The organism is Dickeya zeae NCPPB 2538, assembly GCF_000406165.1.
GTDB classification, from domain to species: Bacteria; Pseudomonadota; Gammaproteobacteria; order Enterobacterales; family Enterobacteriaceae; genus Dickeya; species Dickeya zeae.
In genome coordinates this window covers 3,853,822-3,911,492 of record NZ_CM001977.1, presented here as the reverse complement: position 1 = coordinate 3,911,492, position 57,671 = coordinate 3,853,822, and the positions used below count along the sequence as shown (strand labels likewise).

50 protein-coding genes and 1 other annotated feature (1 of these 51 running past the window's edge) are annotated in these 57,671 nt (G+C 53.1%); of the genes, 32 read left to right on the top strand and 18 right to left on the bottom strand.

From position 1 onward, the window contains the following. From miaA to DZE2538_RS17075, 7 genes are all read left to right on the top strand, one after another. Nucleotides 1–840: the 3' portion of a tRNA (adenosine(37)-N6)-dimethylallyltransferase MiaA gene (gene miaA, locus DZE2538_RS17105; protein WP_038916850.1), read on the top strand. Its footprint begins 102 nt before the window's first position; the window shows 840 of its 942 coding nt (coding positions 103–942); its start codon lies off the left edge, out of view; its stop codon occupies nt 838–840. A 126-nt stretch (nt 841–966) separates the two neighbouring features. Beyond that, nucleotides 967–1,266, top strand: coding sequence for an RNA chaperone Hfq (hfq, locus tag DZE2538_RS17100; RefSeq protein ID WP_012886271.1), 300 nt, complete (start codon nt 967–969; stop codon nt 1,264–1,266). Between the two features lie 89 nt (nt 1,267–1,355). Beyond that, entirely contained in the window at nt 1,356–2,657 is a 1,302-nt protein-coding gene (gene hflX / locus DZE2538_RS17095; protein WP_019843311.1) for a ribosome rescue GTPase HflX, read from the top strand. A gap of 51 nt (nt 2,658–2,708) precedes the next feature. Beyond that, complete coding sequence (gene hflK / locus DZE2538_RS17090) at nt 2,709–3,968, top strand: FtsH protease activity modulator HflK (RefSeq protein WP_038916849.1); 1,260 nt, start codon at nt 2,709–2,711, stop codon at nt 3,966–3,968. A 2-nt stretch (nt 3,969–3,970) separates the two neighbouring features. Then, nucleotides 3,971–4,966, top strand: coding sequence for a protease modulator HflC (gene hflC / locus DZE2538_RS17085; RefSeq protein ID WP_012886268.1), 996 nt, complete (start codon nt 3,971–3,973; stop codon nt 4,964–4,966). Between the two features lie 63 nt (nt 4,967–5,029). Further along, nucleotides 5,030–5,230 carry a DUF2065 domain-containing protein gene (locus DZE2538_RS17080; RefSeq protein ID WP_012886267.1) on the top strand — a complete coding sequence of 67 codons (201 nt, stop codon included), beginning with the start codon at nt 5,030–5,032 and terminating at the stop codon, nt 5,228–5,230. Between the two features lie 99 nt (nt 5,231–5,329). Further along, the gene (locus tag DZE2538_RS17075; protein WP_012886266.1) at nt 5,330–6,628 is read left to right on the top strand and encodes an adenylosuccinate synthase; all 1,299 of its coding nucleotides are present in this window, start codon (nt 5,330–5,332) and stop codon (nt 6,626–6,628) included. A gap of 147 nt (nt 6,629–6,775) precedes the next feature. Here the strand turns inward: DZE2538_RS17075 and mpl are convergent, their stop codons facing one another. Continuing rightward, nucleotides 6,776–8,158, bottom strand: a complete 1,383-nt coding sequence (gene mpl, locus DZE2538_RS17070) for a UDP-N-acetylmuramate:L-alanyl-gamma-D-glutamyl-meso-diaminopimelate ligase (RefSeq protein ID WP_023640824.1) — start codon at nt 8,156–8,158, stop codon at nt 6,776–6,778. A 170-nt stretch (nt 8,159–8,328) separates the two neighbouring features. Between mpl and fbp the strand changes: the two genes are divergently transcribed. After that, the gene (gene fbp, locus DZE2538_RS17065; RefSeq protein ID WP_016940700.1) at nt 8,329–9,333 is read left to right on the top strand and encodes a class 1 fructose-bisphosphatase; all 1,005 of its coding nucleotides are present in this window, start codon (nt 8,329–8,331) and stop codon (nt 9,331–9,333) included. Between the two features lie 124 nt (nt 9,334–9,457). On the opposite strand, the gene ruvX is transcribed toward fbp, so the two are convergent. The 8 genes from ruvX to DZE2538_RS20960 all read right to left on the bottom strand — a co-directional run bounded on the left by ruvX (nt 9,458) and on the right by DZE2538_RS20960 (nt 15,450). Further along, a complete protein-coding gene (gene ruvX, locus DZE2538_RS17060; RefSeq protein WP_038916848.1) occupies nt 9,458–9,889 on the bottom strand; it encodes a Holliday junction resolvase RuvX in 432 nt (143 codons plus the stop codon). After that, nucleotides 9,889–10,452: a YqgE/AlgH family protein gene (locus DZE2538_RS17055; protein WP_019843315.1), complete on the bottom strand. Its 564-nt coding sequence runs from the start codon at nt 10,450–10,452 to the stop codon at nt 9,889–9,891. The genes ruvX and DZE2538_RS17055 overlap by 1 nt, the downstream gene beginning before the upstream one ends. Before the next feature lie 106 nt (nt 10,453–10,558). After that, nucleotides 10,559–11,512, bottom strand: coding sequence for a glutathione synthase (gene gshB, locus DZE2538_RS17050; RefSeq protein ID WP_019843316.1), 954 nt, complete (start codon nt 11,510–11,512; stop codon nt 10,559–10,561). 11 nt (nt 11,513–11,523) lie between these two features. Further along, nucleotides 11,524–12,258 carry a 16S rRNA (uracil(1498)-N(3))-methyltransferase gene (gene rsmE / locus DZE2538_RS17045; protein ID WP_038916847.1) on the bottom strand — a complete coding sequence of 245 codons (735 nt, stop codon included), beginning with the start codon at nt 12,256–12,258 and terminating at the stop codon, nt 11,524–11,526. A gap of 128 nt (nt 12,259–12,386) precedes the next feature. Further along, nucleotides 12,387–13,085, bottom strand: a complete 699-nt coding sequence (gene endA, locus DZE2538_RS17040) for a deoxyribonuclease I (protein ID WP_023640820.1) — start codon at nt 13,083–13,085, stop codon at nt 12,387–12,389. A 100-nt stretch (nt 13,086–13,185) separates the two neighbouring features. Then, nucleotides 13,186–13,698 (bottom strand): SprT family zinc-dependent metalloprotease, encoded by a 513-nt coding sequence (locus DZE2538_RS17035; protein WP_023640819.1) that lies wholly within the window; start codon nt 13,696–13,698, stop codon nt 13,186–13,188. 142 nt (nt 13,699–13,840) lie between these two features. Further along, the gene (metK, locus tag DZE2538_RS17030) at nt 13,841–14,995 is read right to left on the bottom strand and encodes a methionine adenosyltransferase (RefSeq protein WP_038916846.1); all 1,155 of its coding nucleotides are present in this window, start codon (nt 14,993–14,995) and stop codon (nt 13,841–13,843) included. A gap of 116 nt (nt 14,996–15,111) precedes the next feature. Beyond that, nucleotides 15,112–15,450 carry a hypothetical protein gene (locus DZE2538_RS20960; RefSeq protein WP_152486148.1) on the bottom strand — a complete coding sequence of 113 codons (339 nt, stop codon included), beginning with the start codon at nt 15,448–15,450 and terminating at the stop codon, nt 15,112–15,114. A 327-nt stretch (nt 15,451–15,777) separates the two neighbouring features. Here DZE2538_RS20960 and speA point away from each other — a divergent pair, with 327 nt between their 5' ends. The 9 genes from speA to DZE2538_RS16980 all read left to right on the top strand — a co-directional run bounded on the left by speA (nt 15,778) and on the right by DZE2538_RS16980 (nt 28,345). After that, nucleotides 15,778–17,754 carry a biosynthetic arginine decarboxylase gene (speA, locus tag DZE2538_RS17020; RefSeq protein ID WP_016940691.1) on the top strand — a complete coding sequence of 659 codons (1,977 nt, stop codon included), beginning with the start codon at nt 15,778–15,780 and terminating at the stop codon, nt 17,752–17,754. Nucleotides 17,755–18,055: 301 nt separating this feature from the next. Then, entirely contained in the window at nt 18,056–19,249 is a 1,194-nt protein-coding gene (tsgA, locus tag DZE2538_RS17015) for an MFS transporter TsgA (RefSeq protein ID WP_019843321.1), read from the top strand. Between the two features lie 397 nt (nt 19,250–19,646). Further along, a complete protein-coding gene (gene tkt, locus DZE2538_RS17010; protein WP_012886253.1) occupies nt 19,647–21,641 on the top strand; it encodes a transketolase in 1,995 nt (664 codons plus the stop codon). 338 nt (nt 21,642–21,979) lie between these two features. Continuing rightward, complete coding sequence (epd, locus tag DZE2538_RS17005) at nt 21,980–22,996, top strand: erythrose-4-phosphate dehydrogenase (RefSeq protein ID WP_038916845.1); 1,017 nt, start codon at nt 21,980–21,982, stop codon at nt 22,994–22,996. A 67-nt stretch (nt 22,997–23,063) separates the two neighbouring features. After that, nucleotides 23,064–24,227, top strand: a complete 1,164-nt coding sequence (pgk, locus tag DZE2538_RS17000; RefSeq protein WP_012886251.1) for a phosphoglycerate kinase — start codon at nt 23,064–23,066, stop codon at nt 24,225–24,227. A gap of 189 nt (nt 24,228–24,416) precedes the next feature. Further along, nucleotides 24,417–25,493 (top strand): class II fructose-bisphosphate aldolase, encoded by a 1,077-nt coding sequence (gene fbaA / locus DZE2538_RS16995; protein WP_023640816.1) that lies wholly within the window; start codon nt 24,417–24,419, stop codon nt 25,491–25,493. A gap of 128 nt (nt 25,494–25,621) precedes the next feature. Continuing rightward, complete coding sequence (gene mscS, locus DZE2538_RS16990) at nt 25,622–26,503, top strand: small-conductance mechanosensitive channel MscS (protein ID WP_019843324.1); 882 nt, start codon at nt 25,622–25,624, stop codon at nt 26,501–26,503. Nucleotides 26,504–26,670: 167 nt separating this feature from the next. Continuing rightward, a complete protein-coding gene (locus DZE2538_RS16985) occupies nt 26,671–27,474 on the top strand; it encodes an IclR family transcriptional regulator (protein ID WP_274518138.1) in 804 nt (267 codons plus the stop codon). A gap of 148 nt (nt 27,475–27,622) precedes the next feature. Then, nucleotides 27,623–28,345, top strand: a complete 723-nt coding sequence (locus DZE2538_RS16980; RefSeq protein WP_038916844.1) for an oxidative stress defense protein — start codon at nt 27,623–27,625, stop codon at nt 28,343–28,345. A 32-nt stretch (nt 28,346–28,377) separates the two neighbouring features. Here the strand turns inward: DZE2538_RS16980 and DZE2538_RS16975 are convergent, their stop codons facing one another. Next, the gene (locus DZE2538_RS16975) at nt 28,378–29,271 is read right to left on the bottom strand and encodes a LysR family transcriptional regulator ArgP (RefSeq protein ID WP_016940682.1); all 894 of its coding nucleotides are present in this window, start codon (nt 29,269–29,271) and stop codon (nt 28,378–28,380) included. 196 nt (nt 29,272–29,467) lie between these two features. On the opposite strand from DZE2538_RS16975, the gene rpiA reads away from it, so the two are divergent. Together rpiA and serA are read left to right on the top strand one after the other, a co-directional pair. Further along, nucleotides 29,468–30,130 (top strand): ribose-5-phosphate isomerase RpiA, encoded by a 663-nt coding sequence (gene rpiA / locus DZE2538_RS16970; protein ID WP_012886245.1) that lies wholly within the window; start codon nt 29,468–29,470, stop codon nt 30,128–30,130. A gap of 407 nt (nt 30,131–30,537) precedes the next feature. Further along, on the top strand, nt 30,538–31,770 hold the full coding sequence (gene serA / locus DZE2538_RS16965; protein WP_019843328.1) for a phosphoglycerate dehydrogenase: 1,233 nt from the start codon (nt 30,538–30,540) through the stop codon (nt 31,768–31,770). 106 nt (nt 31,771–31,876) lie between these two features. On the opposite strand, the gene DZE2538_RS16960 is transcribed toward serA, so the two are convergent. Then, on the bottom strand, nt 31,877–32,878 hold the full coding sequence (locus DZE2538_RS16960) for a zinc-binding alcohol dehydrogenase family protein (protein ID WP_038917215.1): 1,002 nt from the start codon (nt 32,876–32,878) through the stop codon (nt 31,877–31,879). 110 nt (nt 32,879–32,988) lie between these two features. On the opposite strand from DZE2538_RS16960, the gene DZE2538_RS16955 reads away from it, so the two are divergent. Continuing rightward, nucleotides 32,989–33,885 (top strand): LysR family transcriptional regulator, encoded by an 897-nt coding sequence (locus DZE2538_RS16955; protein ID WP_038916843.1) that lies wholly within the window; start codon nt 32,989–32,991, stop codon nt 33,883–33,885. 458 nt (nt 33,886–34,343) lie between these two features. Next, entirely contained in the window at nt 34,344–36,050 is a 1,707-nt protein-coding gene (locus DZE2538_RS16950) for a methyl-accepting chemotaxis protein (RefSeq protein ID WP_019843331.1), read from the top strand. A gap of 136 nt (nt 36,051–36,186) precedes the next feature. Here the strand turns inward: DZE2538_RS16950 and ettA are convergent, their stop codons facing one another. After that, on the bottom strand, nt 36,187–37,851 hold the full coding sequence (gene ettA, locus DZE2538_RS16945) for an energy-dependent translational throttle protein EttA (RefSeq protein WP_038916842.1): 1,665 nt from the start codon (nt 37,849–37,851) through the stop codon (nt 36,187–36,189). Between the two features lie 503 nt (nt 37,852–38,354). Here ettA and sltY point away from each other — a divergent pair. Both sltY and trpR read left to right on the top strand, forming a co-directional pair. Then, nucleotides 38,355–40,286 carry a murein transglycosylase gene (gene sltY / locus DZE2538_RS16940; protein WP_026357732.1) on the top strand — a complete coding sequence of 644 codons (1,932 nt, stop codon included), beginning with the start codon at nt 38,355–38,357 and terminating at the stop codon, nt 40,284–40,286. Nucleotides 40,287–40,468: 182 nt separating this feature from the next. Next, complete coding sequence (gene trpR / locus DZE2538_RS16935; RefSeq protein ID WP_023640810.1) at nt 40,469–40,801, top strand: trp operon repressor; 333 nt, start codon at nt 40,469–40,471, stop codon at nt 40,799–40,801. An 18-nt stretch (nt 40,802–40,819) separates the two neighbouring features. Here the strand turns inward: trpR and yjjX are convergent, their stop codons facing one another. After that, nucleotides 40,820–41,359 carry an inosine/xanthosine triphosphatase gene (yjjX, locus tag DZE2538_RS16930; RefSeq protein ID WP_012886237.1) on the bottom strand — a complete coding sequence of 180 codons (540 nt, stop codon included), beginning with the start codon at nt 41,357–41,359 and terminating at the stop codon, nt 40,820–40,822. Nucleotides 41,360–41,410: 51 nt separating this feature from the next. Between yjjX and gpmB the strand changes: the two genes are divergently transcribed. Beyond that, nucleotides 41,411–42,061 carry a 2,3-diphosphoglycerate-dependent phosphoglycerate mutase GpmB gene (gene gpmB, locus DZE2538_RS16925; RefSeq protein ID WP_019843334.1) on the top strand — a complete coding sequence of 217 codons (651 nt, stop codon included), beginning with the start codon at nt 41,411–41,413 and terminating at the stop codon, nt 42,059–42,061. Here the strand turns inward: gpmB and robA are convergent. Next, nucleotides 42,058–42,924 (bottom strand): MDR efflux pump AcrAB transcriptional activator RobA, encoded by an 867-nt coding sequence (robA, locus tag DZE2538_RS16920; RefSeq protein WP_038916841.1) that lies wholly within the window; start codon nt 42,922–42,924, stop codon nt 42,058–42,060. The two genes, gpmB and robA, sit on opposite strands and share 4 nt — an antisense overlap. 218 nt (nt 42,925–43,142) lie before the next feature. Here robA and creA point away from each other — a divergent pair, with 218 nt between their 5' ends. Next, nucleotides 43,143–43,619, top strand: a complete 477-nt coding sequence (creA, locus tag DZE2538_RS16915) for a protein CreA (protein ID WP_038914660.1) — start codon at nt 43,143–43,145, stop codon at nt 43,617–43,619. Nucleotides 43,620–43,718: 99 nt separating this feature from the next. Here creA and arcA read toward each other — a convergent pair whose 3' ends face one another. Next, a complete protein-coding gene (arcA, locus tag DZE2538_RS16910) occupies nt 43,719–44,435 on the bottom strand; it encodes a two-component system response regulator ArcA (RefSeq protein ID WP_012768295.1) in 717 nt (238 codons plus the stop codon). A gap of 559 nt (nt 44,436–44,994) precedes the next feature. Here arcA and DZE2538_RS16905 point away from each other — a divergent pair. The 4 genes from DZE2538_RS16905 (at nt 44,995) to thrC (ending at nt 50,810) form a co-directional block, all read left to right on the top strand. Next, a complete protein-coding gene (locus DZE2538_RS16905) occupies nt 44,995–45,696 on the top strand; it encodes a tRNA/rRNA methyltransferase (RefSeq protein WP_023640807.1) in 702 nt (233 codons plus the stop codon). A gap of 205 nt (nt 45,697–45,901) precedes the next feature. Then, nucleotides 45,902–46,018, top strand: a sequence feature (Thr leader region). A gap of 110 nt (nt 46,019–46,128) precedes the next feature. After that, nucleotides 46,129–48,585: a bifunctional aspartate kinase/homoserine dehydrogenase I gene (gene thrA / locus DZE2538_RS16900; protein WP_019843338.1), complete on the top strand. Its 2,457-nt coding sequence runs from the start codon at nt 46,129–46,131 to the stop codon at nt 48,583–48,585. 2 nt (nt 48,586–48,587) lie between these two features. After that, nucleotides 48,588–49,517 carry a homoserine kinase gene (thrB, locus tag DZE2538_RS16895; RefSeq protein WP_038914659.1) on the top strand — a complete coding sequence of 310 codons (930 nt, stop codon included), beginning with the start codon at nt 48,588–48,590 and terminating at the stop codon, nt 49,515–49,517. Between the two features lie 3 nt (nt 49,518–49,520). Next, on the top strand, nt 49,521–50,810 hold the full coding sequence (thrC, locus tag DZE2538_RS16890) for a threonine synthase (RefSeq protein ID WP_019843339.1): 1,290 nt from the start codon (nt 49,521–49,523) through the stop codon (nt 50,808–50,810). Nucleotides 50,811–50,929: 119 nt separating this feature from the next. On the opposite strand, the gene yaaA is transcribed toward thrC, so the two are convergent. Continuing rightward, on the bottom strand, nt 50,930–51,709 hold the full coding sequence (gene yaaA, locus DZE2538_RS16885) for a peroxide stress protein YaaA (protein ID WP_038916840.1): 780 nt from the start codon (nt 51,707–51,709) through the stop codon (nt 50,930–50,932). 302 nt (nt 51,710–52,011) lie between these two features. On the opposite strand from yaaA, the gene tal reads away from it, so the two are divergent. Further along, the gene (gene tal, locus DZE2538_RS16880; RefSeq protein WP_038914657.1) at nt 52,012–52,965 is read left to right on the top strand and encodes a transaldolase; all 954 of its coding nucleotides are present in this window, start codon (nt 52,012–52,014) and stop codon (nt 52,963–52,965) included. A 97-nt stretch (nt 52,966–53,062) separates the two neighbouring features. Here the strand turns inward: tal and DZE2538_RS16875 are convergent, their stop codons facing one another. Beyond that, entirely contained in the window at nt 53,063–54,208 is a 1,146-nt protein-coding gene (locus DZE2538_RS16875; protein ID WP_038916839.1) for a GGDEF domain-containing protein, read from the bottom strand. Nucleotides 54,209–54,609: 401 nt separating this feature from the next. Here DZE2538_RS16875 and mog point away from each other — a divergent pair, with 401 nt between their 5' ends. After that, a complete protein-coding gene (gene mog / locus DZE2538_RS16870; protein ID WP_019843343.1) occupies nt 54,610–55,197 on the top strand; it encodes a molybdopterin adenylyltransferase in 588 nt (195 codons plus the stop codon). Nucleotides 55,198–55,325: 128 nt separating this feature from the next. Then, nucleotides 55,326–56,645 carry an MFS transporter gene (locus DZE2538_RS16865; protein ID WP_038914656.1) on the top strand — a complete coding sequence of 440 codons (1,320 nt, stop codon included), beginning with the start codon at nt 55,326–55,328 and terminating at the stop codon, nt 56,643–56,645. An 82-nt stretch (nt 56,646–56,727) separates the two neighbouring features. On the opposite strand, the gene satP is transcribed toward DZE2538_RS16865, so the two are convergent. Next, nucleotides 56,728–57,300: an acetate uptake transporter gene (satP, locus tag DZE2538_RS16860; RefSeq protein WP_012886224.1), complete on the bottom strand. Its 573-nt coding sequence runs from the start codon at nt 57,298–57,300 to the stop codon at nt 56,728–56,730. Nucleotides 57,301–57,671: the final 371 nt, after the last annotated feature.

The window sequence follows — 57,671 nt, the reverse complement described above, 5'->3', positions numbered from 1 at the left end:
CCCGTTGAGTTGATTAGCGTGGATTCGGCGCTGATTTATCGTGGTATGGATATCGGCACAGCAAAGCCCAGCCAGGAAGAGCTGGCGCGGGCTCCACACCGTTTGCTGGATATCCTGGATCCGACGCAGGCCTATTCAGCCGCCGATTTTCGACGCGATGCGTTGCAGGCGATGGCGGAGGTAACCGCCGCTGGGCGTATTCCGTTGCTGGTAGGCGGTACTATGCTGTATTTCAAGGCGCTGCTGGAAGGGTTGTCGCCGCTACCGTCGGCAGATGCCCGCATACGGCAAGAGATTGAAGAACGTGCGCGTACCGAGGGGTGGGAAGCGTTACATCGTCAGCTCAGTGCCATCGATCCGGTGGCGGCGGCTCGGATTCATCCAAATGATCCGCAGAGACTGTCTCGGGCACTGGAAGTTTTTTTCGTTTCAGGTAACACTTTAACTGAGTTGACAAAGACATCCGGTGAAGCGTTGCCCTATCGTGTTCATCAGTTTGCGATTGCTCCCGCGACACGTGAGTTGTTGCATGAACGGATAGCGTTACGTTTTCGGCAGATGTTGGAATCAGGTTTTGAAACAGAGGCCCGGGCATTGTTTGCCCGACCAGATCTGAACCCTGCGTTGCCGTCAATTCGTTGTGTCGGATACCGCCAGATGTGGTCATATTTGTCGGGCGAGATCGATTACGATGAGATGGTGTATCGTGGCATCTGCGCTACCCGGCAACTGGCGAAACGCCAGATGACCTGGTTGCGTGGCTGGGAAGGGGTGCGCTGGCTTGACAGCGATCAGCCCGCAGAAGCGTTACGCACGGTGATTCAGGTTGTTAGTGCATAGGTTAGACGATTGTGTACAATTGCCTGTGTCTACAATTGACTGATTCTCGGCACAAATTTTTATAACGTTATTTTAGGGCCGCAGGGTTCTTTGTTACAAACAACAAGCAAATAAGGAAAATATAGAATGGCTAAGGGGCAATCTTTGCAAGATCCGTTCTTGAACGCTTTGCGTCGTGAACGTGTTCCGGTTTCGATTTATTTGGTTAACGGCATCAAACTGCAAGGCCAGATTGAGTCTTTCGATCAGTTTGTGATTCTGCTGAAAAACACGGTTAGTCAGATGGTGTACAAACACGCCATTTCAACGGTAGTTCCTTCTCGCCCGGTATCGCATCACAGTAATAATCCTGGCTCAAATAACTACCATGCCAACAATCAGGCGGCGCAGCAACAGCCGCAACAGGAAAGTGATGACGCTGAATAACGCGTCCTTACCAGTTTACCACGGCGGGAAAAGTGCTGATTTCAGCGGCTTTCACTGCCGTGGTCGCTTTTTTCTGAGAGGGTGTCCGGTTGTTTGACCGTTATGAAGCCGGTGAACAGGCCATACTAGTTCATATTTACTTTTCGCAAGAGAAAGATACTGAAGACCTGCTGGAGTTCGAGTCTCTGGTGTCTTCAGCCGGAATAGACGCGTTGCAGGTGATTACTGGCAGCCGTAAAGCGCCGCACTCCAAGTATTTTGTCGGCGAAGGCAAGGCGGAGGAAATCGCGCAGGCGGTTAAAGCGACCGGTGCCTTTGTCGTGTTGTTTAATCATGCGTTGACGCCAGCGCAAGAGCGCAATCTGGAGCGCCTGTGCGAGTGCCGGGTGATTGACCGTACCGGGTTGATCCTGGATATCTTTGCCCAACGCGCCCGTACCCATGAAGGGAAATTACAGGTTGAGCTGGCGCAATTACGCCATCTGGCGACGCGTCTGGTTCGTGGCTGGACGCACCTTGAGCGCCAGAAAGGCGGTATCGGTCTGCGCGGACCGGGTGAAACTCAGTTGGAAACCGACCGTCGCTTGTTACGCAACCGCATTAGTCAGATCTTGTCTCGTCTTGAACGGGTGGAAAAACAGCGCGAGCAGGGACGGCGGGCACGTACGCGTGCTGAAGTGCCGACTGTTTCGTTGGTGGGATATACCAACGCAGGTAAATCAACCCTGTTCAATCATATGACAGCTGCGGATGTCTATGCTGCAGACCAGTTGTTTGCCACACTGGATCCGACATTGCGCCGTATTGAGGTCGATGATGTCGGTGATACTGTGCTGGCAGATACAGTCGGGTTTATCCGCGATTTGCCGCACGACCTGGTGGCGGCATTCAAGGCGACATTGCAGGAAACCCGGGAAGCCACCTTATTACTGCACGTGGTCGATGCCTCCGACGCCCGTGTCGATGAAAATATCGATGCCGTCAACGAGGTGTTAGCCGAGATAGAAGCGGATGATATTCCTTTTTTACTGGTCATGAACAAAATTGACCGGCTGGAGAATATTGCACCGCGTATCGACCGTGATGAGGAAAACCGCCCAGTCAGGGTATGGCTTTCTGCTCAAACCGGGGAAGGAATCCCATTATTATTTCAGGCGTTGACCGAACGACTGTCCGGGGAAATTGCACATTATTCGTTGCATCTTCCGGCAGAGGCTGGTCGCCTGAGAAGTCGTTTTTATCAGCTTCAGGCAATAGAAAAAGAGTGGATTGAGGAAGACGGCAGCGTAGGGTTGGTGGTCAGAATGCCCATTATCGACTGGCGGCGCCTGTGTAAACAGGAGCAGAAATTGCAAGATTATATTGTCTCATCGACACAGACAGTCTCGTAACTCTGGGACATTGACCCCAAAAAATACCTATCATAATGAATGGAGCTAAACATGGCGTGGAATCAGCCCGGTAACAACGGACAGGACCGCGACCCGTGGGGGAGCAGCAATAACAATAGCGGCAACTCTGGCGGAAACAATAAAGGTGGACGGGATCAGGGGCCGCCTGACCTCGATGATATATTCCGTAAGTTGAGCAAAAAACTCGGCGATCTGGGCGGTAAATCATCAGGTTCCGGCTCTGGTTCTCTGGGCAGTAGTGGAAACAGTGGCCGTATTCTGGGACTGGTCGTAGCGGCAGTCGTGGTGGTATGGGGTGTCAGCGGTTTTTATACCATCAAGGAAGCCGAACGTGGTGTGGTCACCCGCTTTGGCAAATTCAGCCATCTGGTGGGGCCAGGTCTTAACTGGAAACCGACCTTTGTTGATGCGGTACGTGCCGTCAACGTGGAGTCAGTCCGCGAGCTGGCGACATCCGGCGTTATGCTGACATCCGACGAAAACGTGGTGCGGGTGGAGATGAACGTCCAGTACCGTGTCACTCAGCCGGAAAAATACCTGTTTAGCGTTACCAATGCTGACGACAGCCTGCGTCAGGCGACCGATAGCGCGCTGCGTGGCGTTATCGGTAAGTACACGATGGATAAAATCCTGACGGAAGGGCGTACCATTGTGCGTACGGATACCCAGCGTGTGCTGGAAGAGACCGTGCGTCCGTACGATATGGGTATTACCTTGCTGGATGTGAACTTCCAGACTGCCCGTCCGCCTGAAGAAGTTAAAGCCGCATTTGACGATGCGATTGCCGCCCGTGAAAACGAGCAGCAGTACATTCGTGAGGCGGAAGCCTACGCTAATGAAGTCCAGCCGCGCGCCAATGGTCAGGCACAGCGTATTCTGGAAGAATCCCGTGCCTATAAAGACCGTACCGTGCTGGAAGCGCAGGGTGAAGTGTCTCGTTTCTCTCGTTTGTTGCCAGAATATAAGGCTGCACCGGAAATTACCCGTGAGCGTCTCTATATTGAAACCATGGAACGTGTGCTGAGTCACACCAACAAGGTGCTGGTGAGCGACAAGAGCAACAACCTGATGGTGCTGCCGCTCGATCAATTGATGCGAGGTCAGGGAAACTTCCCGGCAAGCGCACCTGCCAGCGGTAATGCAGCGAATCCCGCGCCGTTGCGCCTGCCGTCGACATCTGGCAGTAGCGGTGCCAGCTATGCGCCGCGTTCTTCCAACAACGGTAACATTATGGATCAACGCCGCGCCAACGCGCAGCGTGACGAGATCATTCGCGTAGGGAGAGAATAATTATGCGTAAGTCAGTCCTCTTTATTCTTGCCCTGTTACTGGTGGTGGTCTATGCCTCGCTGTTTGTGGTGCAGGAAGGCCAACGCGGCATCGTCATGCGTTTTGGTAAAGTGTTGCGCGATAGTGAAAATAAGCCGCAGGTGTATCTGCCCGGTCTGCATGTGAAGATCCCCTTCCTGGAGTCGGTAAAAATGCTGGATGCTCGCATCCAGACGATGGAAAACCAGGCTGATCGCTTCATTACCAAAGAACAGAAAGACCTGATCGTCGACTCGTATATCAAATGGCGTATCAGCGATTTCAGTCGTTACTATCTTGCGACTGGCGGTGGTGACGTCTCTCAGGCAGAAGTGCTGCTCAAGCGTAAATTCAGTGACCGTCTGCGTTCTGAAATCGGTCGTCTGGATGTTAAAGGTATCGTCACCGATTCCCGCGGTCAGTTGATGTCTGACGTGCGCGAAGCGCTGAATAACGGTACGGGTGAAACCACCGAAGCGGATAACGCGATTGCTTCTGCTGCTGCGCGTGTCGCTCGCGAAACCACTGGCGATATGCCGCGGGTTAACCCGAATAGTATGGCGGCGCTCGGTATTGAAGTGATTGATGTGCGTATCAAGCAGATCAACCTGCCGACCGAAGTCTCGGATGCTATCTACCAGCGTATGCGTGCTGAGCGTGAAGCGGTTGCCCGTCGTCATCGTTCTCAAGGCCAGGAGCAGGCAGAGAAGATCAAGGCAGCTGCTGACTATGAAGTGACCCGTACACTGGCCGAAGCGGAACGCCAGGGGCGCATCATGCGCGGTGAAGGCGATGCCGAAGCGGCAAAACTGTTTGCTGCCGCATTCAGTCAGGACCCGGAGTTCTATGGCTTTATTCGTAGTCTGCGAGCGTATGAGCATAGCTTTAACAGTTCCAATCAGGATGTGCTGGTGTTGAGCCCTGACAGCGATTTCTTCCGCTATATGAAATCGCCTGAAAAGAGTCTCCCGGCGCGTTAAGGTTGTCTGTCGCTACACTATCAAGCCCGTTTTTACGGGCTTTTTTCTGTCTGGAGTTTTTTTATGAATGTGAGCATCTGGCTAGCGCTGGGGTTAGTGCTGATTATGGAAGGGTTGGGGCCTTTGCTGTTTCCCCGTATCTGGCGTCGGATGATCCTGACGATGGCGCAGCTACCTGACAATATTTTGCGTCGGTTTGGCGGTGGAATTGTGGTTGCGGGGTGTGTGATCTACTACATGTTGCGTAGTCGAACTGGCGGCTGAAATTTCCACTAAAAATGTGCGCAATCGTGTGCTAAAACTACTGAAAGCCGAAAGATGAGATGCTAGAATCCTTTTTTAACCAATCTGGTGATTCTTGAGATGGGTAAGAACGTTGTCGTACTGGGCACCCAATGGGGTGACGAAGGTAAAGGCAAGGTCGTAGACCTGCTGACTGAACGGGCCAAATATGTTGTGCGCTACCAGGGTGGTCACAATGCTGGTCACACGCTGGTTATCAACGGTGAAAAAACCGTTCTCCATTTAATTCCCTCCGGTATTCTGCGCGAGAATGTCATCAGCATCATCGGTAACGGTGTTGTGCTGGCGCCGGATGCGCTTCTGAAGGAAATGACCGCACTTGAAGCGCGTGGCGTGCCGGTGCGTGAGCGTCTGTTGCTTTCCGAAGCCTGCCCGCTGATTCTGCCGTACCATGTTGCGCTGGATAACGCCCGCGAAAAAGCACGTGGCGCGAAAGCTATCGGTACGACTGGCCGTGGTATCGGCCCGGCGTATGAAGATAAAGTCGCACGTCGTGGTTTGCGCGTTGGCGATCTGTTCGATCAGGAAAGTTTTGCCATCAAGCTGAAAGAAATTATGGAATACCATAACTTCCAGTTGGTGCATTACTACAAAGCCGATCCGGTGGATTACCAGAAAACGCTGGATGATGTGTTGGCAGTCGCTGACATCCTGACCGGCATGGTCGTAGACGTATCCGATTTGTTGTTCAAAGCGCATCAGCGTGGCGATTTCGTCATGTTCGAAGGGGCGCAGGGTACGTTGCTGGATATCGACCACGGTACCTATCCGTATGTGACCTCCTCCAATACCACCGCAGGTGGTGTAGCGACCGGTTCTGGTCTGGGGCCGCGTTACGTGGATTATGTATTGGGTATCGTTAAAGCCTACTCCACACGTGTCGGCGCAGGTCCGTTCCCGACTGAGCTGTTCGATGATGTTGGCGAACATCTGTCGCAGAAAGGTAATGAGTTTGGTGCAACCACCGGTCGTCGCCGTCGTACTGGCTGGCTGGATGCGGTGGCGGTACGCCGTGCGGTGCAGATTAACTCCCTGTCCGGTTTCTGCCTGACCAAACTGGATGTGCTGGATGGTCTGAGTGAAGTGAAAATCTGCGTCGGTTACCGTATGCCTGATGGCAGCAATGTGGATGTCACTCCGTTGGCTGCAGACGGCTGGGAAGGTATCGAGCCGATTTATGAATCATTGCCGGGCTGGTCTGAAAGCACCTTCGGTGTGAAAGAGCGCAGCAAATTGCCGCAGGCAGCGCTGAACTACATTAAGCGTATCGAAGAAGTAACGGGTGTACCGGTGGATATCATTTCCACGGGGCCAGACCGTGAAGAAACCATGATTCTGCGCGATCCTTTCGACGCATAATGTCAGTGGTTGCTGCATGAAAAAGGACGGGCTTAGCCCGTCCTTTTTGCTTTTTGCCTTTTAATATCTGTCTTTACCTTTCCACTCTTGTCTGCTCGCCGACAAGCGGGTTGTCGGCGAGCAGGCATCGTATCGTGGCAGTCTCAGTCAATCTTCGTTGTGCGTCGCCTGAGCTTTGGTATTCAGGGCATCCAGCAGTTTGTTGTGAATATTGCCGAAACCACCGTTGCTCATCACCAGAATATGATCGCCCGGCTGAGCGACTTTACTGACCATCTCCACCAGCGTATCGATATCGGCGCTCCAGTAGGCTGGCTGAACACAGGCGTCAGCTACTTCAGAGACCTGCCAGGGGATATGTTGGGGCTGGAACAGGAATACACCATCAGCACGCCCCAGAGAAGGAGCTAACTCGTTTTTGCAATGACCCATCTTCATGGTGTTGGAGCGGGGTTCCAGCACGGCGAGAATGCGTGCGGTCCCACCCACTTTGCTGCGCAGCGCAGCCAGTGTTGCCAGAATGGCTGTCGGATGGTGGGCAAAATCGTCATACACCGACACGCCGTGCGCGGTACCGCGCAGTTCCAGACGACGGCGGGCATTAATAAAACCACCCAGCGCCCGGCAGGCTTCTGCTGGTGTGACACCGACATGACGCGCTGCCGCGATAGCCATCAGGCCGTTATGCATGTTGTGCTCACCCACCAGATTCCAGGTGACTTCCCCAACCAGTTGATCGTCGAGGTATACCTGAAACACGCTGGCGTCGGTGGTGACTTTTTTCGCCTTCCAGATCCCTTCTTCACCCACCAGTTCTTGTTCGCTCCAGCATCCCATGCCCATTACCTGCTTCAGGTGCAGGTCATGCGATGGAACGATGATACGACCTTTCCCCGGCACCAGACGTACCAGATGGTGGAACTGCTTCTGAATGGCTTTGAGGTCGTCAAAGATATCGGCGTGGTCAAATTCCAGATTATTCAGAATGAGTGTCCGCGGGCTGTAGTGAACGAACTTGGAACGCTTGTCGAAGAAGGCACAGTCGTACTCGTCGGCTTCTACCACGAAGAATGGGCTGTCGCCCAGACGGGCGGAAACGGTGAAGTTACCCGGTACGCCGCCGATGACGAATCCCGGCTGATAGCCGCAATCTTCCAGAATCCAGGTCACCATACCGGCAGTGGTGGTTTTGCCGTGGGTCCCGGCAACAGCGATGACCCAGCGCTCGCGCAGAACATGGTCATGCAGCCATTGCGGGCCGGACATATACGGGATATTTTGTTCCAGTACCGCCTCAACGCAGGGGTTGCCACGGGTCATGGCATTGCCAATGATGACCAGATCCGGTGCCGGATCCAACTGTGCGGGGTCGTAACCCTGGATAAGGGTAATCCCTTGCTCTTCCAGTAAGGTACTCATTGGCGGATAGACGTTAGCATCCGAACCGGTTACCTGATGTCCTTGTGATCGGGCCAGCAACGCCAGTCCTCCCATGAAGGTGCCACAGATTCCTAAAATATGAATACGCATACATTTTCCATCTATATTCAGAGAGTCTGCCGTCCATTCTAACGCCTGGAATACGTCATAAGAAATGGATTTGCTAGGTACTCGCTTTCTCTTTGGGCTACACTGCAGACGCAAACGCTGGCGGTACAAAAATAAAACCGCTTTTCATTCGTAGATTCTGGAATAGTGTTATGAAAACGTTAGGCGAATTTATCGTCGAAAAACAGCACGATTTCTCTCACGCCACTGGTGAGCTGACGGCCCTGCTTTCTGCCATCAAACTGGGTGCGAAGATTATTCACCGTGACATTAACAAAGCCGGTCTGGTGGATATTCTGGGCACCAGCGGCGTATCCAACGTTCAGGGCGAAGTACAGATGAAACTCGATCTGTACGCCAATGAAAAGCTGAAAGCGGCGCTAAAAGCCCGTGGCGAGGTGGCAGGGATTGCTTCCGAAGAAGAAGACGAAATCGTTATCTTCGACGGTGAGCGCGCTGAAAATGCCAAATACGTGGTATTGATGGACCCGCTGGACGGCTCTTCCAATATTGACGTGAATGTCTCTGTCGGAACCATTTTCTCCATTTACCGTCGTATTACTCCGCTGGGAATGCCGGTGCGCGAGGAGGATTTCCTCCAGCCTGGTCACAAGCAGGTTGCCGCGGGTTATATCGTTTACGGGTCTTCTACCATGCTGGTGTACACCACCGGTCATGGCGTGCATGCCTTTACCTATGACCCATCGCTGGGGGTGTTCTGCCTGTCTCACGAACGCGTGCGTTTCCCGGAGAAAGGCAATATGTACTCCATCAACGAAGGGAACTACATCAAATTCCCGCAAGGCGTGAAGAAGTACATCAAGTACTGTCAGGAACAGGACGAGGCGACACAGCGCCCGTATACCACTCGTTATATCGGTTCGCTGGTGGCGGATTTCCACCGTAACCTGTTGAAGGGCGGCATCTACCTCTACCCCAGTACCGCCAGCTACCCGGAAGGGAAACTGCGCTTGCTGTACGAATGTAATCCGATGGCGTTTTTGGCCGAGCAGGCAGGTGGTAAAGCCAGTGATGGTAAAAACCGCATTCTGGATCTTGTCCCGCAGAAATTGCATCAGCGTGCGCCGTTCTTTGTCGGCAACACCTCAATGGTGGAAGACCTGGAAGGGTTCCTGCGCGATTACCCAGACGAGTAATCTACGTCAGTTGTTGTGCACGACATATTTCACTCAGGCTCGCTTTGGCGGGCCTGAATTGTTTATACCAGTAAGAAAAATCTTGATAACAAAGGTGAGGACGACGTGGCTTGCCGGGTCAGGTTTACTGCGGTTGGGTAAATTGCTGCTCGAACCAACTTTCCAGAATAATCACCGCGGAGGCCGCATCGACGCTGCCTTTATCAAGCGCCCGGAATCCACCGCGTTCGAACAGATCTGCACGTGCTTCCACGGTACTGAGCCGCTCATCATGCAACTCAACGATGACGCCGAAACGGCCATGCAGGCGCTGGGCAAATTTACGAGCCCGTGCGGTCAGCGGTTGTTCGGTACCATCCATATTCAGCGGAAGGCCGACGATGACTAATGCGGGCTGCCACTCGTTGAGCAGTTTCTCTACTTTCTGCCAGTCGGGTATGCCATCCTGCGCTTTCAGTGATGTCAACGGGCGGGCTGTCCCAGTGATTTCCTGGCCGATAGCAACGCCAATACTGCGGGTGCCGAAGTCGAAGGCCAGTAAGGTTCGGTTTCCCATCAGGCATGCCCCGCTTCGGCTGCGATATTATGAATATCCACACCCAGTTTTTTGGCAGCAGCGCGCCAGCGCTCAGCAATCGGTGTATGGAATAACAGGTGGTGGTCCGCTGGCACGGTCAGCCAGGCGTTTTCCAGCAGTTCGCTCTCCAATTGGCCCCCTTCCCAGGCCGAGTAACCCAACGCAACCAGTGTATTGCGCGGTTGCTCCGGCGTCCCCAACGTTTCCAGCACATCTTTTGACGTGGTGATCATGGTTTCGTCGGAAATACTGATGCTGGAGGCAAAACCTGGACAAGGGGTATGCAGGATAAAGCCGCGATCGTCCGCCAGCGGGCCACCGGAAAACACCGGCTTGTCGAGGCGAATGGCGGTATCACGGCGATCCGGCGTAATCTTCAGCTTTTTGAGGATGTTCTCGACGGTGAACTGTTCCATTGGTTTGTTGATGATAAGACCCATGGCGCCGTCTTCATTGTGTTCGCAGATATAAATCACCGTCCGCCTGAACACCGAGTCCTGCAGAGAGGGCATCGCAATCAGAAAATGGTGCTGTAAATTCATCGTCTTTATTATCGCTTCTCTGTCGGAGTGAATGTTTCCGGTTCGCCGCCAGGCAGCGAACCGGGTGGAGCTCTACATCACCGACCGGGATACGGTCCGTGTATCGTTAACGCTGAGCCAGCCTGCGGTCAATCGCGTCCATCAGCATGCCAGTAATAGAGACATCCGGATAGGCGGCTTCGATTTCACGCACACAGGTTGGGCTGGTGACGTTAATTTCGGTCAGGCGATCGCCAATGATATCCAGCCCGACGAAGATCAAGCCTTTCTGTTTCAGTACCGGTGCGACGGTACGGGCAATCTGCCAGTCGCTTTCGCTGAGCGGGCGGGCTTCGCCCCGGCCACCCGCAGCCAGATTCCCACGGGTTTCACCGCTTTTCGGAATGCGTGCCAGGCAGTAAGGCACCGGTTCGCCATCGACCACCAGTACGCGTTTATCGCCGTCTTTAATGGCAGGCAGGTAGTTTTGCGCCATGCAGTAACGGCTACCGTGTTCGGTCAGAGTTTCGATAATGACCGATACGTTAGCATCCTCCGGCTTCAGGCGGAAAATCGACGCGCCGCCCATGCCATCGAGTGGTTTTAAGATGACGTCGCTGTGGTGCTGATGGAACGCACGCAGCCGATCGGCATTGCGGGTAACCAGCGTATCTGGCGTTAACTGCGGGAACCAGGCGGTGAACAGTTTCTCGTTACAATCGCGCAGGCTTTGCGGTTTGTTAACGATGAGCGTCCCTTTCTCTTCCGCCCGCTCCAGAATATAGGTGGCGTAGATGAATTCAGTGTCAAATGGCGGGTCTTTGCGCATCAACACCACATCTAATTCATGCAGAGCGATGTCCTGCGTCGCACCGAAGTCATACCAATGGTTGTAATCGTATTGAACGCTCAGCGTGCGGGTGGTGGCCCGGGCTTCACCTGCGTGCAGGTAGAGGTCGCCCATTTCCATATAGTGCAGTTCCCAGCCACGACGCTGGGCTTCCTGCAACATCGCAAAGCTGGTGTCTTTCTTGATATTGATGGACGAAATCGGGTCCATCACGATACCGAGTTTTCTCATTATTCTCTCCTTTACCCCAAATCGCCGAATCGCACCTGAAGCGCGGTGATTGCGGTGAGCGCGGTGGTTTCTGTACGCAGAACGCGAGGCCCCAGCAGGATATCAGTAAATCCCTGGGTTGCGGTCATGGCGATTTCGTCTGCTGATAATCCGCCTTCCGGGCCAATCAACAACCGGATGCGTGATAGCGGCAACGGCAATGTATTGATGTGTTGCGACGCCCGCGGATGCAGGTTCAGTTTTAACCCATTGTCCGATTCCGCGCACCAGCTTTCCAACGTCTGGACTGGACGAATATCCGGTATCCGGTTTCTGCCGCACTGTTCGCAGGCCGCAATGGCGATTTTTTGCCACTGCGCGATTTTCTTCTCCAGCCGTTCACCATCCAGTTTGACGCCGCAACGTTCGGATAGCAGCGGAGTGATGATATTAACACCCAGCTCGATGGATTTTTGGATAGTGAATTCCATTTTTTCGCCACGTGACATCACCTGGCCCAAATGCAGGTGCAAGGGCGACTCCCGGTCTTCCGTTTGACCGGCGGCATAACGGACCCGCACGTTTTTTTTCCCGGCCTGCACAATCTCGGCCTCGAAAACCTGATTACTGCCGTCAAACAGTTGCAGCGCCTGCCCGGCGCTCATGCGAAGTACTCGGCCTACATGGTTGGCGGCGTCTTCGCTCAGATCGGTTTCTCCCCCTTGTGGGGCAAGCGTATCGGGATGAAAAATGCGCGGTATTCGCATGAATAATCTGGCCTTAGGTGGTAGTTAATCGAAGGGGCAAAGCCTGACAGACCCCGGCCACCGTTATAGCAACGGTGGCGACGGCGGCGCTTATTATAAGAGACAAGCCGTTATAGTAGGGAGCAGTATCAGGGCTGGCAAGCCTCTTGCACATAGGGGTTATGGTTGCCTTGTATCGCTGCGATACGTTTTTCACGGGTACATTCCCATGCGGTGACCGGGTATTGTTTGCTCCAGACATCAAACAGTTGGGTCTGCTGGCGGGACAGGTTCAGATGGTAGCGATCACGCATATAGAAGTAGGTGCGGGCGATAGCACCGCGTGCTCGTTCGGGCGGTTCTGCCAGTTGGTTTTTAAAATCAATCTTCATCTCGCACTGGCCATATTGACGCTCACCACCATTCCACTGGCTGTACATGAAGTTGCCGCGATCGCCGTTCACTTCACCAATTGACGGTTGCAGGTTGTGCAGATCGGTTTCCATCTGGCGGTAAACATCGTCTTTGGTACAGTTCTTGCGTCCACCGTCTTGCCAGCACTGGCGCTGATTCCCAAATTGCCATGCAGGCACGACGTGTTCCCACTCAATACGATGAGCGCGGTTGGCGTCTTTGCGAACCTGATAGCCGCAGGAGGCCAGGTCCGGCGTCCCTTTTTTACCCTGCCAGTTAATGGTACAGCCGCAGTAGAAGGTACCGGGGGCATCCTGATGGATTTTCACGGCGGCGGCTTTGGCTTGCGTGAAATTATTGATGTTCTGACCGGCTACGGCCAGCGTTGTCAGGCCTGCGCCCAACACCGCGAAAATGACAATATTGCGAAGCATATTCCAACGTCACCTGCAGGGGTAAAAACGGGCAGCGTACCTGAGGAAGACCGTACAGGCAAACTCAAAAAATACAGTATTAAATGCCAGCTATTTTTGTTTAAGCAGGTTTTGTTACAAGAGCGCGTAACCGTTCGCCGCAAGAGCGACACCGGTATTCTGATTCGCCCTTGAGTACCCGGTTATGCCGACGCACAGTGAGTTCATGGTGGCGACAGGCGCATTCATAAGGGAAGGTTTTCCCCTGGACTGATGCTGTCGCAAACTGATGGGTACGACGGGCGGGGACGTTCAACACGCTTTCCATCATCCAGCGCCATTGCTGACCGTGTGGCGCGGTTTTACCAAAACGGGCATAGACCAGCAGGTGCGCCAGTTCGTGCGGCACGACTTCGTCAATAAACGGCTGCTGGTTTTCCAGTAATAACACAGGGTTGAGGCGGATTTCCCACTCTTTGAGCCAGGCGCTGCCCGCTGTGGAACCGCGTTGCTGGTAGTTGATGACCGGTTCAGGATAATCGCTGCCTAATACGGTATTGGCCTGCTGAAGTTTTTCTCGCAGACAGCGCATGACCGCTTGTTGCAGGGCGATAGGAAGACGTGGTGTGTTCATACTGGCAGCTTACGGGCTGGGCGAACCGGATGCAATCATGGCTGCAGACACAATCATGACTTCAGACATAATCATGCCCACAGGCTTCGGCAATAAAAAACGGCGAAGCAGAGCTTCGCCGTTGGCATGTCAGAAAATCGGATTATTTCAGGCCTGCGGCATCGCGCAGTTTTTCTGCCACGTCGGTTTTTTCCCACGGGAATTCTTCACGACCGAAGTGACCGTAAGCTGCGGTCTTCTGGTAGATCGGATGCAGCAAGTCCAGCATCTGAATCAAACCGTAAGGGCGCAGGTCGAAGAACTGACGAACCAGATCAACCAGGCGATCGCTGGAGACTTTCTCCGTACCGAAGGTTTCCACCATGATAGAGGTCGGTTCTGCAACGCCGATAGCGTATGACACCTGGATCTCACAACGATCTGCCAGACCGGCGGCTACGATGTTTTTCGCGACATAACGGGCGGCGTAGGCAGCGGAGCGGTCCACTTTGGACGGATCCTTACCGGAGAATGCACCACCACCGTGGCGTGCGGCACCGCCGTAAGTATCAACGATGATTTTACGACCAGTCAGACCGCAGTCACCCATTGGGCCACCGATAACAAAACGGCCAGTCGGGTTGATGAAGTATTTGGTATTGGCAGAGAGCCATTCAGACGGCAGAACCGGCTTGATGATCTCTTCCATCACCGCTTCCTGCAGGTCTTTCTGCCCGATGGATTCTGAATGCTGGGTAGACAATACAACCGCGTCGATACCAACGATTTTGCCGTTGTCGTAAGCAAAGGTCACCTGGCTCTTGGCATCGGGACGCAGCCACGGCAGGGTGCCGTTTTTGCGCACTTCAGACTGACGCTGTACCAGACGGTGTGCATAGGTGATCGGTGCTGGCATCAGCACGTCGGTTTCGTTGGTGGCGTAGCCGAACATCAGGCCCTGGTCACCCGCGCCTTGCTCCAGCGGGTCTTTACGGTCAACGCCCTGGTTGATGTCCGGAGACTGCTTGCCGATGGCGCTCAGTACCGCGCAAGAGTTGGCGTCAAAGCCCATTTCTGAGTTGACGTAGCCAATGTCGCGGACGGTACGACGTGTGATTTCTTCGATATCCACCCAGGCGCTGGTAGTGATTTCACCACCAACTAACACCATACCGGTTTTTACGTAAGTTTCGCAGGCGACTCGCGCTTTGGGGTCCTGCTCCAGAATCGCGTCAAGGACGGCGTCGGAAATCTGGTCAGCAATTTTATCAGGATGTCCTTCGGAGACCGACTCGGACGTAAAAAGGTGTTTAGCCATGAGTTTCTTTACCTTATAAGCTAAAGCCGTTAATCAATAATTCAGTTAATCAGTATAGATGGATTAACATCTGGATGGCTATTCTAGGCCACACGATAGCCCCATGCCAGCAGTTTTTATGCCGCGGGGATGGACTGACAATGTTCATCGGCAGTTTTTGCCAACATGATAGGTTTTTTTACCATTTTCATTTTGCTTTTCCGGGGATGGATAGGTATAAACGGCGGGCGGTTTTGTTGTCCGTCATTCGGGGGCCTCAAAATGTGGCGCGACGCTTGTCCTGAGAGACCGGCGAGTGCTGCGACAAGACGCTTGCCGATACTGTTTGACCGTTTTCCTGATGGTTGTCGTGATAGCCTGACCGCATCATCTGCGGCGAGCGTGGAGGTGATAGGATTAATGATCCGTTGTTTATTGAGTGAGTTGCGCCTGCCGCGCTTTTCTTCTGACGCCACTGCGTCACTGACTCAATCCTTTCCGCCATTTGCCCGAAGTTGCCTGTCCCGCAGCGCAACGCAGGACTCCCGAGCTGGCTAACCTGCTTTTTTCTCCGCGCCAGTGAATGCATGTGCGTTCTTCCTGGCGGTGTTTTCCCTGGTTTTCACCGACCCGAATCTCGGAGTCTGACATCGTGTTTTACACTAATAAGAGTCATAAAACGACGGCATACTACTGCCCGTCGGTTTTTTCACTGCCAGCGATGCACGCTTTTGCTATGTCGCCGGTATTTGTTGCGGGAAAAAATGTGATTATTCATCTAAAAGTGGAAGAAGGGGATCGCCATGTCTGACGATATGATTCAACCGTACTCGTCAGCGGCGGGTAAACACGATCATCTGCGCTCCATGCAGGAGGTAGCCATGAATGACCGCGACGCCAGCGAGATGCTGAGAACGTATAATATTGCCTGGTGGGGCAATAATTATTATGACGTCAACGAGCTGGGTCACATCAGCGTGTGCCCGGATCCGGACGTGCCAGAGGCGCGTGTCGACCTGGCCAAACTGGTAAAAACCCGCCAGCAGGATAATCAGCGTCTGCCTGCGCTGTTCTGCTTCCCGCAGATTTTGCAACACCGCCTGCGTTCTATTAATGCCGCGTTCAAACGCGCGCGTGAGTCTTTCGGTTATGAAGGCGGCTATTTTCTGGTTTATCCCATCAAAGTTAACCAGCATCGCCGCGTCATTGAATCCCTGATCAATTCCGGTGAGCCGTTGGGGTTGGAAGCGGGCTCCAAAGCGGAATTGATGGCGGTATTGGGCCATGCGGGTATGACCCGTACCGTTATCGTCTGTAACGGTTATAAAGACCGTGAGTATATCCGGCTGGCCTTGATCGGCGAAAAACTGGGTCACAAGGTCTATCTGGTCATTGAAAAGATGTCGGAAATCAAGCTGGTGCTGGAAGAGGCCGAGCGTCTGAACGTGGTACCGCGTTTGGGCGTGCGTGCGCGTCTGGCATCGCAGGGCTCCGGCAAATGGCAGTCGAGCGGTGGTGAAAAGTCCAAGTTCGGCCTGGCCGCGACACAGGTACTGCAACTGGTGGAACTGCTGCGCAACGCCAACCGTCTCGATAGCCTGCAACTGCTGCACTTCCACCTGGGTTCACAACTGGCGAACATTCGTGATATCGCCACTGGCGTGCGTGAATCGGCGCGCTTTTACGTTGAACTGCATAAACTGGGCGTCAATATTCAGTGTTTTGACGTCGGTGGTGGATTGGGCGTCGATTACGAAGGCACCCGTTCGCAGTCCGACTGTTCGGTCAATTACGGCTTGAACGAATACGCCAACAACGTTATTTGGGGAATTGGCGACGCCTGTAATGAATATGGCTTGCCGCATCCGATGGTGATAACCGAGTCCGGGCGTGCGGTGACCGCGCATCACACCGTGTTGGTATCCAATATCATCGGGGTAGAGCGTAACGAATTTAGCGAGCCGACGGCACCGGATGAAGACGCGCCGCGTGCGCTGGAAAGTTTGTGGAGCACCTGGCAGGAAATTCAGGAGCCGGGCAACCGCCGTTCGCTGCGTGAATGGCTGCACGACAGCCAGATGGACCTGAATGATGTCCACACCCAGTACACCCACGGTATGCTGGATTTGACCCAGCGTGCACAGGCGGAACAGCTCTATCTGAATATCTGCCAGCGCCTTCAGCAGCAGCTTGACCCGAGTAACCGCGCGCACCGGCCGATTATTGACGAACTGCAGGAACGTATGGCGGATAAGCTGTATGTCAACTTCTCGCTGTTCCAGTCGATGCCAGATGCCTGGGGGATCGATCAGTTATTCCCGGTGTTACCGCTCGAAGGGCTGGACAAGCCGCCGCAGCGTCGCGCGGTACTGCTTGATATCACCTGCGATTCTGACGGTACTATCGATCACTATGTGGATGGCGATGGCGTTGCCACAACGATGCCGATGCCGCCTTATGACCCAGAAAACCCACCGTTGCTGGGATTTTTCATGGTGGGGGCGTATCAGGAAATCCTCGGCAATATGCACAACCTGTTTGGTGATACGTCGACTGTGGATGTGTTTGTATTCCAGGATGGGACGGTTGAGCTGGAAGAGTCGGATGAAGGCAACACCGTGGCCGATATGCTGGAATATGTGCAGCTTGACCCGGATGTGCTGATGTCTCGCTTCCGCGATCAGGTAAAGGGAGCCAATCTGGCGCCGGAATTGCAGGCACAGTTCCTTGATGAGTTTGAAACCGGGTTATACGGTTATACTTATCTGGAAGACGAGTAATCTCTCGCCAGAAAAGGTTGAGTGCCAATAAGCACTCAACCTTTTTCTTTTTCGGGCGTGGCAGCCATACTGAGTGCGGTGTGGTATGTCTGTGTTTATTACACCGTACGTCAGTTTTTTATTAAATCGCACGTCTGGTTGTGTGTAGTACGGCGTGTAGTAAGGCGAATGACGCTTTCCGGTTAGCATGCCGTTTTGTGTGTGCGGCCTGGCAACACTTTGATGACAACGTTGTGGCGCAACGTCGATACCCGAATCGGGTATCGCCTGCGCTTTTCCTATTTGATGACAGGAAGGATATATGTCTGATCTCAATCGTCAGCGGTTATTTTTTACCAGCTGCTTTTCTTATGCGCTGACCGGTGCGCTGGTTATCGTCACGGGCATGGTCATGGGCGATATCGCCCAGTACTTCAATGTCCCGATAGCCAATATGAGTAATACCTTTACGTTTCTGAATGCCGGTATTTTGCTGTCCATTTTCCTGAATGTCTGGCTGATGGATATTTTCCCGCTGAAGAAACAGCTGGTCTTCGGTTTTATACTGATTGTCCTGTCGGTCATCGGGTTGTTCGTGGGTAAATCGCTGGCGGTGTTTTCTGCCTGTATGTTTACGCTGGGTGTGGTCAGCGGCATCACCATGTCGATCGGCACCTTTCTGATTACCCAGCTCTACTCCGGGCGTCAGCGTGGTGCCCGCTTGCTATTTACCGATTCCTTTTTCAGTATGGCCGGTATGATTTTCCCGATTGTGGCGGCGGCGTTGTTATCCCGTCATTTCGGCTGGTACTGGATTTATGCCTGTATCGGGCTGTTGTACGTGGCGATTCTGGTTCTGACGCTGTTGTCTGATTTTCCTGCTATCGGTACGGAAAAAGCCAACACCCAGAGCGCGCCTGTTGAGGCGGAAAAATGGGGCATGGGCGTGGTATTCCTGTCTATCGCGGCGCTGTGCTATATCCTGGGGCAACTGGCGTTTATTCAGTGGGTGCCGGAATACGTGACCAAATCCTTTGGTATGAGCATTGGTGATGCCGGGGAACTGGTCAGTAGCTTCTGGACGTCGTACATGATTGGTATGTGGGTGTTCAGCGTTGTGCTTAAGTTCTTTGACTTGCAGCGCGTAGTGACTGTGCTGGCTGTGCTGGCTACCGGTGCGATGTACCTGTTTGTCAGCAGCGATCAGCCTCATCTGCTGAAATACTTCATTTTTGGCCTGGGCTTCATTTCCAGCGCTATCTATACCACGCTGATTACTCTGGGCTCCCAGCAGACCAAGGTGCCGTCGCCGAAACTGGTCAACTTCATTCTGACCTGCGGAACGGTGGGAACCATGCTGACCTTTATCGTCACTGGGCCGATCGTGCAGCACTTTGGCGTACATGCTGCGCTGGTGACCGCGAACGCGCTCTATTTTGTGGTATTCGTCATGTGCTTCCTGTTAGGGATGGTGACCCGTCACCGTTTGCATGGGCATGAGGCTGCCGCGCATTAATCAGTACTGACTTACCGTCGTGGATATTTTTCGCTAATGAGCCACGTTACAAAGGCATCCTGACCGGATGCCTTTTTTATCGGTGCCTCTTCAAAGAAGGCCGTGCAGATGGCATCTCGGTGGTGTTATGGTGGCGAAAACGGGCGGGCGTAAACAGGTAAAGCTGCTACATCGTGTGAGCTAAGGCAGATAAAACCGCCCCGATGAAAAGGAAAGCCTGCTATACGGTCTGCATGTCAGCAGATTCGTGCGTCTTTTCCGCTTGCTGTTCCATGTGCAATCGGCTGGGTTTTCATGTACATTTGTGAATATCTTTTCTTTGCCTTTTTGAGCTAACACATTGATTCATATGTTTTATGTTCGACAGGCAACTGTTCAATCCGATCTGGAGTAAAGCATGTCCTCTCGTAAAGAACTTGCCAATGCTATCCGTGCGTTGAGTATGGATGGCGTGCAGAAGGCCAAATCAGGTCATCCCGGCGCACCAATGGGTATGGCTGATATCGCTGAAGTCCTGTGGCGTGACCATCTGAACCATAACCCGGCCAACCCGCACTGGGCTAACCGCGATCGCTTCGTGCTGTCCAACGGTCATGCCTCCATGCTGATCTACAGCCTGTTGCATCTGACGGGTTATGATTTGCCGATTGAAGAACTGAAAAACTTCCGCCAGTTGCATTCCAGAACGCCGGGTCACCCGGAAGTGGGTTATACACCGGGCGTGGAAACCACCACTGGGCCGTTGGGGCAGGGTATCGCTAACGCAGTCGGTATGGCGATTGCCGAACGTACGCTGGCTGCACAGTTCAACCGTCCGGGCCATGACATCGTTGACCATCACACCTATGTCTTCCTGGGTGATGGTTGCATGATGGAAGGGATCTCACATGAGGTCTGTTCATTGGCGGGTACCCTGAAGCTGGGTAAACTGGTTGCGTTCTACGATGACAACGGTATTTCCATCGACGGCCATATCGAAGGCTGGTTCACGGATGATACCGCTGCTCGCTTTGAATCCTATGGCTGGCATGTGGTTCGTGGTATTGACGGTCATGATGCTGATGCCATCCAGCGTGCTATCAAAGAAGCGCAGAGCGTCACCGACAAACCGTCGCTGCTGCTGTGCAAAACCGTGATTGGTTTCGGTTCTCCGAACAAAGCCGGTACCCATGATTCCCACGGCGCACCGTTGGGTGATGCTGAAGTCGCTGCGACCCGTGAGCAACTGGGCTGGAAATACGGTCCGTTTGAAATCCCGGCTGATATCTATGCCGCCTGGGATGCTCGCAAAGCCGGTGAGAGCAAAGAGGCTGCCTGGCAGCAGGCGTTCAATGCCTATGCCAGCGCTTATCCGGAACTGGCTGCTGAATTCACTCGTCGCGTGAACGGCGAACTGCCGGCTAACTGGCAGGCCGAGTCGACTAAAGTTGTCGAACAACTGCAGGCTAACCCGGCCAAGATCGCCAGCCGTAAAGCTTCGCAGAATGCGCTGGAAGCCTATGGCAAGCTGCTGCCAGAATTCCTGGGTGGTTCTGCCGACCTGGCACCGAGCAACCTGACGATTTGGTCTGGTTCTAAAGCGCTGAATGAAGACCCGGCAGGTAACTACATCCACTACGGGGTACGTGAATTTGGCATGACTGCCATTGCCAACGGTATTTCGCTGCACGGCGGTTTTGTACCGTACACCGCAACGTTCCTGATGTTTGTGGAATACGCCCGTAATGCGGTGCGTATGGCAGCACTGATGAAAGTGCGCAGCATCTATGTCTACACCCATGACTCCATCGGTCTGGGCGAAGATGGCCCGACCCATCAGCCGGTAGAGCAACTGGCCAGCCTGCGTGTGACGCCAAACATGAGTACCTGGCGCCCGGCGGATCAGGTTGAAACCGCGGTAGCCTGGAAATACGCCATTGAGCGTAAAGACGGCCCGACAGCGTTGATTCTGTCTCGTCAGAATCTGGCGCAGCAGGAACGCACTGCTCAGCAGTTGGCTGATGTCGCTAAAGGGGCTTACGTGCTGAAAGACAGCGGCGGCCAGCCGCAGCTGATTCTTATCGCTACCGGTTCTGAAGTCGAACTGGCGGTTGCTGCCTGGCAGAAACTGAGCGAAGAAGGCGTTAAAGCGCGCGTGGTATCCATGCCGTCTACCGATGCATTCGACAAACAGGATGCTGCCTATCGTGAAGCGGTGCTGCCGTCAGCTGTGAGCGCCCGTGTGGCGATCGAAGCCGGTATCGCTGACTACTGGTACAAGTATGTTGGCCTCAATGGCGCGATTGTCGGTATGGAAAGCTTTGGTGAATCCGCACCAGCAGAAAAACTGTTCGACGTCTTTGGCTTCACTACCGATAACGTGGTGGCGAAGGCGAAAGCGCTGCTGAAATAACGCTGTTCTGCAGTTAGCAGTTCTTGTAAGGCCGGGATGGTTTCCCGGCCTTTTTTGATCCTGCTAGTCTGGGGTTAACACTTGGGTTGAACAAACTGTGCGGTAATTATTTGACGCCGATCACTCTTCTGGTATCCGCCCTGCCGCCATATTTCTTTTGCCAGGCAATTCGTTTATGCTAGCTGAAGCGTTTCAGTTTTTGGTGTGACAGCGTTTGGCAACAAGGTTATACAGCGGTTTTACGTGGTGATACGTCCTGTGCAACAAGCGGTTTATTCCTGGTGGCGTACTGATTATCCTATAACGCGCAATGCTTTTATCACTACACAGGGAATTTCATGACAATCCGTATTGCGATAAATGGCTTTGGTCGTATAGGTCGCAGCGTTCTGCGTGCGTTGTATGAATCCGGTCGGCGAGCCGAAATCACGGTGGTGGCGATTAATGAGCTGGCCAATGCCGAAGGGATTGCCCATCTGCTCAAGTACGATAGCAGTCATGGCCGTTTTTCGTGGGATGTCCGTCAGGAGTGCGATCGCTTATTGGTAGGGGATGACACTATTCGCCTGTTGCATGAGCCGGATCTTCGTTCTCTGCCGTGGGGCGAGTTGGGTGTTGATATCGTGCTGGATTGCAGCGGTGTGTACGGTAGCCGTGCCGATGGTGAAGCCCATCTGGCGGCAGGTGCGAAAAAAGTGCTGTTCTCCCACCCCGGTGCGCCAGATCTTGATGCCACCATTGTGTATGGCGTTAATCATCAGGATCTACACTCGGCTCACCGTCTGGTATCCAATGCCTCCTGCACCACCAACTGTATTATTCCGATTATTAAACTGCTGGACGATGCGTATGGCATCGAGAGCGGTACCGTGACGACGATCCATGCGTCGATGAACGACCAACCGGTGATCGATGCGTATCACCATGACCTGCGGCGTACCCGTGCTGCCAGTCAATCGATCATCCCGGTGGACACCAAACTGGCGGTGGGGATTACCCGTTTCTTTCCGAAATTCGAAGACCGTTTTGAGGCGATTTCGGTGCGGGTGCCAACTATCAATGTCACGGCCATTGATCTCAGCGTCAGCGTGAAAAACGCGGTAAACGTAAGTGAAATCAATACGCTGTTTCGCCAGTCAGCGCAGAATACATTTCGTGGTATAGTTGATTATACCGATTTGCCGTTGGTCTCAGTGGACTTCAACCACGACCCGCACAGCGCGATAGTGGATGGGACGCAAACCCGGGTCAGCGGAGGGCATCTGATCAAGACGCTGGTCTGGTGCGATAACGAATGGGGCTTTGCCAATCGGATGTTGGATACAACATGGGCGATGGCGGCCTGCGGTTTCTGATAGGCGGTGCCGGGAAACCGACACCTCACTCAAGCAACTTTAAAGAGAATCAACAAGAGGATTCACCATGGCTGTAATTAAGATGACCGACCTGGATTTGGCTGGCAAACGCGTGCTGATCCGTGCGGATCTGAACGTGCCGGTTAAAGATGGCAAAGTGACGTCTGACGCCCGCATCCGCGCATCCCTGCCGACCATTGAAATCGCCCTGAAGCAGGGTGCCCGCGTGATGGTGACATCCCATCTGGGCCGCCCGACCGAAGGCGAGTACAACGAAGAATTCTCCCTGCTGCCGGTAGTAAACTACCTGAAAGACCATCTGTCTGCACCGGTGCGTCTGGCGAAAGATTACCTGGACGGCGTTGATGTGGCCGAAGGTGAACTGGTCGTACTGGAAAACGTCCGCTTCAACAAGGGCGAGAAGAAAGACGACGAAGTGCTGTCCAAAAAATACGCCGCGCTGTGCGACGTGTTTGTGATGGATGCGTTCGGTACCGCACACCGCGCGCAGGCGTCAACTCACGGTGTTGGCAAATTCTCACCGATCGCCTGTGCTGGCCCGCTGCTGTCCAATGAACTGGAAGCGTTGGGTAAAGCACTGGGTAACCCGGCTCGCCCGATGGTGGCCATCGTCGGTGGTTCCAAAGTGTCTACCAAACTGACGGTGCTGGATTCACTGTCTAAAATTGCTGACCAACTGATCGTTGGTGGCGGTATCGCCAATACCTTCGTTGCTGCCCAAGGCCATAACGTCGGTAAATCACTGTACGAAGCGGAACTGATTCCAGAAGCGAAAAAACTGCTGGAAACCTGTGATATTCCGGTACCGAGCGATGTCCGTGTTGCAACAGAATTCTCCGAAACTGCCAGCGCGACATTGAAATCCGTGGCCGCCATTAAAGATGATGAACAGATTCTGGACCTGGGTGACGTTTCTGCCGAACGTCTGGCTGATATCCTGAAAAACGCCAAGACGATTCTGTGGAACGGCCCGGTTGGTGTATTTGAGTTCCCGAACTTCCGTAAAGGGACGGAGATTGTGGCGAATGCTATCGCCAACAGCGATGCTTTCTCCATCGCAGGCGGCGGTGATACGCTGGCGGCAATCGATCTGTTCGGCATTGCCGACAAGATCTCCTATATTTCTACCGGCGGCGGCGCTTTCCTGGAGTTTGTGGAAGGCAAAAAACTGCCGGCAGTGGTGATGCTGGAAGAACGCGCTCGTCAGTAAGCGTTTTTCGTCAGTCATTTGAGGTGGGAGAATATCTCGCCTCCTGGTAACCCGGTGAAAGCCGGGCTACCGGTAGCAATACCAGCAGCAACAAATGGTAGTCATGTCGGCAGTCACGGTATTGCCGACGATAATGCAGTAACAGACAAATCTCTAACCCTCCACGGCCAACGAAACAGGACACGTGACATGTCTAAAATCTTTGATTTCGTAAAACCTGGTGTCATCACTGGTGATGACGTTCAGAAAGTATTCGCCATTGCCAAAGAAAATAACTTTGCACTGCCGGCGGTTAACTGTGTCGGTACCGACTCCATTAACGCCGTTCTTGAAGCCGCAGCCAAAGTGCGCGCGCCGGTAATCGTTCAGTTCTCCAACGGCGGTGCTGCATTTACTGCCGGTAAAGGCCTGAAAGCTGAAGGTCAGCAGGCGGCAATTCTGGGTGCGATTTCTGGCGCTCATCATGTACACCAGATGGCAGAACACTATGGTATTCCGGTGATTTTGCACACCGACCATTGCGCGAAGAAACTGCTGCCATGGCTTGACGGTCTGCTTGATGCAGGTGAGAAACACTACGCCGCTACCGGTAAACCGCTGTTCTCTTCCCACATGATCGACCTGTCGGAAGAATCGCTGGAAGAAAACATCGAGATTTGCAGCAAGTATCTGGCGCGTATGGCCAAACTGGACATGACGCTTGAAATCGAACTGGGCTGCACCGGTGGTGAAGAAGACGGCGTGGACAATAGCCATCTGGACAACTCTGCGCTGTATACCCAGCCGGAAGATGTGGCATATGCCTACGAAAAACTGAACGCCATCAGCCCTCGTTTCACCATCGCGGCCTCTTTCGGTAACGTACACGGCGTGTACAAGCCGGGTAACGTGCAACTGACGCCGAAAATCCTGCGTAATTCTCAGGAATATGTCTCCAAGAAATTCAACCTGCCGCACAACAGCCTGGACTTCGTGTTCCACGGCGGTTCCGGTTCTTCCGCAGCAGAAATCGCCGAAGCAGTCAGCTACGGTGTGGTGAAGATGAATATCGATACCGACACCCAGTGGGCGACCTGGGAAGGCATCCTGAATTACTACAAGAAAAACGAAGGCTATCTGCAGGGTCAACTGGGTAACCCGGAAGGCGACGACAAGCCGAACAAGAAATACTATGACCCGCGTGCTTGGCTGCGTGCCGGTCAGGTGACCATGGTGGCGCGTCTGGAACAAGCGTTTAAAGAACTGAACGCGGTTGACGTGCTGTAATTATCAAACCGGTTGTGATGATTGAACCGGTTGTAATTATCGACGTAATAATTTGACTAAGGCTCCTACGGGAGCCTTAATTTTATCTGCATACCGATAATGCAAATGATGCTAACAGGAGCGAACAAATGGAAGAACTCAACGTAGCTGAAAGCATGGGACGCTTGCAGAGCTGGCTGGTGAATAATCAACATATTCTGTTGCAGTATGCCGTGAATGTCGTCGCCTCCCTGGTGATTTTGTCTGTTGGGATGCTGATTGCCCGTATGATGGCGAACACGCTAAACCGGCTGATGGTCACTCGTGGTATTGACGTCACGGTGGCTGACTTTTTGTCTGCACTGGTGCGCTACGGCATTATTGCTTTCACACTGATAGCGGCGCTAAGTCGGGTGGGTGTACAAACCACATCGGTGATTGCGGTATTGGGTGCCGCCGGTCTGGCGGTTGGTTTGGCTTTACAAGGTTCGCTGTCGAACTTTGCTGCTGGGGTACTGCTGGTGATGTTCCGGCCTTTTCGCACCGGTGAGTCGGTGGATTTGGGGGGTATTGCGGGCACGGTGACTCAGGTGCAAATTTTTTCCACCACGCTGCTGACGGCCGACGGCAAAGTCATCGTGGTGCCCAATGGCAAAATTATTGCAGGGAATATTATCAACAGTTCGCGTGAGCCGAATCGTCGTACTGAAATTATTGTCGGCGTGGCCTATGACGCGGATATCGATGTGGTGAAAAATGTGCTGGGCGCTATCGTCGCGGCGGATAACCGTATCCTGCATGATAACGGCGTCACTATTCGGCTCAATGAGATGGGGCCGTCTTCGCTTAATTTTGTGGTACGGGTGTGGACCAGTAATGGCGATGCGGCAGCTGTGTATTGGGACCTGTTGGAGAACTTCAAACGGGCATTGGATGAGCACCGTATCGGCATTCCGTATCCACAGATGGATGTGCATTTGCACCATACGTCTTCAGCGCAGACGGGGTCTCAGGGCGCTCCGACACTGTAGTTTTTTATGTAGATTCATGCCTGCGGCTGTTGTCTGTAGCGGAGTGTGAGCTATTTCCTCTATTGCATCGCATAACATGCTGTTTCATGATGGTCTTTGTCCTGGCAGAGGTTGATGTCCTGACAGGCGTAATGAGAGGAAGATCAGACGTGATAAATGAACAAAGCATTGATGACGAGGGGAAGGCGGAAAAGCCGCTGGGAAGTCAAAGCCTGTTTCGCGGTTTACAGTTGATCGAAATACTCAGCGACTATCCCAACGGATGCCCGTTGGCGCGGATTGCCGAGTTGTCCGGCATGAATAAAAGTACCGTCCATCGCTTGTTGCAAGGGCTGGCCGGGTGTGGTTACGTGGTGCCTGCACGTCAGCCAGGCAGTTATCGACTGACTACCAAGTTTATTGCTATCGGCCAGAAGGCGCTCTCGTCGTTGAATGTGTTGCACGTCGCGGCACCGCACCTTGAAGCGTTGAACCTGACGGTGGGTGAGACCGTTAACTTCTCAACGCGTGAAGATGATCACGCGATTCTGATTTATAAGCTGGAACCGACTACCGGCATGATGCGTACTCGCGCTTACATCGGCCAGCATATGCCTTTGCACAGTTCGGCGATGGGTAAGATTTTCATGGCCTACGGCGCAGAGGACTACCCCGCAGAATACTGGCGGACCCATCAAAACACGATTTGTCCTTTGACCGACAACACCATCGTTGAGCTTCCCGCCATGCAACAGGAACTGGCGGAAATTCGTCGCCAGGGGTTAGCGATGGACCGGGAAGAGAATGAGTTGGGGGTTTCCTGCATTTCTGCCCCGGTGTTTGATATTCAGCACCGGGTGGCCTATGCCGTTTCCATTTCGCTGTCGATGGCGCGTCTGCAACAGATGGGGATTGATACGCTGGTTGACCCCTTACGGGAAACTGCCCGCAATATTTCCCTTGAGCTAGGATTTACGCCGCCTGCGGCGTAAGCGGGCATTTGGCATTGGGTTTCGCGATGCATAGCCGGTATTCCAGCATTCATCTATCCCGACATTCACCTATTCAGACATTCGCCTATAGTGAATAAAGCCTGCCCCGGGTAGGCTTCGTTACTCATTCACGCGCAAAGGAGATACTGTGAAGCTGAACGTTCTGGTTTTGACTATGCTGCTCGGTTTGTCGTCACTGACGGCGCAGGCTGGCAATGAGCTACCCAGTGGGCCACACATTGTGACTTCCGGTACGGCGAGTGTGGATGCGACGCCGGATATCGCCCGGCTGGCGATAGAAGTTAGCGTGTCATCCAAAGACGTGTCCGACGCCAAAAAGCAGGTGGATGATCGGGTCGCACAATACTTTGCTTTTCTGGATAAAAACGGTATCGACAAAACAGATATCAACGCGGCCAATTTGCGCACCCAACCGGAGTACGATTACCTGAAGAACGGCGGCTCGGTCCTGAAAGGGTACCGTGCGGTGCGGCAGGTGGAAGTGACGCTGCGTCAGTTGGATAAGCTCAATGAACTGCTGGATGGGGCGCTCAAATCGGGTCTTAACGAGATCCGGGCGGTGGAGTTGGGGGTGTCTAACCCGGATATCTACCGTGAGCAGGCACGTAAAAAAGCGATAGAGCAGGCGACATTACAGGCGCAGTCGTTAGCTTCTGGGTTTAACGCCACGTTGGGGCCGGTTTACAGCATTCGCTACCACGTTGCCAACTATCAGCCGATACCGGCCGCGCGTATGTTCAAAACCACCAATATGGCTGCGCAAAGCGAGGTGTCGCAAACGTATGAACAGCAGACTATTCACTTTGATGATCAGGTTGATGTGGTGTTTGAATTACAGCGAGCGCCCTGAGGGCGCCGCGTAAGCGAGTCTGCCTGACGAATTCAGGATTGACGCAGAACCTGGCGTCCGTGCGTGAGCAGGGCGTCAGTCACCTGTCGCATCATTCTGCTTTCCGGCGCGAAACGGTGCCAGTACAGCATACGGCGCTGGCATAGCCCCGGTGTCAGGTCGATAAGTTCGCCGTTCGCCAGTTCACGTTCGATCTGCAAATGGGGAATCATACAGCAGGTAGTGCCCTGACGAGCGAGCTGTACGAAGGCTTCAGATGAGTTAACGATGTGGCAGGGGACGCTACCCGGCGGCAGGTCGAAATTTTGCTGCAAAAATGCCTGATGCATATCATCCAAATGGTCGAACGCCACCACTGGCGCACGCAGCAGCGCCGAACGCGTTACCCCGTTAGGGAAGTAGCGATTGGCGAAGCCTGGCGAGGCGACGAACAGATAATCCAGCGCGCCCAGTTTATCCACCAGACAGCTTGGCAGCGGCTGCGGCTGAATACTCACGGCCCCCACCACTTCACCCCGGCGCAGGCGCTCCTGGGTTCGGGTTTCATCTTCCACCTGCAAATTCAACCTGATGGGGGAGTCCACCAGTACAGGTTGCAGGGCGGGTAAAAGCCAGGTCGCCAGACTGTCGGCGTTGACCGCCAGAGACAGCAATAGAGGGGTTTCATTGCTGTTTTCATTGCCCAGCCACTCTTCTTCCAGCAATTCCACCTGATGCAGCAAGGCCAGCAATTTCTGCCCTTGTTCGGTCGGACGCGGTGGAATCGTTCTTACCAGTAGCGGCTGGCCGAACAGGTTCTCCAACTGTTTGATGCGTTGCGAGACGGCGGACTGCGTAATACAGAGTTTTTGTGCGGCGCGCTCAAAGCCACGCTCACGGATCACGGCGTCCAGCGCCTGAAGCGTGCGATAGTCCGGGCGTTTCATGAAGATGAAGATTCCTTTGCGTAAAAACTATATTTGGCAATATGCCACATTTTTGTGAGGTATCGCCGAAAAAAATCGCCCAGCCTGCCGCCGTGAGACCGAAATATTACCGTACCTGACAGGCAAGGCTCTCCTTTTGACGATGGCTTGCCCTATAATACGCACACGTTTTCGTAGCTACAGGCATAAGCACATCATGACGCAGGATGAACTGAAAAAAGCCGTTGGTTGGGCCGCACTCGACTATGTTCGCCCCGGTACTATCGTTGGCGTGGGAACCGGCTCTACCGCCGCGCACTTTATTGACGCACTGGGGTCTATCAAGCATCAAATTGAAGGCGCGGTTTCAAGCTCTGACGCTTCTACCGCCAAGCTCAAAAGTCTGGGGATTCCGGTTTTTGACTGTAATGACGTGGATGTGCTTGATGTCTACGTCGACGGCGCTGATGAAATCAACCCACACATGCAGATGATCAAAGGTGGTGGTGCTGCATTGACCCGCGAAAAAATCGTGGCGGCGATCGCGCGTCAGTTCGTGTGTATCGTCGATGCGTCCAAACAGGTTGATGTGCTGGGGCGTTTCCCGTTGCCGGTGGAAGTTATCCCGATGGCGCGCGCTTATGTGGCCCGTGAGCTGGTCAAACTGGGTGGTCAGCCGGTGTATCGTGATGGGGTTATCACAGACAACGGCAACATTATTCTGGATGTGCACAATATGGATCTGTCGGATGCGGTGGCGATGGAAAACTGCATCAATAATCTGGCTGGCGTGGTAACGGTGGGGTTGTTTGCGAACCGCGGTGCGGATGTCGCGCTGGTGGGGACCGCCGACGGGGTGAAAACCGTTCGCCTGAAATAAGTTATTCCTGGCGTAACCTATTCTGGCCACAACAGTGTTGAAACCATTGTGTTGAAATCATAGTGTTGAAACCATCCCACTGAAAACGTGCCATGAAAGAGTGCCATGTTGTTATCTCTCGCAGAGGTCCGGCCACGCTAACGGTGGCCGGATTTTTTTATCTAAAAAATCCGACTTTCTCTAACGGCTCATTTTTGGTACTTAATATCAGTTTTTCTTATTTCGCATCATCCCTGTCTGGTCTTGCTGAGGGTTGGCAGTATTTTTTGCCATGAAATCACCGACGGGTGGGGGTAAGAAAAAACGCGAAGGCAATCGTTTGTATTGCCGCCTGCGTATTTTTTGTTATGTTTGCACAGACCGGTTTGCAAACCGTCATATCTGAAGTCTGAAAATAAGGTCGGGAAATGGCAAAGGTATCACTGGAAAAAGACAAGATTAAGTTCCTGCTGCTGGAGGGGGTGCACCCGAATGCGCTGGAGAATCTGCGTGCTGCAGGTTACACCAATATTGAATACCATAAAGGGGCGCTTGACCCGGAAGCGCTGAAAGCGTCGATTCGTGACGCGCACTTTGTGGGGATTCGATCGCGTACGCATCTGACGGAAGACATTTTCGCCGCCGCTGAAAAATTGGTGGCAGTGGGTTGCTTTTGTATCGGCACGAATCAGGTTGAATTGTCGGCTGCAACCAAACGTGGCATCCCGGTCTTCAACGCACCTTTTTCCAATACCCGCTCCGTAGCCGAAATGGTTATCGGTGAGCTGCTGCTGCTGTTGCGCGGCATTCCGACTGCTAACGCTAAAGCACATCGTGGTATCTGGCACAAACAGGCGGTTGGCTGCTTTGAGGCGCGCGGTAAGAAACTCGGTATCATTGGTTATGGTCACATCGGTACCCAGCTTGGGATCCTGGCTGAAAGCCTGGGGATGCATGTCTATTTCTATGATATCGAAAGCAAATTGCCGTTGGGGAATGCCCAGCAGGTTCGTCATTTGTCCGAACTGCTGAATATGAGCGACGTGGTCAGTCTGCATGTGCCGGAAACCGACAGTACCCAGAATATGATTGGCGCCAACGAACTGGCGTTGATGAAGCCGGGTTCGATTTTGATCAACGCATCACGCGGTACCGTGGTTGATATTCCGGCATTGAGTGACGCTCTTGCCAACAAGCACCTCTCTGGTGCCGCTATCGACGTATTCCCGCAGGAACCGGCAACCAACAGCGACCCGTTCCTGTCGCCGCTGTGCGAATTTGATAACGTGATTCTGACGCCGCATATCGGGGGCTCAACGGAAGAAGCGCAGGAGAACATTGGTATCGAGGTTGCCGGGAAACTGGTGAAATACTCTGATAACGGTTCTACCTTGTCTGCTGTCAACTTCCCAGAAGTGTCGTTGCCGACGCACAGCGATCGTGCCAGCCGTCTGCTGCACATCCATGAAAACCGCCCGGGTATCATGACGCAGATTAACAATATCTTTGCTGAGCAGGGTATCAACATTGCAGCACAGTATTTGCAGACCAGCCCGACCATCGGTTATGTGGTTATCGATGTGGAAACGGACGGTGCTGACACCGCACTGCAACTGATGAAGTCTATTCCCGGCACTATTCGTGCCCGCCTGCTGTACTAAGCGGCGAATAGCCGGTCGGTGGCAGCCGATCGGTTCGACGAAAAACGTCAAAGCCAGCCCATTGGGCTGGCTTTTTTATGCCGACGCTTTTACTGGTGACCTTCACTCACAGAGTGATGACGAGCTTACCGCGCATATGACCATTCAGTATGGCTTCGTGGGCCTGTTTTAGCGTTTCAGGTGTTAATCCGTTCAGGGTCTGGCTCAGCGTGCCCTGCAAGAGACCGTTATCCACCTGTTGCGCCACCTCACGCAGAATTTCTCCCTGACGGGCCATATCCGGTGTGGCAAACATGCTGCGGGTAAACATGAATTCCCAGTGCAGCGCCGCGCTTTTTAATTTCAGTGCGTTTTGATCTAAGGGCTGGGTGTTTTCCACGATGGTACAGATATGTCCCAGCGGGGCGATTAACTGGCTAATGGCATCCCAGTGACCGTCAGTGTCATTCAGGCAGAAAATGTAATCCACGTGCTCAATATTCTGCTTTTTCAGATCATCAGCCAGATGGCGATAATCCACGACCACATCTGCGCCACGGTCGCGGCACCATTGTGCAGAGTCGGGACGAGACGCCGTCGCGATGACGGTCACCTCGCTGCGTTGGGCAGCCAGTGAAATCGCCAGTGAGCCGACGCCGCCAGCGCCGCCGATAATCAACAGCGTTTTACCTTTAGCTGCATTCTGAATGTTCAGATGCTCAAATAGCCCTTCCCAGGCGGTCAGTGCTGTCAGCGGCAAGGCGGCGGCTTCAGCCCAGTTCAGTGACGCGGGCTTGTGTGCGGCGATGCGGGCATCGACTAACTGATGGGTGCTGTTGCTGCCCGGGCGCGTGATATCACCGGCGTACCAGACTTCATCTCCGACGTTGAAGTTACTGACACCTGAGCCGGTTTTTATCACGACACCACTGGCATCCCAGCCAAGAATACGTGGGTGTTGCAGACCGTTTCGGCGTAATCCTGCGTGTACTTTGGTATCCACCGGATTAACCGACACCGCTTTTACGGCTACCAGCAGGTCATGCTCACCGGGCTGTGGTAATTCAGCCGTAATTTCTACGAAATTATCAGGAGAACTGGGGTCAACGGCGATTGCTTTTACTGTCATGATCAATGTTTCCATCGTTGCGTGTTGGATGTAACGACAGTGTAGAACCTGTCGATAGTACTGATAAGATGGACAATCACTAACGACGTGTTCGACTGAGAAGAACAATCATGTTCAGACAATTGCAGGATATGGCGCTGTTCGCCCTGGTGGCGGAATGCGGCAGTTTTACCGAGGCGGCCAGACAGGCTGGTATGGCTAAGTCGAGTCTCAGTTTACGCGTCAGTCAATTAGAGCAGTCTCTGGGGTTGCGGTTGTTCAATCGAACGACTCGCAAGCTGAACCTCACCTTTGCAGGTGAACGCTATCTGGTGCATTGTCAGGAGATGCGTCAGGCGAGCGAGCGCGCTGAGATGGCGATGCAACACTTACGCGATAAACCCAGTGGGCGTTTGCGAATAACCAGTCCGGCCGGATTAGGCGCAACCTTGTTGGCGCGTTTGACCGCCGAGTTTCAGTCTCGCTTTCCGGCGGTGTCACTGGAGATCGTAGTGGCCGATCGGGTCATTGATCTGGTGGACGAAGGGTTTGATGCCGCGTTGCGTACCGGCAAACCGCAGGATTCTTCCCTGATTGGTCGTTCTCTGGGACAGGTGCCACATTATCTGGTTGCTTCCGATGCCTATCTGGCGGCATTGCCGCCGATTACACACCCGCGTGAACTGCAAGCGCACCGATGCATTGCGCACCGCGCCTGGCCAGAATGGGGATTTCGCCGTGAAGCGGAGTATTTTCTCTGGCGGTTGCCGCAATCACACATCACTGACAATCTGCTGTATGCGCGTGCTTGTGTACTGGCGGATGGTGGAATTACGTTGTTACCAGCATTTTTGTGCCGTGAGCAGATAGATAGCGGTGAGTTGGTTTGTCTTTTGTCGGAATGGCAGGCTGATACCAACGATCTCTATTTGATTTATCCTGGGCGTAAGTTGAACTCTCCTGCTCTGAATAGCTTTATTGATTTTGCACTGGGCTTTGACGCGTTGTGCGATTATTCATCACGGTAAATCATACCGTTTTCCCAGGAAGTACAGTCGGGCAACGAACCTTGCGCAGCTTGCTTCTGCCTGTCAGTTACCGTCAGGCTATCAGCGTATGGGCTGCAAACCCTCGTTTGCCATCTTCTGTGTTTTTCGCCTGCAAGGGCTAATTTTCGGTGGATATCCCCGCCTGATATATGATGACTTCATCATAAAAAAGGAACTTGAACGTTTCTGGTTACCACTTATCAATAGAGCATGCTACAGTCGTCACGGTTTTTCTTTTTTAAAGAAACAACAATACAATTAAAATAAAATGTCGTTTTGTTTTGTGCTTTAGTGTGACGTTTGTTGCCTTGCCGGACGCTGATGTGGCAGTGGTCCGGTGTATGTCAGGGAGTACTAAATGGCGCAAAGCTATACGTGCTTCTGCTGTTGAGATAGTGGAAGTGTTCAGCATCTTGTAGTGAAAGTGAGAAATCGGAATGGCAGAACAAAAAGGAAATATTTCTTCGATAAATAACATTCGTCTTGTGACGCTGTTTATTACCCTGTTAACCATTATTCTAGTTCTGTTTGCTCTCTCAATTGGTACTGCCAGTTATTTTCTCAAACAGAGTAATGCCTCTCTGGAGCGGGCTAATCTGGTTTCCGATATCCGGGCTGGGGTCAGCAGCAGTATGGATCAACTGCGTGTTTCCCGTCAGTTGCTGGTTCAGGCCGTGGCATCGTCGCGTATCGGTGATACTGAGGCTTACAAACAGGCCTTTACCGAAGGTCTGGATCGCATCAAAAGCTCACAGAAGCGCTTTGATGAGTATATGGCGCGAACTGACAAATCCGCACAAGAGACATCCCTGGATTCTGAGTTGAGCGCCAACTATACCGCCTATCGTGACAAGATAATGCTGCCGATGGTGGAGTTTGTGCGTAACGGTGAATTCGAAAACACCATTGAACTGGAAACGACGCTGGCTCGCCAGTTGGATACGAATTATGCCCTTCAGGTGCGAAAAGAAGTGAAGTACCTGACAGATCACGCAAACAGTATTAATGCGCAGGCCTCTGCTAATGCCCGTCTGGGGAATATCCTGATGGGGGCGTCGTTTATTTTAGCGATTCTGCTGGCCGCACTGACGTATCTGGTCATCCGTCGGGCGATTTTGGTACCGGTTAATGTGCTGATTGCCCGTATCCAGAAAATTGCTCAGGGTGATCTGACCCAACCGGCTGAAAATCTGGGACGCAACGAAATCGGTATTCTGGGGCAAAACCTGCAGCACATGCAGGAGTCGTTGACCAATACCGTGACGGTGGTTCGCGAAGGTGCCGATTCTATCTATCAGGGCGCGTCGGAAATTAGCGCGGGTAACGTCGACCTTTCTTCCCGTACGGAGCAACAGGCGGCGGCGCTGGAGCAAACGGCAGCCAGCATGGAAGAGCTGACCTCCACCGTGAAGCAGAACTCCGATAACGCCAACCATGCCAGCCAACTGGCACGTAATGCTTCCAGCAAGGCGGAGCAAGGTGGCTCTATTGTTCAGGATGTGGTGAGAACTATGGGGGATATCTCCTCCAGTTCGAGAAAAATATCGGAGATCACCAGTGTTATTAATAGCATCGCTTTCCAGACCAATATTCTGGCGCTGAATGCGGCGGTAGAAGCTGCCCGTGCTGGTGAACAAGGGCGGGGATTTGCGGTGGTGGCTGGTGAGGTACGAAACCTGGCGCAGCGCAGCGCGCAGGCAGCGAAAGAGATCGAATCACTGATTGGTGAATCCGGCAAGTTGGTGGATGCGGGGTCCGTTCTGGTGGCAAAAGCGGGCGATACGATGGACGAGATCGTAAAAGCAGTTGTCAGTGTGACGGATATCATGGGTGAAATTGCCTCTGCATCTGATGAGCAAAGCCGTGGTATTGGGCAGGTGAATCAGGCTGTGCTGGAAATGGAAGGCACAACACAGCAAAACGCCTCGTTGGTGCAAGAAGCTTCCGCTGCCGCATCCTCACTGGAATCGCAGGCTGAACGGTTGACCCAGGCGGTCGCAGTCTTCAAGTTGAGTCATCGTCGGGACAGTGACTCAGCTCGCGCATCGTTGCCATCCCGGCCAACGTTGCAGGCTATTCCTGCCGTGGCCGCTATTGGCGCGGGTAAAAGTAGCCGCAGCGAGCAGAATTGGGAAACGTTCTGAGGCTTGTCAGGTGTGGCTTAATCACCACACCTGATGTTAAGTCAATGCATTCAAATGAAAAGCCCGCCAATCGGCGGGCTTTGTCGTCACAGGAACTGGTTGTGACAGCATAGGGCAGAATAGAAAGGGCGTAGTGTTACGCCATTTTCTTATACTTGATGCGATGTGGTTCCAGCGCCTCTGCACCCAGCGTGCGCTTTTTGTACTCTTCGTATTCCGTGAAGTTACCTTCAAAGAATTCCACCTTACCTTCATCCTGATAGTCGATGATGTGGGTGGCGATACGGTCCAGGAACCAGCGGTCATGGGAAATAACCATGGCACAGCCAGGGAATTCCAGCAGGGCATTTTCCAGCGCGCGCAGCGTTTCGATGTCCAGATCGTTGGTTGGTTCGTCAAGCAGCAGCATGTTGCCGCCAACCTGCAGCAGCTTGGCCAGATGTACACGGCCGCGTTCACCACCGGAGAGCTCTCCGATCCGTTTACCCTGATCGACGCCTTTAAAGTTGAAGCGGCCAACGTAGGCACGGCTTGGGATTTCGAAATTACCGATGCGCATAATATCCTGGCCGCCGGAAACTTCTTCCCATACGGTCTTACTGCCGTCCATTTTGTCACGGAACTGATCGACTGACGCCAGTTGAACGGTATCACCCAGTGAAATCGAGCCAGAGTCCGGCTGCTCCTGAGCGGACAACATGCGGAACAGCGTCGATTTACCGGCACCGTTAGGGCCGATAATCCCAACGATGGCACCTTTAGGAATGGAGAACGACAAGTTGTCGATCAACACCCGGTCGCCATAGGACTTGGTAAGGTTCTGAACATCTAGCACCTTGTCGCCAAGGCGAGGGCCAGGCGGAATAAACAGTTCGCTGGTTTCATTACGCTTCTGGTATTCCACACTGCTAAGTTCATCAAAGCGAGCCAGACGCGCCTTGCCTTTGGCCTGTCGACCTTTCGGATTTTGACGTACCCACTCAAGCTCTTTCTCAATGGATTTGCGACGAGCGGCTTCGGTGGAGGCTTCTTGTGCCAGACGCTGATCTTTTTGTTCCAGCCAGGACGAGTAGTTGCCTTCCCACGGAATCCCTTCGCCGCGGTCTAGCTCCAGAATCCAGCCGGCAACGTTGTCGAGGAAGTAACGGTCATGGGTGATGGCGACAACGGTGCCTTCATAGTCATGCAGGAAGCGTTCCAGCCAGGCGACGGACTCGGCATCCAGGTGGTTGGTCGGTTCGTCAAGCAGCAGCATGTCAGGTTTTTCCAACAGCAGGCGACAGATAGCGACACGACGGCGTTCACCACCAGATAAATTGGCGATTTTGGCATCCCACGGCGGCAGACGCAGCGCATCAGCGGCTCGCTCTAGCTGATTATCAAGATTATGACCATCGTGCGCCTGAATAATCGCTTCCAGTTCACCTTGTTCTTTCGCCAGTTTATCGAAGTCAGCTTCCGGGGCGGCATAAGCGGCGTAAACTTCGTCCAGACGAGTCAGCGCACGTTTCACTTCGCTGACTGCCTCTTCAATGGCTTCACGAACGGTGTGTTCCAGATTCAGTTGGGGTTCCTGAGGCAAATAACCGATCTTAATGCCCGGTTGCGGGCGTGCTTCGCCTTCGATGTCTTTATCAATCCCCGCCATGATGCGCAGCAGAGTGGATTTACCCGCACCGTTTAGACCCAGCACGCCGATTTTGGCGCCGGGGAAGAAACTAAGGGAGATATTTTTCAGGATATGGCGCTTCGGCGGAACAACCTTACCGACGCGGTGCATGGTGTAAACGTATTGAGCCACGTTGCTCTGAGCCTCTTTTTCTGTCCAGTTTAGCGTTATGCCATTAAAAGCATGGCGCCTGTAGGGGCATGATACCGGAAGCGCACAAGTGCTCCGCCGGCAAAAGGAATTTACTGTTGACGGAGTTTAGCTGTTTTCGCCTCATGATCCCAGCCATCCTGTCATCGTGTTGCCGACTCTGCGAGGCGGCTTCCATCTGGGGTGGCGTAATCGACGCGGTATCCGCTGAAACTGCGAGCGCTGTTGATAAAAGGGGAAAGCACCGTGAATTTCGTTCTGTTTTAGCGCGCTTTCGGCGTATCGTTGCCGGGCTGGATATGCCACACTGATTTGATTTGAAAAAGTCAGATGTTGCCGGTGTTAATGCCGTTGCTGTGGGTCTGGAACGGTATAGCTGAGTACTGGAATTGATAACGCATAACACATCGATAGTATGTTGATAGGGCATTGACGGCGGCATCTGGCGCAATGGCAGAATCGATAACGAGTGAGGTCAGGGCAGTATGTTCAAAATAGGGTATTGGCGATCTGTGGCCGCCGTGCTGTGTCTCGTTGGGGTTTCGTACCAGGTGTTGGCAGATTCGCTCGATGAGCAGCGGCAGCGCTACCAGCAAGTAAAGTCTGCTTGGGATAATAATCAGATGGACGTCGTTTCCCAATTGATGCCGACACTGCGTGATTACCCGCTTTATCCCTATTTGGAATACCGCTCTTTGACGCAGGATCTCTCGACGGTTAGTACTGTGCAGGTCAGGCAGTTTATGACGTCACACCCAACACTGCCCGCAGTACGGACGTTGAATAACAGTTTTATCAATGAACTGGCCCGTCGTCAGGACTGGAGCGGCCTGTTGGCGTTCAGCCCTCAGCAGCCTAAACCCGTCGCCTCGCTCTGCAATTATCTGTATGCCAAAGTCATGACAGGGCAGCCGCAAGGCGTTTGGGAGCAGACACAAGAGATCTGGCTGACTGGCCGTTCTCTGCCGCCAACCTGTGACAAGCTGTTTTCAGCCTGGCAGCAACAAGGCGGCCTAACCTCACTGATGGTACTTGAGCGGATGCGGCTGGCGATGGATGCGGGCAGTGCGGGGTTGGTCAACCATCTTGCCCGGCAATTACCGGCAGATTACAAAACCATCACCGATGCGCTGCTAAAATTACAAAGTAATACCAAATCAATTGAACGATTCGCCCGCTCTGTCGGCCCGACGGACTTTACCCGCCGGGTGGTGGTGTCGGCGTTTAGCCGTATTGCCCGTCAGGATCCCAATGAGGCGCTGGCCCTATTGCCGCAATTAGTACGACTGCAAAAAATGCGTCCGCAGGACCGCCAGAGCATGGAAGATGACATAGCCTGGCGTCTGATGAGCAGCGATGCTACTGACGAACAGGCGCGCTGGCGTGATGCGGTGATTTTGCGTAGTGCCTCTGCTCCCTTGCTGGAGCGACGTGTCCGTATGGCGTTGGGGCAGGGCGATCGTGTTGGACTGGCGCAGTGGATGGCGCGCTTGCCAGCCGATGTGCAGCAAAAAGACGAATGGCGTTACTGGCGAGCCGTACTGTTGCTTGAGCAAGGACAAAAGCAAGAGGGCGAGAATCAGCTGCGCGAGCTGATGAAGATTCGCGGTTTTTACCCGATGGCTGCGGCACAGAAACTGAATGTTAATTATCCGCTGACGATCATAATTGCCGCCAAACCGGAGCGCTCGATTGGGCAGTCACCAGAGGTGGCAAGAGTTCGTGAGCTGATGTTTTGGGGACTGGAAAGCCTGGCACGTTCTGAGTGGGCTGGGCTGGTCGCCAGCCGGGAGAGGCCTCAACAAGAGGCGCTGGCACGCTTTGCATTAGAACAACATTGGTATGATTTGAGTGTACAGGCCACGATAGTGGCGAAACTATGGGATAATCTGGAAGAGCGTTTCCCGCTAGCATGGAGTGACGATTTCCGTCAGGCAATACAAGGTAAAGGAATTAGCCAGAGTTATGCCATGGCGATTGCTCGTCAGGAAAGCGCCTGGAATCCACAGGCTCGTTCTGCTGTAGGCGCAGCGGGTCTGATGCAACTGATGCCAGCCACCGCGCAGCACACCGCTGAGATGTTTAACATCGCCAGTTATAGCAATAGCAGTCAGTTGCTTGATCCGCAGATGAATATTCAGCTTGGTACCAGCTATCTGGACTATGTCTATCAGTCGTTTGGCCAGAACCGTATTCTGGCATCAGCGGCTTATAATGCGGGGCCGTCGCGGGTCAATAACTGGTTAAAAGACACTAATGGCCGGATTGATGCGATCGCGTTTGTGGAAAGCATCCCGTTTTCTGAAACCCGTGGGTACGTTAAAAACGTGCTGGCGTATGACGTGTTTTATCGCAGTTTGATGCAACAACGTCAGACGGCTTTGTTGATGGATAATGAGTGGCAGCGACGTTACTGATGAATCAACCTGCGACCGATTATCACCAAGCTGCATGCGGATTTAACGCGTAACTGTCAGCAACGCGTGATTATCTCAATGCCCGCCTCGTTGGGGCGGGTGTTTATCCTTTTTCCTGAACTTTTTTTTGAAGGGAATAGTATGTTATGCTGCTGTACTAGTTAAATAGTATGGTGGCCGTTATGACATTACCTTCACTTCACGATCCGAGTTTTTCCGAGTCAGATGATGAAAACTGGCACGCTTTTGTCAGCCTGTTTCAGCAGGCAATGGCAGAAGGATTGGAACAGCCGCTACTGCAATTGTTGTTAACCCCGGATGAGAGGGCCTCTCTCGGTACTCGTGTGCGCATTATTCAGGAATTGATGCGGGGCGAAATGAGTCAGCGTGAATTGAAAAATGAGCTGGGTGCCGGTATTGCTACCATCACCCGTGGCTCTAATAGCCTCAAGTCTGCTCCAGTCAGGCTGAAAATCTGGCTGGAGGAGCAGTTGTTACCAGAGAAGAAAGCGTAGTCGCAGCGTCTGGGGATTTCAGGCAGACGCCGCATGGATGGATTGCTGATAAACCGGGTTATGAAACGGCACCAGTGCCAGTAGCAGCGCCTGATAATACACGCTGGTTCTGGAGAGCTTGCCATCGGTAAAGACGCCGATCGCACCACCCTGACGTTTGATGTCCTGAATGCCGGTAATGCGAGCCATTTCGTCCCCTAACTCACGCCCCTGACCGATTCCCTGCAGAATACTTTGTGGTAATACCAGGCTGGCCGAGCGGGATTCACCTCGAATAGTGGCATTTTCAATGACCATCCAGGCGAAGGTCATGCTTTCTTCGATACCCGCTTCTACTCCCACCCAAAAATCAGCTTCTGGGCGGACCTGACGCGCCCTCATCACGCGATTCCTTGCGCCTGTTCGGGTTTCAACGGAGCCAAGCGGTTGACTGGGGACGCCACTGTCTACGTCAACCCCTTCAATACGGCAATTATCTGCACCAAATACGTCGGCAAATGCTAAAGTTATGGCACTAATCTTGGCCGGGTTGGTCGTGGATGCGACAACATGGTACATAATGTTTCCCTACCTTGTAGTTAGTTTGACGCAGTATAACGGAAAAAAATCATGTTACAGGTATATCTTGTTCGCCACGGTGAAACAGAGTGGAATGTGGCGCGACGTATCCAGGGGCAGTCGGACAGTCCGTTAACCCCAGGTGGTGAACATCAAGCTCGTTTGGTCGCCGACAGGGTAAAAAAATTGGGGATCACCCATATTTTTACCAGTGATCTGGGGCGTACCCGACATACCGCCGATATTATCTCGCAGGCCTGCGGTGGCTGTCAGGTCATCATGGAGCCGGGGCTGAGAGAACTGAACATGGGGGTGCTGGAAGAAAGACTGATTGATTCGCTAAGCCATGAAGAAGAAAGCTGGCGTAAGCAATTGGTGGATGGCACCCGTGATGGCCGTATTCCCGGTGGTGAATCTATGTCGGAGTTGGCTGTGCGTATGCATCGTGTGCTGGAAAAATGCCAGGCGTTAGAGCCGGGGAGTCGCCCGCTGCTGGTGAGTCACGGTATTGCGCTGGGGTGTTTGCTAAGTACGTTGCTGGGCTTGCCCGCCTGGGCAGAGCGCCGTCTGCGCCTTCGCAACTGCTCGCTCTCTCGTGTTGATTACCAGCAAAGCCCTTGGCTTGCTCCGGGCTGGATAGTGGAAACGGCCGGAGATGTGTCTCATCTTGATGCTCCGGCGTTGGATGAATTGCAGCGTTAACGCTGGATGGGAATCAGATATTCACAGCGTATGATTTTCGGGGGTTCAGCGTCTGGGTCCCCTTTGGGATGAAAACGTTCGGCATCGAACCCCTTGCGCCGGGTCAGTTTATAGGTTGGCAGGCAGGTGTCGTACAGCGTGATGATGAAATCCTGCAGATCGTCCGCCGGGCCTTCGTAGATAAACAACGCGTAATCACCAGCCGGGAGTGTGACTGGTTCGCCAGGGTGCACGCCTTCCGGTACATGATGAGGCTCCAGCGCGGTGGTATACAGCACTTCATGTTCATCATCTTTCTCTTTACTTGGGCGAGAATGATGCAGCCCGTATAACACCGGTGGTACCTGTTTCACTTCACCCAGGTACTGACGCCAGAAGTGGATACGTATTTCGGTGCGAAAACAGCTGATTTGTTCCAGGTTACAGTTGTAGCTCTGTGTCAGGCCTACCAACTGCGTTTCCGGCATGGCGATAAATTGCGGTTGCGGCATGGTGAACGCACCCAGCCGAATCGGTGGATGGATACCAAAGGTGTTCCAGTCATCTGCCCGGCGATAAGAGGCTGGCGTCTGCGCAAACTGCTTTTTGAAGGCGCGGGTGAAGGTCTGTTGCGAATCGAAACGGTATTGTAAGGCGATATCCAGAATAGGGCGACTGGTCAGACAGAGTGCGACAGCCGCTTTGGTGAGCCGACGGGCGCGAATGTAGGAGCCGATAGCATGACCTGTTACGTCCTTGAACATCCTCTGCAAATGCCACTTGGAATAGCCGGCCTTGGCTGCAACATTATCCAGCGATAAAGGCTGGTCCAGATGACCCTCCAGCCAGTTGAGCAGGTCACGTATGATACTGGCTTGATCCATAGATCGTCCTCATAGAACACACCGAGAGCTAAGCGTATAAGCTCGGCATAATAGCAACTTTTTCCCTGGCGCACTTACCAAGATTTTTGTGCCTTATGAATAAAGAATTTGATTAACATAGGTCACCAGAGAAATCTATCTGACAAACGGTCTGTAGACCACAGAAACTACGCCATGATGGCAACGAGCGAAAGAACGGCAATTGTGAGAGAGTGCCAATGATGAAAAGACAAGTTGTATTGACGGTTGCAGCCCTGTTTTTCGGTATCACCTCAGCCAGGGCAGAAGAGATAGGTTCAGTGGATACAGCGTTTAAACTGTTAGGTCCAGACCATAAAATCGTGGTGGAAGCGTTTGATGATCCAGATGTGGCGAATGTCACTTGCTATTTGAGCAGAGCGAAAACCGGTGGCATCAAAGGCGGGCTTGGTCTGGCGGAAGATACATCGGATGCAGCTATCTCTTGTCAGCAGGTAGGGCCTATCACCCTGAGTGACAAGATCACCAGCAGTAAAGGCAAGGGGAATGTGGTGTTTCAGCAGCGTACTTCACTGATCTTCAAGAAATTGCAGGTCGTGCGTTTTTACGATGCGAAACGTAATGCGCTGGTGTATCTGACTTATTCTGATCGTCTGGTGGATGGTTCGCCGAAGAATGCGCTCAGCGCAGTGCCGATCCTGCCTTGGGTGAAATAACGACGATTGCCGAAAGAATAACCGCGAGTGAATAAAAAAGCCGGGAGCAATCCCGGCTTTTTCGTGGTACCCGGTTAGTGGTACCTGATGTGCTAGCGATCAGTCTTCCAGATCGCCGCAGAAGCGATAGCCTTCACCGTGAATCGTCGCGATGATTTCCGGCGTATCGGCGGTGGATTCAAAATGTTTGCGGATACGGCGGATAGTCACATCGACCGTGCGGTCATGCGGCTTCAGTTCGCGACCGGTCATTTTCTTCAGCAACTCGGCACGTGACTGGATTTTCCCCGGATTCTCGCAGAAGTGCAGCATAGCGCGGAATTCGCTACGCGGCAGTTTGTATTGTTCGCCGTTCGGGCTGACCAGTGAGCGGCTGTTGATATCCAGCTCCCAGCCGTTGAAGCGGTAACTTTCGACCAGACGACGTTCTTCCGTACCGCCACCCAGATTCATGGTGCGTGACAGCAGGTTGCGTGCGCGGATAGTCAGCTCACGTGGGTTAAACGGTTTGGTGATATAGTCATCCGCGCCGATTTCCAGGCCCAGAATTTTGTCGACTTCGTTGTCACGACCAGTCAGGAACATCAACGCTACGCTTGCCTGTTCACGCAGTTCACGTGCCAGTAATAAGCCATTCTTGCCCGGCAGATTAATATCCATAATGACCAGATTGATATCATGCTCGGACAGTATGTTATGCATCTCGGCACCGTCTGTGGCCTCGTGAACAACGTATCCCTCAGCCTCAAAAATACTTTTGAGGGTGTTGCGAGTTACCAACTCGTCTTCGACAATAAGAATGTGGGGGGTCTGCATGTTTGCTACCTAAAATTGCCAACTAATATAGAGATTCGAAAGTACAGAAGTCCTGGTTCTCTCGGGCGCTTTGGGAAATCATGTTCACCGTTTGTTCGCCGACCGACTCAAGTACGCAAATACGTGTTGATGCACTTGTTTCCACCTGACGCACGGCCTGATAACAGGTAGCGATGAGGTTTTTCAACAGGGCCTATTGTGGCGCATAGTTTAACCTTATTAACAGCAACATAACAGTGAGCACTGATTTCACCGACTGGCAAATCTACGGTTCCATTGACATATATCAAATTTCATTGTAGCACGTTAGCGCTTTGTGGAAAACGCGCTACGAATGCTGCTATCTATCACAATTTAACATTTTTATACTGACCACGGCATAATAAATGCTTATAGCTGAAGCGTTTCCATTTTCACGGGGTTATCCCATCCTGGCTGGAGTGTCAGGGTTGACGTTTCGGTCCATCTGTCTGGTATACCCAACCCGCTAGAGGGCTGGCTAAATCGCCGTTATATCTGAATCGTCAGCGCACCTGCCAGGTGTCGTTTGGGAGGTTATGTGCAGTTTTATATCATTTTAGTGGCGCCAGCCCGGCCTGAGAACGTGGGGGCGGCGGCGCGGGCGATGAAAACGATGGGGTTTGGTCGTTTGCGGATTGTGGACAGCCGTGCGCATCTTGAACCCGCGGCGCGCTGGGTGGCGCATGGCTCCGGCGATATTCTGGATGCTGTCGACGTTTTTCCGACGCTTGCCGATGCGTTAGCGGATATTGATTTTACGGTGGCGACAACCGCACGCAGCCGTGCGCGTTTTCATTACTATTGCGAACCAGCCCAACTGCTGGGGGTGTTGCAGGAAAAGCAGCAATGGGTAAGCTCTGCCGCGCTGGTATTTGGCCGGGAAGACTCCGGGCTGACGAATGAAGAGCTGGCGTTGGCGGATATCCTGACCGGTGTGCCGATGGCGGCGGATTATCCATCACTGAATTTGGGGCAGGCGGTAATGGTGTATTGCTATCAACTGGCCTCGTTGATGCAGGTGGCGGTAGCGGAGCCGATACCCGCAGAATCTGGACAACTGGTTGCGCTGCGTGAGCGATTTTCGCGCCTGCTGGTTCGGGTTGGCGCGCAGCAGGATGAAAAGTTGCGTGACTGGCTCCAGCAGCGTCTTGGGTTATTGGAACAACGGGATAATGCCATGCTGCACAGACTGTTGCATGATGTAGAAAAAGCCTTGTCGGCAGAAGATAAGGGGAAATGAAGGTAATGCGGCGAAACATATCGGCAAGTCGTATTTACTGAACAATTGTCTGGCTTTTTTGTTTTTCTGCAGAGGCTTTCCCCATTGCGGTCATCGTGGGGCAAACAGCGAAATGAAGAAATCCGTTGACTTAGCAAGGCGATTGCCCTAACTAATAGGGCAGATAATTTTTTTGAATCACGAGAACGCTACGCGATGCATTACACCAGCCAGGTTACCACCACCATTATTATTACCACCGGTACTACCAGTAACGGTGCGGGCTGACGCGTACAGATGAATCCAGAAAAAGCCCGCACTTCAGAGTGCGGGCTTTTTTTTTACAGTTATTGCGGGCTTGTTTCTGCCCGTCAAGGATACAAGGCTGTTGCAAGCGGTTTTCAAAGGCGTTTCGGCGTTTTTGGCCAGAAAAAATTCAGGAGAATAGACAAGATGCGAGTGTTGAAATTTGGCGGGACCTCGGTAGCCAACGCGGAGCGGTTTGCGCGTGTTGCCGATATCATCGAAAGTAATGCACGACAGGGACAAGTCGCGACGGTGCTGTCAGCACCGGCGAAAATCACCAACCATTTGGTAGCCATGATTGAAAAAACCGTGGCGAAACAGGACATCCAGCCAAATATCATCGAAGCAGAAGTCATTTTTGCCGATTTATTGCAGGGACTGGCCCAATCCCAGCCCGGTTTTGCTTATAACCGGTTGAAAGCGCGGGTAGATGAAGAGTTCGCCCAACTCAAGCAAGTATTACACGGTATTGCGTTGCTGGGGCAATGCCCGGATAGCGTCAACGCAGGCATTATCTGCCGGGGTGAAAAACTCTCCATCGCGATTATGGAAGCGGTATTTCAGGCGCGTGGCTATCAGGTGTCGGTCATCGATCCGGTTCGTAGTCTGTTGGCGCAAGGGCACTATCTGGAGTCCACGGTTGATATCGCTGAATCGACCCGCCGTATTAATGACCTGGTGATCCCGGCGAACCACGTGATCCTGATGGCAGGCTTTACCGCCGGTAATGATAAAGGAGAACTGGTGGTGCTGGGCCGCAATGGTTCTGATTACTCGGCGGCGGTGCTGGCCGCCTGTCTGCGTGCCGATTGCTGTGAGATCTGGACGGATGTTGACGGCGTCTATACCTGTGACCCGCGTCAGGTGCCTGACGCGCGATTGTTGAAGTCGATGTCCTATCAGGAGGCGATGGAGTTATCGTACTTCGGTGCCAAAGTTCTCCACCCCCGCACCATCGCTCCTATCGCCCAGTTCCAAATCCCCTGCCTTATCAAGAATACCGAAAACCCTCAGGCCCCGGGTACACTCATCGGGCTGGAAAGCGACGATATCCGCTATCCGGTCAAGGGCATCACCAACCTCAATAACATGGCGATGATCAACGTTTCCGGCCCCGGCATGAAAGGAATGGTCGGGATGGCTGCACGCGTGTTTGCCGTGATGTCGCGTGCCGGTATTTCGGTGGTACTGATTACCCAGTCCTCTTCCGAATACAGCATCAGCTTCTGTGTATCCCAAAATGAGCTGTCGCGTGCACGCAAAACGCTGGAAGACGAATTCTATCTGGAACTGAAAGAAGGTGTGCTGGAGCCGCTGGATGTGGTGCAGCGACTGGCGATTATTTCCGTGGTGGGTGACGGCATGCGTACGCTGCGTGGCTTGTCGGCGCGTTTGTTTACCGCACTGGCCAGCGCCAATATCAACATTGTGGCAATCGCACAGGGGTCGTCCGAACGCTCAATCTCGGTTGTCGTGAACAACGACGTGGCGACTACAGGTGTGCGGGTAGCGCATCAGATGCTGTTCAACACCAATCAGACGCTGGACGTCTTTGTGATTGGTGTGGGCGGTGTAGGCGGCGCGCTGCTGGAACAAATCCAGCGTCAGCAGTCATGGCTCAAACAAAAACACATTGATGTGCGGGTGTGCGGCATCGCCAATTCCAAAGCAATGCTCACCAACGTGCACGGTATTCCGATGGACCGCTGGCGTGACGAACTGGCGCGTGCGCGTGAGCCATTTAGCCCGGCCGCGCTCAGCCGTCTGGTGAAAGAGTATCACCTGCTCAATCCGGTGATCATCGATTGTACTTCCAGTCAGGTCGTGGCCGATCAATATGCCGATTTTCTGGCAGACGGTTTCCATGTCGTTACACCGAATAAGAAAGCCAACACCGGTTCACTGCGTTACTACCACCAGTTGCGGCAGGTTGCGGCGAAGTCACGTCGCAAATTCCTGTATGACACCAACGTTGGCGCAGGTCTGCCGGTTATCGAAAACCTGCAAAATCTGCTGAATGCCGGTGATGAGCTCATCCGCTTCAACGGTATTTTGTCGGGTTCTTTATCCTTTATTTTCGGCAAGCTGGATGAAGGCATGCCGCTGTCCGCCGCAACGCTGCTGGCGAAAGAAAAAGGCTTTACCGAGCCGGACCCGCGTGACGATCTGTCTGGTATGGATGTAGCGCGTAAGCTGCTGATTCTGGCACGTGAGGCCGGGTATGAGCTGGAACTGGAAGATATCCAGGTTGACTCTGTGCTGCCAGCGGAATACACGCAGGGCGATGTGGCCAGTTTTCTGGAACGTTTACCGCAACTGGATGACGAATTCGCCAGCCGGGTTGAAGCCGCGCGCGCAGAAGGTAAAGTGTTACGCTACGTCGGTAAGATCGAAGACGGCAAATGTCAGGTGACGATCAGTGCCGTAGGCGGTAACGATCCGTTGTTCAAAGTGAAGGACGGTGAGAATGCGCTGGCGTTTTACAGCCGCTACTATCAGCCGCTGCCGCTGGTGTTGCGAGGGTACGGGGCAGGTAATGATGTGACGGCGGCCGGGGTATTTGCAGACCTGCTGCGTACGCTGTCGTGGAAGGTGGGAGTGTGAGAATGGTGAAGATTTATGCCCCGGCATCCATTGGGAATGTGAGCGTGGGGTTTGATGTGCTGGGCGCGGCGGTATCACCGGTGGATGGTACCCTGTTGGGCGATTGCGTCAGCGTGCGCGAAGCGGATCTGTTTAGCCTGCACAATGAAGGGCGTTTTGTCAGCAAGCTGCCGGATAACCCGAAAGATAACATCGTTTATCAGTGCTGGGAGCGGTTCTGTCAGGAGATTGGCAAGACCGTACCGGTTGCCATGACGCTGGAAAAAAACATGCCGATTGGGTCGGGTTTAGGCTCCAGCGCCTGCTCGGTGGTCGCCGGATTGATGGCGATGAACGAGTTCTGTGGTAAGCCGTTGGATGATACCCGACTGCTGGCACTGATGGGTGAGCTGGAAGGTCGTATTTCCGGTAGCGTACATTACGACAATGTTGCGCCGTGCTTTCTGGGCGGCGTGCAACTGATGATAGAAGAGCAGGGCATCATCAGTCAGCCAGTCCCGGGATTTGACGACTGGTTATGGGTGATGGCCTATCCGGGCATCAAGGTGTCCACGGCTGAAGCGCGGGCAATCTTACCCGCGCAGTATCGCCGTCAGGACTGTATTAGCCACGGTCGCTATCTGGCGGGCTTCATTCACGCCTGCCATACCGGTCAGGCGGAACTGGCAGCCACACTGATGAAAGACGTGATCGCTGAGCCATATCGTACGCGCTTGCTGCCGGGGTTTGCCGAGGCGCGTCAGGCTGCCAACGAATTAGGGGCGCTGGCCTGTGGCATTTCCGGTTCCGGGCCGACGCTGTTTTCCGTGTGCAACGATATGGCCGTTGCACAGCGCCTGGCAAACTGGCTGCGGGAAAACTATCTGCAGAACGACGAAGGTTTTGTTCATATTTGCCGTCTGGATACCGCAGGCGCGCGACAACTGGGATAACGCATGAAACTGTACAATCTGAAAGATCACAATGAACAGGTGAATTTCGCCGAGGCGATCCGTAAAGGACTGGGAAGCAATCAGGGCCTGTTTTTCCCGTTGGAGCTGCCTGAATTCGACCGTACGACCGTTGATGAACTGCTGGAGCAGGATTTTGTCACCCGCAGTAGCCGCATCCTGTCGGCGTTCATTGGTGATGAAATGTCCGATGAAATCGTCTACCAGCGTGTGAAAGCGGCGTTCCGCTTCCCGGCACCGGTAGTACCGGTGAGCGAGGATATTGCCGCGCTGGAGCTGTTCCACGGCCCGACGCTGGCGTTCAAAGACTTCGGCGGCCGTTTGATGGCGCAGATGCTGGCGGAAGTGGCGGGCGATCAACCGATCACGATTCTGACTGCGACGTCTGGTGATACCGGGGCGGCGGTTGCCCACGCGTTTTACGGCCTGAAAAATGTGCGGGTGGTGATTCTGTACCCGAACGGCAAGATCAGTCCGTTGCAGGAGAAACTGTTCTGTACTCTGGGTGGCAACATCCACACTATCGCCATCGACAGTGATTTCGATGCCTGTCAGGCGCTGGTGAAGCAGGCGTTTGATGATGAAGAACTCAAACGTGCGATCGGGCTGAACTCTGCCAACTCTATCAACATCAGTCGTCTGCTGGCACAGATCAGTTACTATTTTGAAGCGGTGGCGCAGTTGCCACAGGAAGCACGCAACCAACTGGTGGTATCGGTGCCCAGTGGTAACTTCGGTGACCTGACCGCCGGTCTGTTGGCGAAATCGCTGGGCCTGCCGGTGAAGCGTTTTATCGCCGCGACCAATGCGAACGATACCGTGCCGCGCTTTTTGCAAAACGGCACCTGGCAGCCGAACCCGACAGTGGCGACGCTCTCTAATGCGATGGATGTGAGCCAGCCAAACAACTGGCCGCGCGTGGAGGAGTTGTTCCGCCGTAAAAACTGGCAGTTGAAGGATCTGGCGTTTGGTGCGGTGAGTGACGAAACCACCAAAGCCACCATGCTGGAACTCGAAGCGCTGGGTTATACCTCGGAGCCGCACGCAGCTATCGCTTACCGTTTGTTGCGTGACCAACTGCAACCGGGTGAATACGGCCTGTTCCTGGGTACTGCCCATCCGGCGAAGTTTAAAGAGAGTGTGGAAGCGATTCTGGGTAAAACCTTGCCGTTACCGCAGGCGCTGGCTGATCGTGCAGATCTGGCATTGCTGTCACACCACTTCGCCCCGGATTTTGCGCTGCTGCGTAAATTCCTGATGGAGCTGCCGTACTAATCTACTCTGGGTAGTGAGGCAGACTGGCCCTCACGACGACCTTGCGAAACGACCGGAAAATGGGGAACCACCTTCCGGTCGTTTTTGTTTAAAGCACGCTAAACCTTGTGCTCATGTTTTCAGGCATCGCGCTCACGGCGTCGGAAGACGAGTTCGTCCGCCGAGGAGTCGGCAGGCTCGAAGTAATAGCCATCGCTGTTAAAATCTTTTAGCTGTTCCGGTTGTGTAAGACTATTTTGAATGATGAAGCGACTCATCAGGCCGCGAGCCTTTTTGGCATAAAAACTGATCACCTTGAACTTGCCGTTCTTTTCATCCAAAAAGACGGGTTTGATAATCCGTGCCTTGAGTCTGGCTGGCTTGACGGATTTGAAGTACTCGTCTGAGGCCAGATTAATCAGGACATCGTCGTTTTGTTCGGCCAGTGCCTGATTAAGCGTTTCGGTAATGGTATCGCCCCAAAACTGATACAGGTCGTTGCCCACGTCGTTTTTCAACCGAATGCCCATTTCCAGACGGTAAGGCCGCATCAGGTCCAATGGACGTAATACGCCATACAAGCCGGACAGTATGCGCAAATGCTGCTGGGCAAAATCAAAATCCGCCTCGCTGAAATCTTCCGCTGCCAGACCGGTATAGACATCACCTTTGAAGGCCAGCAGCGCCTGACGCGCGTTATCCAGCGAAAATTCCGGGCTCCATTCCTGAAAACGAGCGGCATTCAGGTCCGCCAGTTTGTCGCTGATGCTCATCAGCGAGGCGATATCCGCCGGGGTCAATTGCTTGCAATGCTGTATCAGTTGCTGGGAGTACGCCAGCAGCGCAGGCTGCGTATGGCGTTGAGTCGGCAGCGGGCTGGTGTAATCCAGCGTTTTAGCAGGTGAAAGGGTGATGAGCATAAGCATATCCCGTTGGTGTATTGGCAGGCCTTACTGTAGCAAAAGTCGGTAAAAAAGGGGCGATAGCTGCGACAGGCAGGATAAATCGGCGGTGTGTGGTGTAGCGCGCGATTTTTGGTTAAAAACAGGAATAAATAAAAATGAATGTTAGTTATTTTATTGATTTTTAATCTTAATTTCCTATTTTTTCTTTTGGCTGGTTTTTCGCTGGTCCGCTTGCGCGGTCTTTGGCGCGTGTTATTATCAGGCTCTGGCGACAGTTCCTGCCACCAGTTCATGCACAAACAATGAGAAAGGCCAACATGACGGATAAACTGACTTCCCTACGCCAATTCACCACCGTAGTGGCAGATACCGGCGATATCGCGGCAATGAAGCTTTACCAGCCGCAGGACGCCACTACCAACCCCTCCCTGATTTTGAATGCGGCGCAGATTCCGGAATACCGTGCGCTGATTGATGACGCTGTAGTCTGGGCCCGCGCACAGAGCAGCAAACGCGAGCAGCAGCTTGTTGATGCGACTGACAAACTGGCCGTCAATATCGGTCTGGAAATTCTTAAGCTGATTCCGGGCCGTATCTCTACCGAAGTTGACGCCCGTCTTTCTTACGATACCGAAGCCAGCGTTGCCAAGGCAAAACGTCTGATCAAACTGTATAACGACGCCGGTATCAGCAACGACCGTATTCTGATCAAACTGGCTTCCACCTGGCAGGGTATCCGCGCTGCTGAGCAGTTGGAAAAAGAAGGCATTAACTGCAACCTGACACTGCTGTTCTCGTTTGCCCAGGCTCGTGCCTGCGCAGAAGCCGGTGTGTTCCTGATTTCTCCGTTCGTAGGCCGCATTCTGGACTGGTATAAAGCCAACGGCGACAAGAAAGAGTTTGCTGCGCACGAAGACCCGGGTGTTGTCTCCGTGACTGATATCTATGAGTACTATAAGTCGCATGGTTATGAAACCGTGGTCATGGGAGCCAGCTTCCGTAATGTGGGCGAGATTCTGGAACTGGCGGGTTGTGATCGTCTGACGATTGCCCCGGCACTGCTTAAAGAACTGGCGGAAAGCCAGGGCGACGTGGTGCGTAAACTTGCTTATCAGGGTGAAGTGAAAGCGCGTCCGGCTAAGCTGACTGAGTCTGAGTTTTACTGGCAGCACAATCAGGATCCGATGGCGGTGGATAAACTGGCCGACGGTATCCGTAAATTTGCGGTAGACCAGGAAAAACTGGAAAAAATGATCGCCGACCTGCTGTAAGACGTTATCTGTTATAACGGCTTTATTTGTTATAACAACTTGCTTGCAGTAAGGTTTACACCGGTAGGGTTGAATACCGAGTGTGTGTCGAAAACGGTCAGCTGGCGCTGGCCGTTGTTGTTTCTGTCATGTCCTGTTGGGACGGTGCGGGCTGCGTGGCGATAGTACAGTTCCGTGACCGTTTGGCCTGATAGAGATTAACGTCGGCACGGCGGATAATTTCATCCAGCCTCTCATCGGGCAGTTCTGTGGCCACCAGCCCAATGCTGACGGTAATTCCCGGTGCTACCGAGGTGGCGTTGTACCCGAATTCATGGATCCCTTCTCTGACCCGTTCTGCCACACGCATGGCGTTTTCCAGCGTGATGCCGGGCAGCACAACGGCAAACTCATCGCCACCCAGACGGCAAATGATGTCACGGTTACGAAACGAGTGCCGAATAATGTCGGCAATGGTTTTGAGCGTTTTATCGCCAGCGGCATGACCCCATGTGTCGTTCACCTGCTTGAAATGGTCGATATCAATCAGCATCGCGCAGAGCGGCTTATCCTCCTGATAGGCGACTTTTAATGCACGGTTGGCCAACTGGTAAAAGGCGTCCCGGCGCAAAACACCGGTCAGATCGTCGTAACGAGCGGTGGCAGGAAGCTCTATCAGGTACTTCTTCGTAAACAGCGATAACAGGCTACCCATAATGGCAATCAGCAGGCTGATGCAAACCAGCGTGACGACTTCTGCAGAAGAGGTAAGAATGTTGATAAAGCCGGGCACATTACTCAAGGTGGTGATGCGTACGCGTGCGCCGATCAGTTTATCGGTGGGCGAGAGGATGGGCATCACGGTAATAAACTGATCTTTTTCCGGCGAATTACCGGCTGAGGCCAGCATATTCTGGCAGACCCGAATAATCGCCATATCATTAAGCGGCAGGTTGAGTTCCGACAGGCGGTTGATGCATTCGTGGCGGGTGTCGTGGGTGTTGAACGCCATAATGCGCACCCGAGAGAACATCGAGTTGCCGACTTTGTAGAACTGATCACTTTCAGTGACGTCGCCACCCATGTTATTGGCATCGTACAGGCGGATTATATTGTCGAAACTACGTTTTTCTTCCTGCCAGTCTTTTTGGCGGGAATTCAGCAACAATAGGCTGGTCAGTGCAACGGAGAACAAGCCGAACAAGACAAAAGCGGAAAATGGATTGGCAAACAACCTTACCAGGTGACTTTTAATAACATTCATTCACTTTTCCTGAACTGCACGGTGGTACGCTATTGTCCGGCCCTGATATTACTTGCAAAATCAGCCTCGGTGAGGCGCTACGCTCATTTCCGGAGCCCGGAATCAGTGTAGCCGTTATTCACGTGATGATTTACGCGTACTCTCCCTGTGCAATCTGACTGCGATAATCATGCAAGCTGGGGTAGACTCTTAATTATTATTATGGTCAAAAATATTAATCGATAGTTGAGCATTAACTCGTTGAATCGTTAGATATTGTGCATGGTCATGGCGCGGTTGTTGATGACATCGCGCAGATCTCAAGCATTGTCTCATTAGTGAGCTGATTTTTGAATGGGTTTAATGCATTGGATGATTAATCTGGCTGATAGAACTAATTTTTGGATAAACAAGAGGTGCTTATGAACAGTCTATGTGTTGGTTTGGTATCCATTTCTGATCGCGCGTCCAGCGGGGTTTATCAGGATGAAGGCATTCCGGCTCTGCAGGCATGGCTGAGCGAAGCACTGAGCACCCCTTTTGATGTGCAAACCCGTTTGGTGCCGGATGAACAACCGCTAATCGAGCAAACACTGTGTGAGCTGGTGGACGAATGTGGTTGTCATCTGGTACTGACGACGGGCGGTACCGGGCCGGCGCGTCGTGATGTCACGCCTGATGCCACGCTGGCGGTTGCCGATCGGGAAATGCCGGGGTTCGGCGAACAGATGCGCCAGATTAGCCTGCGTTTTGTGCCCACTGCGATTTTGTCGCGTCAGGTTGGTGTCATTCGCAAGCAGGCATTGATTCTCAATTTACCGGGACAGCCGAAATCTATTCGTGAAACCTTGTCTGGCCTGAAGGATGCAACGGGGCAGGTTATCGTGCCGGGTATTTTTGCCAGTGTTCCCTACTGCATCCAACTGCTGGAAGGGCCTTATATCGAAACCAATCCTGACGTGGTAGTTGCTTTTCGTCCTAAGAGTGCGATACGCGATATAAAAAGCTGAAGTTGACGTATTGAATCAATAATTGCTGCTCGATGTTGGTGTGTCAAAATTTTGCCGCTATAGTAATTTTTTATTTACACGATAATATAAAATTATTTTCTTATCGTACTGGCATTGCGCGGTGATTTATGGCTGGTGAGCAGCATCGTCGATTGAATCGACACGATTATCAAACCCTCTCGTTGGCGGCACTGGGCGGCGCGCTGGAGTTTTACGACTTCATCATCTTCGTCTTTTTCGCCGCTGTTATTGGTGATCTGTTTTTCCCGTCGGATATTCCCGAATGGCTGCGACAGGTACAGACCTTTGGCATCTTTGCTGCTGGCTATCTGGCGCGCCCGCTAGGCGGCATCGTGATGGCGCACTTTGGCGATCGTGTTGGTCGCAAAAAAATGTTCAGCCTGAGTATCCTGCTGATGGCGTTGCCGACGCTGGGTATGGGGATGCTGCCGACGTACGCCTCCATCGGTATCGCGGCCCCGCTACTGTTATTGTTGATGCGGGTGCTGCAAGGGGCGGCGATTGGCGGTGAAGTGCCGGGCGCGTGGGTGTTTGTGGCGGAACATGTTCCCCGGTCCCGTATCGGTATTGCCTGCGGCACACTGACCGCTGGGCTGACGCTCGGCATTCTGTTTGGTTCGATGGTCGCCACTGTGCTCAATACCTTACTGCAACCAGGGCAGATTGTTGCCGGTGGCTGGCGTATCCCGTTCTTTATCGGTGGGATTTTTGGGTTGATTGCTTTGTACCTGCGCCGCTGGTTACAGGAAACGCCGATTTTCCGCGAGATGCAGGCGCATAAGGCGCTGGCGGATGAACTGCCGCTCAAAACTGTCGTCTTTCGCCACAAGAAGGCGATAGTGGTCAGTATGTTGCTAACCTGGCTGTTATCAGCGGGCATTGTGGTGGTGATACTGATGGCACCGGTGTATTTGCAGAAATTGCACGGTATTCCAGCGGCGTTGACACTGCAGGCCAATAGTCTGGCCACCATTATGCTGATGGTGGGGTGCATTATTGCCGGGCTGGCATCGGACAGGATTGGCGTCGGTCGCACCTTTATTATTGGTAGCCTGCTGTTTGCCGTATGCAGTTGGTTCTTTTATTCCCATGCGGCCATGAGCCATGGCGTGTTGTTTATCAGCTATGCGCTGGCGGGATTGAGCGTTGGGGTAGTGGGCGCTGTGCCATACGTGATGGTGCGCGCATTCCCGGCAGCGGTGCGCTTTTCCGGTATTTCTTTTTCCTACAACGTGGCGTACGCCATTTTTGGTGGTATGACGCCAATTTTTGTCACGTTGCTGATGAAATGGACGCCGATGGCACCGGCGTTTTATGTGCTGGCGTTGTGTGCATTAGGGCTGATGCTGGGCGTTTATCTGCAGAGTCAGACCCACCGTGAGGTGGAATCGAAAGCCGAGCAGGTGACGTCGCCTGCCAGCGTATAACTGCTGAGCAAAAAGGTGAACGAAAAAAGAGGCGCAAGATGCGCCTCTTTTTTTACCTGCTAGTGAGTGTCACGCGGCTCTATCAGTGTGCGCCACGAGCACCAATCGGCAGTACGGTACGGCCATACTGCTCGTTGAGCACTTCGGCCATTGCCAGGTAGATGGCACTGGCACCACAGATAATGCCTTCGTAACCGGCGAAGGTCAGCAGCGCGTGGTTGCCGGTGATGTTACCGATCGCCAGCAGGGCGAACAGTACGGTCAGGCTGGCGAACACGAATTGCAGCGCGCGGTTGGCACCCAGTGTGCCGAAGAACATAAACAGGGTGAAGATGCCCCACAGTGCCAGGAATACGCCCAGGAACTGTGCATCGGCCGCTTCCGCCAGGCCCATTTTCGGCAGCATGATGATAGCAACCAGCGTCAACCAGAATGCGCCATAGGACGTAAAGGCAGTGACGCCAAAGGTGTTGCCTTTTTTATATTCCAGCAGGCCAGCCAGGATCTGGGCGATACCGCCATAGAAGATGCCCATGCTCAGAATAATAGAAGTCAGTGGGAAAAAGCCTGCGTTGTGCAGGTTTAACAAAATGGTGGTCATCCCGAAGCCCATCAGTCCCAATGGGCCCGGATTCGCCAACGTTTTCTCGTGCATACATCCTCAGCAATAACAAAATGGTCAATGTGGTGTTGTGTCTCAAAGTTTGCCCGGCGGACACCCTTTCGAGATGAACGGCCTGCCGCCGTTACCCGCTGTCAGGCCGGGTTAATCCCTTTTCTGCGGCGAGCGCGGCATCATAGCGGGCGGCAATAGGCGATACAACCAGATAGGTTGCGAATAATTTGATCAAAAACGGGGAAGATGCAGTTTTTTTTGGTGACTCCCCCTTGATGCCGGAATTGTCGTCCCCATCTTAGAGTCATCGAAGCGGTTTGACTGAAAAGATAATGACGATTTTGGGGTGTTGAAAAGTAGTATTTCGCCCGCATAGTAGGTTAAACCACCACACCGAATATGACTTTTAA

What these genes read in the sequence shown, in the direction of transcription:
- hfq (WP_012886271.1), top strand. Translation starts at nt 967, where the DNA reads ATGGCTAAGGGGCAATCTTTGCAAGATCCGTTCTTGAACGCTTTGCGT.
- hflK (WP_038916849.1), top strand. Translation starts at nt 2,709, where the DNA reads ATGGCGTGGAATCAGCCCGGTAACAACGGACAGGACCGCGACCCGTGG.
- hflC (WP_012886268.1), top strand. Translation starts at nt 3,971, where the DNA reads ATGCGTAAGTCAGTCCTCTTTATTCTTGCCCTGTTACTGGTGGTGGTC.
- DZE2538_RS17080 (WP_012886267.1), top strand. Translation starts at nt 5,030, where the DNA reads ATGAATGTGAGCATCTGGCTAGCGCTGGGGTTAGTGCTGATTATGGAA.
- DZE2538_RS17075 (WP_012886266.1), top strand. Translation starts at nt 5,330, where the DNA reads ATGGGTAAGAACGTTGTCGTACTGGGCACCCAATGGGGTGACGAAGGT.
- mpl (WP_023640824.1), bottom strand. Translation starts at nt 8,158, where the DNA reads ATGCGTATTCATATTTTAGGAATCTGTGGCACCTTCATGGGAGGACTG.
- fbp (WP_016940700.1), top strand. Translation starts at nt 8,329, where the DNA reads ATGAAAACGTTAGGCGAATTTATCGTCGAAAAACAGCACGATTTCTCT.
- ruvX (WP_038916848.1), bottom strand. Translation starts at nt 9,889, where the DNA reads ATGGGAAACCGAACCTTACTGGCCTTCGACTTCGGCACCCGCAGTATT.
- DZE2538_RS17055 (WP_019843315.1), bottom strand. Translation starts at nt 10,452, where the DNA reads ATGAATTTACAGCACCATTTTCTGATTGCGATGCCCTCTCTGCAGGAC.
- gshB (WP_019843316.1), bottom strand. Translation starts at nt 11,512, where the DNA reads ATGAGAAAACTCGGTATCGTGATGGACCCGATTTCGTCCATCAATATC.
- rsmE (WP_038916847.1), bottom strand. Translation starts at nt 12,258, where the DNA reads ATGCGAATACCGCGCATTTTTCATCCCGATACGCTTGCCCCACAAGGG.
- endA (WP_023640820.1), bottom strand. Translation starts at nt 13,085, where the DNA reads ATGCTTCGCAATATTGTCATTTTCGCGGTGTTGGGCGCAGGCCTGACA.
- DZE2538_RS17035 (WP_023640819.1), bottom strand. Translation starts at nt 13,698, where the DNA reads ATGAACACACCACGTCTTCCTATCGCCCTGCAACAAGCGGTCATGCGC.
- metK (WP_038916846.1), bottom strand. Translation starts at nt 14,995, where the DNA reads ATGGCTAAACACCTTTTTACGTCCGAGTCGGTCTCCGAAGGACATCCT.
- speA (WP_016940691.1), top strand. Translation starts at nt 15,778, where the DNA reads ATGTCTGACGATATGATTCAACCGTACTCGTCAGCGGCGGGTAAACAC.
- tsgA (WP_019843321.1), top strand. Translation starts at nt 18,056, where the DNA reads ATGTCTGATCTCAATCGTCAGCGGTTATTTTTTACCAGCTGCTTTTCT.
- tkt (WP_012886253.1), top strand. Translation starts at nt 19,647, where the DNA reads ATGTCCTCTCGTAAAGAACTTGCCAATGCTATCCGTGCGTTGAGTATG.
- epd (WP_038916845.1), top strand. Translation starts at nt 21,980, where the DNA reads ATGACAATCCGTATTGCGATAAATGGCTTTGGTCGTATAGGTCGCAGC.
- pgk (WP_012886251.1), top strand. Translation starts at nt 23,064, where the DNA reads ATGGCTGTAATTAAGATGACCGACCTGGATTTGGCTGGCAAACGCGTG.
- fbaA (WP_023640816.1), top strand. Translation starts at nt 24,417, where the DNA reads ATGTCTAAAATCTTTGATTTCGTAAAACCTGGTGTCATCACTGGTGAT.
- mscS (WP_019843324.1), top strand. Translation starts at nt 25,622, where the DNA reads ATGGAAGAACTCAACGTAGCTGAAAGCATGGGACGCTTGCAGAGCTGG.
- DZE2538_RS16975 (WP_016940682.1), bottom strand. Translation starts at nt 29,271, where the DNA reads ATGAAACGCCCGGACTATCGCACGCTTCAGGCGCTGGACGCCGTGATC.
- rpiA (WP_012886245.1), top strand. Translation starts at nt 29,468, where the DNA reads ATGACGCAGGATGAACTGAAAAAAGCCGTTGGTTGGGCCGCACTCGAC.
- serA (WP_019843328.1), top strand. Translation starts at nt 30,538, where the DNA reads ATGGCAAAGGTATCACTGGAAAAAGACAAGATTAAGTTCCTGCTGCTG.
- DZE2538_RS16960 (WP_038917215.1), bottom strand. Translation starts at nt 32,878, where the DNA reads ATGACAGTAAAAGCAATCGCCGTTGACCCCAGTTCTCCTGATAATTTC.
- DZE2538_RS16955 (WP_038916843.1), top strand. Translation starts at nt 32,989, where the DNA reads ATGTTCAGACAATTGCAGGATATGGCGCTGTTCGCCCTGGTGGCGGAA.
- DZE2538_RS16950 (WP_019843331.1), top strand. Translation starts at nt 34,344, where the DNA reads ATGGCAGAACAAAAAGGAAATATTTCTTCGATAAATAACATTCGTCTT.
- sltY (WP_026357732.1), top strand. Translation starts at nt 38,355, where the DNA reads ATGTTCAAAATAGGGTATTGGCGATCTGTGGCCGCCGTGCTGTGTCTC.
- trpR (WP_023640810.1), top strand. Translation starts at nt 40,469, where the DNA reads ATGACATTACCTTCACTTCACGATCCGAGTTTTTCCGAGTCAGATGAT.
- yjjX (WP_012886237.1), bottom strand. Translation starts at nt 41,359, where the DNA reads ATGTACCATGTTGTCGCATCCACGACCAACCCGGCCAAGATTAGTGCC.
- gpmB (WP_019843334.1), top strand. Translation starts at nt 41,411, where the DNA reads ATGTTACAGGTATATCTTGTTCGCCACGGTGAAACAGAGTGGAATGTG.
- robA (WP_038916841.1), bottom strand. Translation starts at nt 42,924, where the DNA reads ATGGATCAAGCCAGTATCATACGTGACCTGCTCAACTGGCTGGAGGGT.
- creA (WP_038914660.1), top strand. Translation starts at nt 43,143, where the DNA reads ATGATGAAAAGACAAGTTGTATTGACGGTTGCAGCCCTGTTTTTCGGT.
- arcA (WP_012768295.1), bottom strand. Translation starts at nt 44,435, where the DNA reads ATGCAGACCCCCCACATTCTTATTGTCGAAGACGAGTTGGTAACTCGC.
- thrA (WP_019843338.1), top strand. Translation starts at nt 46,129, where the DNA reads ATGCGAGTGTTGAAATTTGGCGGGACCTCGGTAGCCAACGCGGAGCGG.
- thrB (WP_038914659.1), top strand. Translation starts at nt 48,588, where the DNA reads ATGGTGAAGATTTATGCCCCGGCATCCATTGGGAATGTGAGCGTGGGG.
- thrC (WP_019843339.1), top strand. Translation starts at nt 49,521, where the DNA reads ATGAAACTGTACAATCTGAAAGATCACAATGAACAGGTGAATTTCGCC.
- yaaA (WP_038916840.1), bottom strand. Translation starts at nt 51,709, where the DNA reads ATGCTCATCACCCTTTCACCTGCTAAAACGCTGGATTACACCAGCCCG.
- tal (WP_038914657.1), top strand. Translation starts at nt 52,012, where the DNA reads ATGACGGATAAACTGACTTCCCTACGCCAATTCACCACCGTAGTGGCA.
- DZE2538_RS16875 (WP_038916839.1), bottom strand. Translation starts at nt 54,208, where the DNA reads ATGAATGTTATTAAAAGTCACCTGGTAAGGTTGTTTGCCAATCCATTT.
- mog (WP_019843343.1), top strand. Translation starts at nt 54,610, where the DNA reads ATGAACAGTCTATGTGTTGGTTTGGTATCCATTTCTGATCGCGCGTCC.
- DZE2538_RS16865 (WP_038914656.1), top strand. Translation starts at nt 55,326, where the DNA reads ATGGCTGGTGAGCAGCATCGTCGATTGAATCGACACGATTATCAAACC.
- satP (WP_012886224.1), bottom strand. Translation starts at nt 57,300, where the DNA reads ATGCACGAGAAAACGTTGGCGAATCCGGGCCCATTGGGACTGATGGGC.